The sequence below is a fragment of the Zunongwangia profunda SM-A87 genome (assembly GCF_000023465.1).
In the GTDB taxonomy this organism is placed as follows: Bacteria; Bacteroidota; Bacteroidia; order Flavobacteriales; family Flavobacteriaceae; genus Zunongwangia; species Zunongwangia profunda.
In genome coordinates, this window is record NC_014041.1 from 1687747 (window position 1) to 1745417 (window position 57671).

At 35.2% G+C, this 57671-nt stretch carries 53 protein-coding genes (1 of these 53 running past the window's edge); 34 read left to right on the forward strand and 19 right to left on the reverse strand.

The features are described from left to right. The first annotated feature begins 79 nt into the window (after positions 1–79). Both ZPR_RS07435 and ZPR_RS07440 read left to right on the forward strand, forming a co-directional pair. Positions 80–889: a helix-turn-helix domain-containing protein gene (locus ZPR_RS07435; RefSeq protein ID WP_148211680.1), complete on the forward strand. Its 810-nt coding sequence runs from the start codon at positions 80–82 to the stop codon at positions 887–889. Between the two features lie 52 nt (positions 890–941). Next, the gene (locus ZPR_RS07440) at positions 942–1397 is read left to right on the forward strand and encodes a hypothetical protein (RefSeq protein ID WP_013071046.1); all 456 of its coding nucleotides are present in this window, start codon (positions 942–944) and stop codon (positions 1395–1397) included. Between the two features lie 279 nt (positions 1398–1676). On the opposite strand, the gene ZPR_RS07450 is transcribed toward ZPR_RS07440, so the two are convergent. Continuing rightward, entirely contained in the window at positions 1677–4043 is a 2367-nt protein-coding gene (locus ZPR_RS07450; RefSeq protein WP_013071048.1) for a TonB-dependent receptor, read from the reverse strand. A gap of 171 nt (positions 4044–4214) precedes the next feature. On the opposite strand from ZPR_RS07450, the gene ZPR_RS07455 reads away from it, so the two are divergent. The 12 genes from ZPR_RS07455 (at position 4215) to ZPR_RS07510 (ending at position 13465) form a co-directional block, all read left to right on the forward strand. Then, on the forward strand, positions 4215–4577 hold the full coding sequence (locus ZPR_RS07455; protein WP_041578769.1) for a MerC domain-containing protein: 363 nt from the start codon (positions 4215–4217) through the stop codon (positions 4575–4577). A 3-nt stretch (positions 4578–4580) separates the two neighbouring features. Then, positions 4581–5210, forward strand: coding sequence for an ABC transporter ATP-binding protein (locus tag ZPR_RS07460; protein WP_013071050.1), 630 nt, complete (start codon positions 4581–4583; stop codon positions 5208–5210). 1 nt (position 5211) lies between these two features. Continuing rightward, complete coding sequence (locus tag ZPR_RS07465) at positions 5212–6465, forward strand: ABC transporter permease (RefSeq protein WP_013071051.1); 1254 nt, start codon at positions 5212–5214, stop codon at positions 6463–6465. Beyond that, positions 6458–7012: a hypothetical protein gene (locus ZPR_RS07470; RefSeq protein WP_148211681.1), complete on the forward strand. Its 555-nt coding sequence runs from the start codon at positions 6458–6460 to the stop codon at positions 7010–7012. Before ZPR_RS07465 ends, ZPR_RS07470 begins: the two co-directional genes overlap by 8 nt. A gap of 168 nt (positions 7013–7180) precedes the next feature. Beyond that, positions 7181–7516, forward strand: coding sequence for a hypothetical protein (locus ZPR_RS07475; protein WP_013071054.1), 336 nt, complete (start codon positions 7181–7183; stop codon positions 7514–7516). A 100-nt stretch (positions 7517–7616) separates the two neighbouring features. Then, complete coding sequence (locus ZPR_RS07480) at positions 7617–8066, forward strand: peptide chain release factor 1 (RefSeq protein WP_013071055.1); 450 nt, start codon at positions 7617–7619, stop codon at positions 8064–8066. A 65-nt stretch (positions 8067–8131) separates the two neighbouring features. Further along, positions 8132–8452, forward strand: coding sequence for a hypothetical protein (locus tag ZPR_RS07485; RefSeq protein ID WP_041578770.1), 321 nt, complete (start codon positions 8132–8134; stop codon positions 8450–8452). Positions 8453–8601: 149 nt separating this feature from the next. Continuing rightward, positions 8602–9405: an MbnP family protein gene (locus ZPR_RS07490; protein ID WP_013071057.1), complete on the forward strand. Its 804-nt coding sequence runs from the start codon at positions 8602–8604 to the stop codon at positions 9403–9405. A 73-nt stretch (positions 9406–9478) separates the two neighbouring features. Further along, positions 9479–10534 carry a cytochrome-c peroxidase gene (locus ZPR_RS07495; RefSeq protein ID WP_148211682.1) on the forward strand — a complete coding sequence of 352 codons (1056 nt, stop codon included), beginning with the start codon at positions 9479–9481 and terminating at the stop codon, positions 10532–10534. A gap of 22 nt (positions 10535–10556) precedes the next feature. Further along, positions 10557–11357 (forward strand): MbnP family protein, encoded by an 801-nt coding sequence (locus ZPR_RS07500; protein ID WP_041579803.1) that lies wholly within the window; start codon positions 10557–10559, stop codon positions 11355–11357. A gap of 40 nt (positions 11358–11397) precedes the next feature. Then, the gene (locus tag ZPR_RS07505) at positions 11398–12408 is read left to right on the forward strand and encodes a cytochrome-c peroxidase (protein ID WP_013071060.1); all 1011 of its coding nucleotides are present in this window, start codon (positions 11398–11400) and stop codon (positions 12406–12408) included. Further along, positions 12386–13465 (forward strand): transporter family protein, encoded by a 1080-nt coding sequence (locus ZPR_RS07510; protein WP_148211684.1) that lies wholly within the window; start codon positions 12386–12388, stop codon positions 13463–13465. The genes ZPR_RS07505 and ZPR_RS07510 overlap by 23 nt, the downstream gene beginning before the upstream one ends. A 131-nt stretch (positions 13466–13596) precedes the next feature. Here ZPR_RS07510 and ZPR_RS07515 read toward each other — a convergent pair whose 3' ends face one another. The 6 genes from ZPR_RS07515 to ZPR_RS07540 all read right to left on the reverse strand — a co-directional run bounded on the left by ZPR_RS07515 (position 13597) and on the right by ZPR_RS07540 (position 21689). Next, positions 13597–14655, reverse strand: a complete 1059-nt coding sequence (locus ZPR_RS07515) for a succinylglutamate desuccinylase/aspartoacylase family protein (RefSeq protein WP_013071062.1) — start codon at positions 14653–14655, stop codon at positions 13597–13599. Between the two features lie 132 nt (positions 14656–14787). Further along, entirely contained in the window at positions 14788–15135 is a 348-nt protein-coding gene (locus tag ZPR_RS07520) for a hypothetical protein (RefSeq protein WP_041578771.1), read from the reverse strand. Between the two features lie 427 nt (positions 15136–15562). Beyond that, complete coding sequence (locus tag ZPR_RS07525; RefSeq protein ID WP_013071064.1) at positions 15563–16891, reverse strand: TolC family protein; 1329 nt, start codon at positions 16889–16891, stop codon at positions 15563–15565. Between the two features lie 17 nt (positions 16892–16908). Continuing rightward, complete coding sequence (locus ZPR_RS07530; RefSeq protein ID WP_013071065.1) at positions 16909–20010, reverse strand: efflux RND transporter permease subunit; 3102 nt, start codon at positions 20008–20010, stop codon at positions 16909–16911. 21 nt (positions 20011–20031) lie between these two features. Further along, positions 20032–21078, reverse strand: coding sequence for an efflux RND transporter periplasmic adaptor subunit (locus tag ZPR_RS07535; protein ID WP_013071066.1), 1047 nt, complete (start codon positions 21076–21078; stop codon positions 20032–20034). Positions 21079–21095: 17 nt separating this feature from the next. Continuing rightward, positions 21096–21689, reverse strand: a complete 594-nt coding sequence (locus ZPR_RS07540) for a TetR/AcrR family transcriptional regulator (protein WP_013071067.1) — start codon at positions 21687–21689, stop codon at positions 21096–21098. A gap of 250 nt (positions 21690–21939) precedes the next feature. On the opposite strand from ZPR_RS07540, the gene ZPR_RS07545 reads away from it, so the two are divergent. Together ZPR_RS07545 and ZPR_RS07550 are read left to right on the forward strand one after the other, a co-directional pair. Then, positions 21940–22479: a glutathione peroxidase gene (locus ZPR_RS07545; RefSeq protein WP_041579821.1), complete on the forward strand. Its 540-nt coding sequence runs from the start codon at positions 21940–21942 to the stop codon at positions 22477–22479. 138 nt (positions 22480–22617) lie between these two features. After that, complete coding sequence (locus ZPR_RS07550) at positions 22618–23205, forward strand: FEKKY domain-containing protein (protein WP_013071069.1); 588 nt, start codon at positions 22618–22620, stop codon at positions 23203–23205. A gap of 212 nt (positions 23206–23417) precedes the next feature. Here the strand turns inward: ZPR_RS07550 and ZPR_RS07555 are convergent, their stop codons facing one another. The 6 genes from ZPR_RS07555 to ZPR_RS07580 form a co-directional block, all read right to left on the reverse strand. Further along, the gene (locus ZPR_RS07555) at positions 23418–23861 is read right to left on the reverse strand and encodes a lipocalin-like domain-containing protein (RefSeq protein ID WP_013071070.1); all 444 of its coding nucleotides are present in this window, start codon (positions 23859–23861) and stop codon (positions 23418–23420) included. A gap of 492 nt (positions 23862–24353) precedes the next feature. Next, the gene (locus ZPR_RS07560) at positions 24354–24743 is read right to left on the reverse strand and encodes a lysozyme inhibitor LprI family protein (RefSeq protein ID WP_013071071.1); all 390 of its coding nucleotides are present in this window, start codon (positions 24741–24743) and stop codon (positions 24354–24356) included. Positions 24744–24784: 41 nt separating this feature from the next. Beyond that, on the reverse strand, positions 24785–25270 hold the full coding sequence (locus ZPR_RS07565) for a glycosyl-4,4'-diaponeurosporenoate acyltransferase CrtO family protein (RefSeq protein ID WP_013071072.1): 486 nt from the start codon (positions 25268–25270) through the stop codon (positions 24785–24787). 53 nt (positions 25271–25323) lie between these two features. After that, positions 25324–25980 (reverse strand): DUF2461 domain-containing protein, encoded by a 657-nt coding sequence (locus ZPR_RS07570; RefSeq protein WP_013071073.1) that lies wholly within the window; start codon positions 25978–25980, stop codon positions 25324–25326. Between the two features lie 310 nt (positions 25981–26290). Then, positions 26291–26944, reverse strand: coding sequence for a hypothetical protein (locus ZPR_RS07575; protein WP_013071074.1), 654 nt, complete (start codon positions 26942–26944; stop codon positions 26291–26293). A gap of 3 nt (positions 26945–26947) precedes the next feature. Next, a complete protein-coding gene (locus tag ZPR_RS07580; protein ID WP_013071075.1) occupies positions 26948–27439 on the reverse strand; it encodes an RNA polymerase sigma factor in 492 nt (163 codons plus the stop codon). 430 nt (positions 27440–27869) lie between these two features. On the opposite strand from ZPR_RS07580, the gene ZPR_RS07585 reads away from it, so the two are divergent. The 7 genes from ZPR_RS07585 (at position 27870) to ZPR_RS07615 (ending at position 39871) form a co-directional block, all read left to right on the forward strand. Next, positions 27870–28670, forward strand: a complete 801-nt coding sequence (locus ZPR_RS07585; RefSeq protein ID WP_013071076.1) for an alpha/beta hydrolase — start codon at positions 27870–27872, stop codon at positions 28668–28670. A 27-nt stretch (positions 28671–28697) separates the two neighbouring features. Then, positions 28698–29147: a PH domain-containing protein gene (locus ZPR_RS07590; RefSeq protein ID WP_013071077.1), complete on the forward strand. Its 450-nt coding sequence runs from the start codon at positions 28698–28700 to the stop codon at positions 29145–29147. Between the two features lie 1113 nt (positions 29148–30260). Continuing rightward, on the forward strand, positions 30261–32549 hold the full coding sequence (locus ZPR_RS07595) for a TonB-dependent receptor (protein ID WP_013071079.1): 2289 nt from the start codon (positions 30261–30263) through the stop codon (positions 32547–32549). 63 nt (positions 32550–32612) lie between these two features. Beyond that, complete coding sequence (locus ZPR_RS07600; protein WP_013071080.1) at positions 32613–34928, forward strand: glycoside hydrolase family 3 protein; 2316 nt, start codon at positions 32613–32615, stop codon at positions 34926–34928. 2 nt (positions 34929–34930) lie between these two features. Further along, positions 34931–35812, forward strand: coding sequence for an alpha/beta hydrolase (locus ZPR_RS07605; protein ID WP_013071081.1), 882 nt, complete (start codon positions 34931–34933; stop codon positions 35810–35812). A 6-nt stretch (positions 35813–35818) separates the two neighbouring features. Beyond that, entirely contained in the window at positions 35819–38167 is a 2349-nt protein-coding gene (locus ZPR_RS07610) for a beta-glucosidase family protein (RefSeq protein WP_013071082.1), read from the forward strand. Between the two features lie 30 nt (positions 38168–38197). Then, positions 38198–39871, forward strand: a complete 1674-nt coding sequence (locus ZPR_RS07615; RefSeq protein WP_013071083.1) for a sulfatase family protein — start codon at positions 38198–38200, stop codon at positions 39869–39871. A gap of 724 nt (positions 39872–40595) precedes the next feature. Here ZPR_RS07615 and ZPR_RS07620 read toward each other — a convergent pair. From ZPR_RS07620 to ZPR_RS07640, 5 genes are all read right to left on the reverse strand, one after another. Next, complete coding sequence (locus tag ZPR_RS07620; RefSeq protein ID WP_041579829.1) at positions 40596–41882, reverse strand: DUF4374 domain-containing protein; 1287 nt, start codon at positions 41880–41882, stop codon at positions 40596–40598. A gap of 24 nt (positions 41883–41906) precedes the next feature. Beyond that, a complete protein-coding gene (locus ZPR_RS07625) occupies positions 41907–44273 on the reverse strand; it encodes a TonB-dependent receptor (RefSeq protein WP_013071085.1) in 2367 nt (788 codons plus the stop codon). Positions 44274–44347: 74 nt separating this feature from the next. Beyond that, the gene (locus ZPR_RS07630; protein ID WP_041578773.1) at positions 44348–45931 is read right to left on the reverse strand and encodes a PepSY-associated TM helix domain-containing protein; all 1584 of its coding nucleotides are present in this window, start codon (positions 45929–45931) and stop codon (positions 44348–44350) included. Between the two features lie 9 nt (positions 45932–45940). Next, entirely contained in the window at positions 45941–46222 is a 282-nt protein-coding gene (locus ZPR_RS07635; protein ID WP_013071087.1) for a hypothetical protein, read from the reverse strand. A gap of 2 nt (positions 46223–46224) precedes the next feature. Beyond that, positions 46225–46557 (reverse strand): hypothetical protein, encoded by a 333-nt coding sequence (locus tag ZPR_RS07640; protein WP_148211685.1) that lies wholly within the window; start codon positions 46555–46557, stop codon positions 46225–46227. A 538-nt stretch (positions 46558–47095) separates the two neighbouring features. Between ZPR_RS07640 and ZPR_RS23365 the strand changes: the two genes are divergently transcribed. Continuing rightward, positions 47096–47242, forward strand: coding sequence for a hypothetical protein (locus ZPR_RS23365; RefSeq protein WP_013071090.1), 147 nt, complete (start codon positions 47096–47098; stop codon positions 47240–47242). Positions 47243–47978: 736 nt separating this feature from the next. Here ZPR_RS23365 and ZPR_RS07645 read toward each other — a convergent pair. Next, positions 47979–48635, reverse strand: a complete 657-nt coding sequence (locus ZPR_RS07645; RefSeq protein ID WP_013071091.1) for a hypothetical protein — start codon at positions 48633–48635, stop codon at positions 47979–47981. Positions 48636–49058: 423 nt separating this feature from the next. On the opposite strand from ZPR_RS07645, the gene ZPR_RS07650 reads away from it, so the two are divergent. From ZPR_RS07650 to ZPR_RS07690, 10 genes are all read left to right on the forward strand, one after another. Continuing rightward, complete coding sequence (locus ZPR_RS07650) at positions 49059–49268, forward strand: hypothetical protein (RefSeq protein WP_041578774.1); 210 nt, start codon at positions 49059–49061, stop codon at positions 49266–49268. A gap of 169 nt (positions 49269–49437) precedes the next feature. Further along, positions 49438–51237, forward strand: coding sequence for a tetratricopeptide repeat-containing sensor histidine kinase (locus ZPR_RS07655; RefSeq protein ID WP_187288266.1), 1800 nt, complete (start codon positions 49438–49440; stop codon positions 51235–51237). Next, complete coding sequence (locus tag ZPR_RS07660; RefSeq protein WP_013071094.1) at positions 51238–51897, forward strand: helix-turn-helix domain-containing protein; 660 nt, start codon at positions 51238–51240, stop codon at positions 51895–51897. Between the two features lie 94 nt (positions 51898–51991). Beyond that, a complete protein-coding gene (locus tag ZPR_RS23850) occupies positions 51992–52123 on the forward strand; it encodes a hypothetical protein (RefSeq protein ID WP_013071095.1) in 132 nt (43 codons plus the stop codon). Positions 52124–52490: 367 nt separating this feature from the next. Continuing rightward, the gene (locus ZPR_RS07665) at positions 52491–52745 is read left to right on the forward strand and encodes a DUF4236 domain-containing protein (protein WP_041578775.1); all 255 of its coding nucleotides are present in this window, start codon (positions 52491–52493) and stop codon (positions 52743–52745) included. Beyond that, positions 52742–53146, forward strand: a complete 405-nt coding sequence (locus ZPR_RS07670; protein WP_013071096.1) for a hypothetical protein — start codon at positions 52742–52744, stop codon at positions 53144–53146. Before ZPR_RS07665 ends, ZPR_RS07670 begins: the two co-directional genes overlap by 4 nt. A 2-nt stretch (positions 53147–53148) precedes the next feature. Beyond that, positions 53149–54408 carry a hypothetical protein gene (locus ZPR_RS07675; protein WP_013071097.1) on the forward strand — a complete coding sequence of 420 codons (1260 nt, stop codon included), beginning with the start codon at positions 53149–53151 and terminating at the stop codon, positions 54406–54408. Between the two features lie 3 nt (positions 54409–54411). Beyond that, positions 54412–55317 carry a hypothetical protein gene (locus ZPR_RS07680; RefSeq protein ID WP_013071098.1) on the forward strand — a complete coding sequence of 302 codons (906 nt, stop codon included), beginning with the start codon at positions 54412–54414 and terminating at the stop codon, positions 55315–55317. 11 nt (positions 55318–55328) lie between these two features. Beyond that, the gene (locus ZPR_RS07685) at positions 55329–56390 is read left to right on the forward strand and encodes a type I restriction endonuclease (RefSeq protein ID WP_013071099.1); all 1062 of its coding nucleotides are present in this window, start codon (positions 55329–55331) and stop codon (positions 56388–56390) included. Positions 56391–57143: 753 nt separating this feature from the next. Next, a protein-coding gene (locus tag ZPR_RS07690) for a SusC/RagA family TonB-linked outer membrane protein (RefSeq protein ID WP_148211687.1) crosses the window boundary here: on the forward strand, positions 57144–57671 show its 5' portion. The gene runs 2697 nt beyond the window's last position; the window shows 528 of its 3225 coding nt (coding positions 1–528); its start codon is at positions 57144–57146; its stop codon lies beyond the right edge, outside the window.

The window sequence follows — 57671 nt, forward strand, 5'->3', positions numbered from 1 at the left end:
CTGTGTCCCAGAACATTCGGGGTTAAAAGGCTAGCATTTAGGCTACCACCAATTGTTCGCATATAAAAATTCAAAAAAATTGGAGAATGATTTTATAATACAAAAGCCGTTTAATGATGGCCTTCAACAATGGGTTGATTATTATTTTTTTATTGAAATTCCTGTCGACAAACTCAAATTTAATGAAGAGTTTGTCTTCCCTTTTCCTAGAATTACGTTTGGATATTTTTTTGAACATCCGTTTTTGGTCACCAATCATTCCCTTAACGAAAATTATAGTGCTGAAATGATTATTTCAAGAATTTCCACTAACCAAATTTCAGTAAAACCACTTACCGATAAAGTGAAAATTATCGGGGCACACCTAAAACCCTATGGATTGGGACTGCTAACAAATGATGATATTTCCAAGAAGCCCTGGATCATAAAAACAGAAGATTTATTTAAAAAGGAAGCAGAGCGATTTAAGAAAAAAATTGATCGCTGTTCTAACCCGAAAGAAATGTTTGCAGTGATAGAACATATTTTTTTAAGCTCAATATTAACAAAGGATTTGAGTATTGTTATTAAAGCACTTGATTTGATAGAAGAAGAGGAAGGAAATATTTCTATTTCGAAATTATCTGAAAATACAGGTACCTCAACTAGAACTTTAAGAAACCATTTTTATAAATCTGTGGGATGTTCCCCTAAAGAATACATGATGTTGCTGAAGCTAAGGCAGTCCATCTATCAGATGAAACATTCGTCCAACTCGCTGACTTCGGTTTCCTATTCACAAAACTTTGCTGACCAGGCACATTTTAGCAATACGGTTAAGAACATCACCGGAACTCATCCAAGAGCAATTAAAGAAAACTTGCCCAATTTCCGATTCTTACAATTTTAGGCTTTTTGATTAAGCGAGCTTTGTCTTCATAAACTTTAATACAACTAAGACAATGAAACGCAAAACTATTCTAACAGCTCATATCATCGCCACTTCCATTGCCGTATTAACCATTGATTGTTTTTTCAGCTTTTCTATTATTGCCGAAATTGTGGGAAATGAAGAATTTATCAAGCACGTAAAAAAAGGAATATTGTATTGTTTACCTGTTCTAGTATTCGCAATGTCAATGTTGGCAATAACAGGCAAAAAACTTGCTGGAAAGTCAAAAAGTCCAATTATTACAACAAAATTGAAACGAATGAAATTTGTTACCTTTAACGGAATTATACTCATTTCATTAGCAGTTTACCTATATTTTAGAGCCATTAATAATAACATCGACGGTACATTTTTGTGCGTACAAATCATCGAAATACTTTTTGGAGCTATTAATCTGACCTTGCTAGGATTAAATATAAAAGCCGGTATGAAGCTTTCGGGTAGCATACAAAGAAATACTTCCTAAAATAGTAATTATTTATGAGACTAATTAGTTTTTAAGTGTACATCCTGGCCGGGTTCAGAATTGGCTATTTCGACATTAGTAAGCCTAAAACTTATCAACTTTAAGGTTGAAAATAGTGAGTATTGGGTAGAACCCTTATTTAAATATTGGATCACTTTTAGGTTTTTTAATTCTTTGTTTATCATTTTTGAAATACGTTCAACTAGTTTGATTAGTAACATATAAAGTTTTTTCATGCGGTATCAGGAAGCTAATTATATGCTGAAGCTTTATTTCAGGTTAAAGATTATGTAGGTTGCCAAACCTGATTCCAAAGAAAAAAGTTCGGGGTTGTGCGGGCCCATAGATATAATCTGAATCTCTCGTTGCACCGGTATCAAAATCATCTTGATAGGCATTAAAAATATTCTGTATCCCAGCATATAGATTCATTTGGAAATTATCTGTAATATCAATATGCTGACTTAATTTTAGATTGATGTCATAAAAGGGATCACTTTCATTGAGTTGTAAAAACCCAGAATCACTTATCACCAAAGGAACGGTCATTGATCCGGTGTATGTTCCGGTGATATCTATACTTGTTTCTTCGAAAATTGATATATTACTGTTTAAGTAACCATAAAGATTGGGGTTTCTAACAAATTCAGAAATAATAATATCAGTTTCCCCGGGAATGCTCCCATCGGCTTCAAATAAAATCTGATCTTCTTTATATTTTGAATTTTGGATAGTTCCTCCCAGTTGAAAACTTAATTTCGAAGATGGCGAAACACCTATTTCGATATTAGCACCGCTAACGTAGGCTCCGCTACCATTTCTTACTTCTTCCAGAATAGAACCATTGGATAAACTGGCGCCTGTACTCACTGTAGTAAAAGGGTTTTGTAAATCGGTGTAAAAACCTTCCAGTAAGAAATTTGTTTGCAGTTTATTGAAATTTTTCGAATAGTTTACAGACGCTGTATAGGCATTAGAATATTCTGTTTCCAAATCATTGGATAGAATTACAAATTGGGGTTCACCACCAACTGAGGATACGTGCAAATCTTCATTAAATGCCTGCGGAGCTCTAAATCCACGGGCATATCCTCCTCTAAACTGCCATGCTTCAGCTGGTTGATATCTTAGCGTTAAACGAGGACTAATCACCGTTTGATCAATTGCAACCTTTCGATTAATGTCCTGGATGGTATAGCTACCGTCGACGTTTACATGATCTATACGTCCACCAATTAATGCGGTAAAGGTTTCAGAAGGTTTCCATTCGTACTGGGCAAAAGCACCAACTGCATTTACTTGTTGATCAATATATCTATTATACCCCGGGATATCATCTTCGGTATTACTTAGATTATATTCGGTTCCCACCGTTAAAATATCATGATTGCTTTTAAAATTACGGGTAAATTGTCCACCTACTAATAAAGCGACATCATTTGTATTTCCATAAGCGTTTGCGGCGCTAATAGAATCCTGACGAGTACGACCTCCTCCAAGACCTCCATAAAAGCTTTTACGATCGGTATGCTGCCCAGAGGAATAAACCGAAAATTGATTGCTTTGGTCTTCATTGCGTATATCGTAGGTGATTCCACCAATTACAGTATTGTGATCCAGTTCTTCTGTAATATCAGTAAGATGTGGAGCTAATTTTAGCCGGTCGCCACCACGACGATATTCCTCTAAAGCTGTTAAATCTAAAGTTATTTTACTTTTTTCATTAGGCTTTAAAAATGCTTTGGCACCCAGGCTGGTATTGGTGAGTTTTGTAAGTTCTGTAAATCCATCACCATTAGCGTCGTAACTGTCACGATCTCTTTTCATCCCAAAAACCGTTATCCCGCTATTTAAATCTTCACTCACTACAGATGCATTTAGATTTAAACTACGGTCTGGTGTTTTTCCATCAATAAAACCAAGATTAGAACCAATCTGCCATGAATTTAGAACGGGATCTTTGGTAATAATATTTATTGTTCCGGCAATGGCATTAGAGCCATATAAAGCAGAACCACCACTTCGAACCACTTCGATACGATCTAAAATTGAAGTAGGGATTTGTTCGAGTCCATAAACACTATTAAGAGCTGAAAACACGGCCCTGCTATTCATGAGCACCTGAGTATAACTGCCATCCAGTCCATTGAGACGAACCTGGGTGAATCCACAATTTTGGCAATTGGTTTCTACACGCACTCCGGGTTGGAAATTTAAACTCTCCGCAACAGATATAGATTGAGTGGCGTTAAAAAGTTTAGGGCTAAGTACATTTACAACAACGGGAGCCTTTTTCAGATTTACACGGTTTCTGGTAGCACTAATAACTACCTGATCTAAACCTAATTGATCCTCTGCAAGGCTAATTTGCAGCGAGCGCTCTTCTTGATTGCGGGAGTCAATTTGTAAAGTTTTTGTCTTATAACCGATGGCTTGAATTTTTAAGGTATGCGCTCCTGCTGATAATGAAAACTGAAATAAACCATCACGATCTGCAGACGCCCCTGTTTGTTCCCCAATGATAGAAATATTTGCAAAGGGGACGGCATGCCCTTCCTCACTCAAAATCTTACCATTTATTTCAACTTTGGATTGGGAGGAAAGCACAAGGGGGAAGATAAGAAGTAAGAGTTGAAGTAGTTTCATTAATGTATTATTTTTAGTGTTTATAAATTTAAATTTTAGACAAATCTAAAAAATAATTTAACTTATATAAAATAAGATGATATTATATTTCAAATGTAGTTAAATATTTTATTAATGCAACTTTGTTGCTTTAATAAAATATGCTAGTTTTGTCAGAAAAAAATCAGAGTGATGAAAAAGTCTATGTTCGATTATTTTGGGGTCTCGGCAGCTACTTTATGTTCCATACATTGTTTAGCGTTGCCAATTCTTACCATAATTCCTATCCAATGGCAGCATAATCACTGGATAGATCTTGCCTTTGCGATTATCGGTTTTGTAATCGTCTTACAGATTTCCAAAACTCTAGATTCAAAAAGCTTAGAGTTTGTGTTATGGTTATCTATATCGATCATTCTGGTAAGTGCCTTGCTGTCATTTTTTCGAAACTATCATAGTCGACTTATACATTTGGGATCTTTAGGTTTGATCATTGGTCATTTAATCAATGCATTTCATCATAAAATGAATGCTTTTAAAATTGTCAAAAGATAGATCATGTTGATAACCAAAAATGTATCGTTCAAATATCCAAAGCAAGAGGAACAGTATTTCCCGGATATAAATCTTAAGTCGGGAGGATCTTTATTAATAACTGGTGCGTCGGGTAAAGGAAAATCTACATTGTTATACTTATTAAGTGGTTTACTGAAACCATCACACGGGGACATAACTTTTAACAATATCTCTATTCCGTCATTATCGGAAAATGAACGTGATCATTTGCGCGGAACGCAAATGGGGATTGTTTTTCAAAATACGTCATTTATTCAGAGTTTAAGTGTTTTTGAAAATGTTCAATTGTCCGGTTGGTTAGCGAATAAGAAGAAAATACGAAAAGATGAAATTATGTATTTTTTATCCTCTTTGGGAATAGACGATGTCGCACATAAATCTCCCGAAAAACTTAGTACCGGTCAACGCCAACGCGTTAGTATCGCAAGGGCTTTAGTACATCAACCTGCACTTCTACTAGCCGATGAACCCACGGCCAGTTTAGATGATATAAATACAGATAAGGTTGCAAAGCTATTGTTGGATTGTACATTAAGCTTTAATACTTCTCTGGTGGTGGTCACCCACGACCAGCGCTTGAAACAATTTTTTAGTAGCCAAATTAAATTATAATATGATCAGTAAACTAGCCTGGAAAAATATTTGGCATAACCCACTAAGCACAGTATTAAGTATGATGTTGCTTTCATTTTCTGTAGCGATGATATCATTACTTATTATCGTTCAGGAAAAATTTGAAAATAACTATACTGCGAATTTAAATAATATCGATTTAGTGCTTGGTGCTAAAGGAAGTCCTTTACAACTTATTTTATCTGCAGTTTATCAAATTGATGCACCTACCGGGAATATTGCTTATAAAGAAGCTCAGCAATGGATGGAGCATCCTTTTGTCCAACATGCTGTTCCCTTAGCTTACGGCGATAACTATCAGGGAAACAGAATTGTAGGTACTACCAAAGACTATATGAAGCTTTATGGAAATGATTTAGAAAGCGGACGCTTTTTTAATGCCAATTTTGAAGTCGTAATAGGGAAGAACCTGGCAGAGCAATTGAACCTGAGGATTGGAGATCAATTTTATGGTGCTCACGGACAAAATGCCGAAGGTCATGTTCACGATGAACATCCTTATACCATTGTGGGGATAGCTAATCCTACAGGGAAGGTGTTGGATTACCTGATTTTATGTAATATCGATAGTGTTTGGGAGATGCACCATCACGATGCGGATCATAATGGGCACGATCATAAGCAGATTGAAGAGGATACAATAGAAGAACAGCATAGTGAACATAAGGCTCACGAAGAAGAGGAAGATAAACAGATCACAGCGGTACTTCTAAAATTAAAAAATAAAATGGGATTGGTTACCTGGCCAAGATTGGTCGCTAATGCTACTAATATGCAAGTGGCTTCCCCTGCTATAGAAATAAACCGACTATTTTCATTAATGGGTCTTGGAATAGCCATGCTTAGTTATCTGGCGTATGGGATCATGATTCTTGCCGCTTTAAGCATTTTTATCTCATTATATACTCGTTTAAATAACCGTAAAAAAGAGTTTGCGTTGATGCGGGTGAGTGGCGGTAATAAATTTCAGTTGTTTTGGTTGGTGGTGCAGGAAAGTCTGTTTTTATGTCTGTCAGGTTATATAATAGGAAGCTTGTTAGCACGATTCGTAATCCTGTTTTTTGGTCATTATACCGATAATGAGTTTCATTTAAGTATAGACCCGATGTCAGTGGTTTTAGCTAAAGAGGTTTACTTGTTGAGTGCTTGCCTTATTTTGGGGGTATTAGCAGCTTTAATTCCAGCAGTAAAAGCATATAAACTTAATATTCCTAAAATTTTGTCCTATGAGTAAAACGAAATGGGCACTGTTAGTATTGATCGTAAGTGTTTTATTTATAGTAGAATATATATGTTTTACTCCAAATAAGGCGAATACAGTTGGATATAAAGCCATAGTGGATACTTCAAGAGCAATTGATGATATTTCTGAAACAGAAAAAAGATCACCTAAGATATCCAAAGATACTGTAAAGCTGGGCTGGCAATTATTGGCTAATATCGATTATGTGGAAGAGAAAACAGAGGACTATCCCGGTGGTGTTTTAAACCCTATCATCAATTTTCAATTAAAAAATTTAAAAAATCATTATATAGAAATTTCAGGATATGTCGTTCCCATGGATGAAAATTCATACGCTTTAAGCAGTAATGTGATGTCGGCCTGCTTTTTCTGCGGAATGGCGGGACCGGAATCTGTTATGGGAATTCAGTTTAAAAATGATACCCCTAGTTTAAAAACAGATCAATATATAAGCCTGGTGGGGATATTTTCATATAATGATACGAATCCCGAAGATTGGATCTATCATATTAAAGATGCCAAAATATTGAAAAAATAAATAAGTTCTATGAAACAGGTATGAATTACAAAAAAGAATCAGGAGTCTGTTTTGGAAGCTGTTTTTTTTAAGATATTAATTTTGATCAAATTTCTTACATTTTCCAAAAAAGCATGTAGGATTTTATATATTTGCAGCGTGAAATTTTTGTTTCCCATATTCGCCTTTTTGATTGTTTTTCAGCCCGCATTTCCGGTGGTGGAATATGTCCTGAATTACGATTACATCAGCAAAGAACTTTGTGAAAATAAAGATCGCCCTGAATTGGCCTGTAATGGGAAGTGTTATTTGATGCAGGCGTTAGCCGAGGCTTCAGAACAAGAGTCACAACAAAAAAAGGAAACTTTAGCAAAAAAAGTAGAAATTCCTTTATTTTATGCTGAAAAACAGCTGGTACTAAATACCAGTATGGATACCGAAGTGATCGCTCATAACTTCAGTGCGAAACCTCAATTTTATCAGTTCTATTCGCTTCAGGATTTTTTCCATCCTCCAATCATTTAAATGGTACTCGATTTTCGAGATTTTAAGGATCAATTTTAGTCTGCTCAAAAATTAAAAAGAGTGGTGACTAATCATATATTTTAAAACTTAAAAGATTTAGATGAACATTTCAATAAAACTAATCTATAGATTAGCCTTAGTATTCAGTTTAGCTTTAATGGCTATTTCCTGCGCCGAAGATACTTCAGCAAAAAAAGAAAAATATGAGGACTTATTTCATCAAGTGCTGGATATTCATGATGAAGTAATGCCTAAAATGGGTGATATTTCAGAATTATCAAAGGAATTAAAAACAATGGCAGATACTAGTAGCACGGCGGAGAAATACCTAAAAGCCGAGCAAAAACTACAGGAAGCTGATAAGTTAATGATGGATTGGATGCATAGCTTTAGCGACGAATTTGTGAAAAATAAAGCCAAGGTTCAAAAAATGAACAACGAAGAGCTTCAAGAACAAATCGATGCTTTAGAAGAAGAACTTAGCGATGTAAAAGCAATGCAGCAAGCCGTAAATTCCAGTATAGAAAACGCACGCGCACTTACTAAATAAATCTTATTAGGTATATGCGATATTTAGGCTTTTTCGTAGCCTTTTTTATCCTGCTTAAACCTATAATGCCCATTTTCGACTATGTTTTCAATTATGATTATATAGTGACCGAATTGTGTATTAATAAAGACCGTCCAGATCTTGCCTGTAATGGTAAATGTTATCTAATGCGGTCTCTGGCTAAGCAGGCTGATAAAGAACACGAAGAAAAACGTGGAATATTAGCCAATAGATACGAGCTGCCTTTGTTATATTTCGAACTTGATCAGCTAAACTTTGATGGACAAGCTTTGATTCTCGAAAATAGCGATAAACACGAGTTTTCTTATTTGGCGAATTATACTTTTCTCTTTTATACGAGAATGGTAAAACCTCCTATTGCTTAAAATTTATTTAAAGACAGGCTAAGATCGGCTTTTAGACTGATAGCCATAGCTATGTCCAAATTTTAACGGAGATCAATTCTTCGGGAATAAAAACATAGCAGCGTAGTATTTAAAAAATGTAATAAAAAGCAATCCAAATTTTAAACAAAATGAATGTTAATTATATAAAAATCTTCGTATTAGTTGTTGTCGTTTCTCTAACGGCATGCTCTTCAGATGATGATGCGGTGAGTAACCTGGGTGGGGAAAATGATGTGCGTATTGAGTTTGACGCTGGCGTAAACGGAGATGCCTTACTTCTGGGAGCTACCGGTTATACCAATGCTAACGGAGAGACTTTAAAGATTAACCGCTTTAATTATATCGTAAGTAATTTTGTACTGATCGATGCTGAGGGAAATGAATTTACGTATCCTAAGGATGATAGTTATTTTGTGGTGAGTGAAGAAAATGAACTTACCGAGGTGGTTTTAAAAGATATCCCGGCAGGAGAATATGTGGCCCTTAAGTTTGGCGTAGGGGTAGACCAGGAAAAATATCAGCAGGGCGCTGAAGGACAGGGAGATTTTCTTCAGGTAGCTGAAGAAAATGAAATGATGTGGTCCTGGCAGGCCGGGTATAAATTCCTAAATTTTGAAGGAACTTTTACATCAGAAACCGTAACTGAGCCTACCATTTTCCAAATCCATATGGGAAGTCACGGCAGTAGCCTGGATAATTACCGGGAAGTAACACTGCAAATGCCAAGCGATGCTCTGGTAAGCGAAAATTTGAGTCCGGTTGTGCATATGGCCGTCGATGCCAACAAGGTACTGGATGGGCAGCATAAAATCAAACTTTCTGAAGCAGCAGTAGTAATGATCGATGAGGTAAAAAGTCCGCAAATTTCAGAAAACATAAACGGAATGTTTCGCGTAGATCATGTACATAATGGTGAAAATATTCAGCATTAATTAAGGATTAATATTGGTAGATGGAGCATCTTTTTTTTCAAGGTGCTTCAGTTTACCGTAAAAATTTTCAGAAATGATAAATGATCATAAGAAAATCCTTATGCTGATTCTGTTGATTTTAGGCCTCTATTCCTGTAGTGATGATGAAGCCGAATATATCTCGATCAATAGGGAACTGGATGTCAATATACCTTCAAATTTCCCACAGATTCAGTATGATCTTAGTGCCAATCCACCAACCGAAAAAGGATTTGAGTTGGGTAAAAAACTGTTCTATGATGGCCGTCTATCTTCAAACGGATTTATCTCTTGCGGATTTTGTCACGAGCAGCGCTTTGCGTTTACGCATCACGGGCATCAGTTTAGTCATGGAATCGATGATTTAGAAGGTACACGTAATGCACCGGCAGTTCAAAATATGGCATTCCAAAAAGAGTTTGCCTGGGATGGTGCAACTTCGCACCTGGATTTATTTCCTATTATCCCCATAACCAATGAAGTAGAAATGGGAGAAACCGTATCCAACGTGGTTTCCAAATTGCGCGAGGATGACGAATATCAAAAATTATTTACAGAAGCTTTTGATGAGGGTGAGGTAAACAACGAATATTTCTTTAAAGCTTTATCACAGTTTATGGTGATGATGGTCTCTTCAAACTCAACCTATGATAAATATGTAAGGGGAGAAGAAGGTGGTGAATTTACTGAAACTGAAGAATATGGTTATGAATTATTTCAGCAAAAATGTGCTTCCTGTCATACCAGTGATTTATTTACCGATGATGCTTTTAGAAATAACGGATTGCCGCCTTATCCCGGTATTAATGATATTGGTCGGGCCGAAGTAACCGGCAGCACAGCCGATAATTATAAATTTAAAGTACCCAGTTTAAGAAATGTGGCGATTACCGCTCCTTATATGCATGATGGGCGTTTTGGTAGTTTAGCATCGGTACTTAATTTTTACGATACTGGTGTACAGGATTCAGAAACCTTAGATCCTATTTTAAAACAAAATAACAGGTTAGGTATCGATTTAAGCGAGGAAGAAAAGCAGGCTTTAATAGCCTTTTTAAACACCCTAACCGATGAAACTTTTTTAAACGATGAACGATTTGCAGAATATTAAATCTGCACAAAAAAATAGACATATGAAAGCAATATTAAAAGCAACAATTTTATGTAGCGCTTTAACATTATTCATGGCTTGTAGCGATGATGATACCATAGAAAGTATAGATGCCTCTGTAACGCCGGGAAGTCTAGATTTAACTTTGGATACAATGGTAGGGAATGAAGATTTTCAATTAGATACTGAATATTCCATAGCTGGTGAACGTGTAAGCTTTACACAGTTTCGTTATTGGGTTAGCAATATTGTATTAATCAACAAGGCCGGAGATCATGTGGAAATTCCAAACTCTTATTTTCTCATAGAAGAAACCGGTGCTTTAAGTATTCAGGACGGTGCTTATGAATATCCGCCAAATAAAAGGGAAACCATAAACTTAAGTGCGGTTCCCGGAGGGGAATATATCGGTATTGAATTTGGTATAGGGATAGACCAACGTTATAACGATAACTTAAGCTTGCAGGCCGGAGAGCTCTCTCAGCTTAACGGGATGACCAACATTTCCTGGATGTGGCATACCAGTTATATATTTACTTCAATAAAAGGAAGCCTTTTGGATGATGATACGACCTTGGTATTAGAAACCGGATTGAATGACAATTACCATACGGTAAACGTAGCTTTAGAAAATGCTGTTGAAGTTAGCAATACAGCAGCTCAGGAAATACTTCTTCATGTCGATCTGGCATCAATCATCGAAGGAATTGATGTGAGAACCACTCCTGTCGTAGGTGCATCTACACCTGAAGCTATGGAGCTTATGGCAAATAATTTTGCTTACAAATCATTTACTGTGGCACCGGTAGCCAATGAAGACTAACAATAGATTTATACTCTTAATGCTTAATTGTTGTCTACTGATGAATTGTACCCAGGAAGAACTATATATACCACAGGAACCTGAATTCGAAGTTCAGGTTCCTGTAAATTTTCCCGCATTACCGGCACAGGTAGATAACCCAATGACAGCGGCAGGCATCGCTTTGGGCGAACGCTTATTTTTTGATAAGCGTTTATCAGGAAGCAATGAGATTTCTTGTGCCAGCTGTCATATCCCGTCATTAGCGTTTACCGATGGAAGTACGTTAAGTACCAAAGGTATTTCCGGAAAACCGCTTTTAAGACATATCCCGGCAATTATGAATTTAGCCTGGGCAGACAATGGTTTGTTTTGGGACGGGGGATCAACAAATCTGGAATCTCAGGCCTTTGCTCCTTTGGGCCATGAAGATGAAATGTATCAGGATTTAGAAGAATTAGAAAAAGAGTTATCCGAAGATGCGACATACACCGATTTATTTCAGCAAGCTTTTGGTGGAGAAATTCAGGTGAACCGGGTGATGATGGCACTGGCGCAATTTCAGCGGAGTCTGATTTCTTCGGAAAGTACATATGATCACATGGTAAGGGAAGAGCCTGGAGGTAGTTTTTCTTCTTTAGCGTGGGAAGGTTATATGCTCTTTGAAGAAAAGTGTGCGCAATGCCATGTACCTGATTTATTTACAGATCATGATTATCATAATAATGGGTTGGATGCAACATTTAATGACTTTAGTGAAGACGAACTTTATCTTGGACGCTACAGGGTTACACGGGATCCTGAAGATATTGGAAAATATAAAACCCCAACATTAAGAAATGTGGCGATTACCGCTCCTTATATGCATGATGGGCGTTTTAATAGCCTAAAAGAAGTACTTAATTTTTATGCTAATGGTGTACAGGATTCAGAAACCTTAGATCCTATTTTAAAACAAAATAACAGGTTAGGGATCGATTTAAGCGAGGCAGAAAAGCAGGCTTTAATTGCTTTTTTAAACACCCTAACCGATGAAACTTTTATAAACGATGAACGATTTGCAGAATATTAGATATATAATGGTAATGATATTGGGTGTTTTTGGCAGTATTTTTTTACATGCCGAAAGCTTAACAGATTCTACCAGTGTTTTTTCGAATTTTAATTTTAAACCCACTACTGAAGGTTCCAATGTAAATGAAAACCATACAGCGAATATCGGACTGTCCGAATTTGAAGAATTTGAGGATTGCGATGTTTGTGGGTGTGGAAGTAGCGGCGGTAGTATGGGCTATGGTACTATTGGTAATGGCGATTTTATAGGACTGCGTTATATTACACAGCAATATCAATCACGTGATGGGATTTATAATAACTCTCCCTGGATTGATGAGAATTTTAATACGATGCAGGCCTGGGCAAGGATTCCGATAAGTCAAAAAATTAAACTGAATGTTATTGTGCCATACCATTTTCATAATCGGCAATTTATAGATGGTACTTCCCAACGCATTAACGGTTTAGGCGATATTAGTATTCTTGGATTTTACCAGTTAATTTCACCAAAACTCGATGGATTTTTACCAGAGCAGCAAAGCAAGTTTAAACATAACCTGGAAGTGGGAGTAGGTTTGAAGCTTCCTACAGGAGAATACGATCGTGCCAATAATGAGGGCAGTGTAAACCCAAGTTTTCAGGTAGGAACGGGAAGCTGGGATGTGTTATTAGCTTCAAATTATTCGGTAAGTCATCAAAACTGGGGAGTAGGTCTTTTGGCCAATTACACCATTAAAACCGAGAATGAACAAGAATATCATTTTGGAAATCAATTTAATTATGGGTTAAATTTATTTAGAACATTTAATACCATGAATGCAAAAACTTTTACCCCAGTTTCTTTTAGTCCGGTTTTAGGGCTTTCAGGAGAAATTTTTGGAGAGAACGAAAGTTATGGTTTGGCTGTTAAGGATACGAAAGGAAGTGTTTTGTTTAGCCGAATAGGAGTAGAGTCTACTTACGGAAAGATTTCTGGAGGTGTAAACCTGATGCTCCCAGTATCACAAGATTTAAATGGAGGTGCTGTGGAAGCTAAGATGAGGTTAGGTATTCATTTGAATTTTGTGTTGTAATAGAAAATATGGGTTTATCCTCTTTAGGATTATGATTAATGTAAACAGAATTCCAATAAAAAACTGCCCTTTTAAAGGCAGTTTTTTATTGGAATCTTCTTATTGATTATATAAGCTCAGGTTTTGGCGAATTAGTTGATATGACCTATGTTGAATAAGCCAGTCCCTTTTTCTACCGGAGGATTGAATATTTTATAAAGAATAATTCCGTCTACAGGAGAAAAAACATCACTAATATGATTTCCAAATAAATCGGTGATATAGCCCAGTTTAAGGTCTTTTTTTACATAGTCCCCGCTTGTGAAATCACTGTAAAAGAAACCGGTATGCTCACTTTCTACAGTGGTTCTTTGTGCTACTATATAAGGATCATTCAACGTCTGTTGGGGAGTGCCTTTTAGAAAATCTAAATGAAAAAGAACATTCTTTAGCGCTATTTTTATTCGCTGAACAAATTTTTCTTCGACAATACCCATTCTGCCGCATTCAATATCAATAGCCGGTATTCCCTGCATAAAAGCTTCCCGTGAAGTATAGACAGATTTATCTTTTACTGATTGTTCATTACCAAATTGTATAACGAATGGAAAACCCATCGCAATCGCTATTTCTTTGGCTTTTTCTGAAATATCTGGTTGGTCAAAGTAATTGTAATATCCGGCGTAAGGGCGCAAATCATTATTGGCATCGCCGGCATGTACATCTATATAATAATCACATTTGGGAATAATTTTACTTGTAAAAGTCCACGCAATCCTTTCAGTAATACTGCCACTTTCACTTCCAGGGAAAACACGGTTTAAGTTTTTATCATCCATGGGATTTACTCGTAGTGAGCGTTTTAAGAAAGCGGGAACGTTGGCCATATGTACAAGAATAATAGTTCCTTCCAGTTGGTTTGGATCTATTTCTTTAGAAAATTCCTGGGCTGCCAGAATTGGTGCATATTCCAGACCATGAACGCCGGCTACGATACCTAAAACCGAACCCTTTTTCTTTCCATGGAAAATAGTGATTGGAATAATCGTAGTATCCGTTTTAGTATGAACAGGAATTGATATTTGAGTTTTGGTACCAGGTTTAAATACTTGATCGTTGAATACAAAATCATTTTTTTGAGCGGTGAGTATATGAGATATACAGAATAAGACGGTAATGGCAATGCTGCGCATCGCTAAATAATTGTTCATGTTTTAGGTGCTAAATGTTAAGTAATGCTGAAATAAAAAGATCCTTGATCCTTTTTTATAGATAATACCAATTACAATATGACAAATGGTGTTTGCCAATATCATAGTAGTACATATGTTAAAGTAAGTCGTTTATGAAAAAACGGGAGGTGCTCTTAAAGAAAATAGGGGGCTGGGGTAAAGGTTAACACTATCTTCAAAGGAAATAATATAGTGTATTGCTATTTGCGGTAAATCAATTTCATAATCAAAATAAGATGGCGTATCTGCGTTTTGAAAATGAAAATTACAGACCTGGCAATCGATATTATCAATCTGAATGTGCGTAGATTCTTTTTTGTTTATTAGCCTGTTATCATGTTCAATACTGGTAGTTACTATGGACGCCAGAGAATGACCAAGCTGATGTCCCGCAGGGAAAATTATTGCAAATACCACAAAAAATGTAAATGCATACGATATGTGAAGTTTATTCGCCATTCGCGGCAAAAATAGAAATAAAAATGAATTTATAATATAATTGTTTCTTTTTTAAGCATTGTTGATTTGAGTTTTTATATGCTATAGCGGCAAAATTTTACAGGCATCCCTAATTAGAATAAAAGAAGAGATTTTTCATTATTCTTAATAAAATGATGATCTCTAGCTGTTTGATTGCGTACCATTAGTTACGTGCTCACAAATATTTGCTAGAGAACTCAATACTATACCATTGTATAGCTGCCTAAAAAAATTATTGATTAAAAAAACAATTTCAGAAGTTTGTGTTCATAAATAGAAAGATTAATCAATATCCGTACTCCTGCAAAAAAAAAGTTTTTTACAGCATTATCCATTATAAAGACAAAAATAGATTAGCCTTTAAGCTCCTCATCAAGTTAACGAGGTGTTATACTTCAATAACTTTTTAATCTTCCTTTAATTCTTCTAATGAAGGGGCTTCTAATTTATTGTTACTAAATAGATAAGTTGTTTCGCTATTTTGATATTTGGCGAAGGCATTAATCAGTTCGGTTTTTGCTTCTTGCTGTAAGCGCTGTGCATCAAGTAGGTCTGAAAGATTGTTTAAACCACTATTGTAATTATCGCGATGCACTTCTAAATTTTCTTCTGCATAAGCAAGGTTTTCCTTGGCATATTCTATTTGATGGTAAGCATCAAGCAAGTCATACCAACTTTTCATGATACCAATGGTGATTTGATCCTGAGCTTTTTTTAACTGGTTTACGGCAATTTCTTCCTTAATTTCCTGTTGTTTTACTTTTTGTTTTTCGGCTCCCCACCATGCTGAAATTGGAATTCGTACAAGTCCAAATGCCATGGGTTGGATATTTGAGTCTAAACCTGTGTCGAATGTGCCATACTTTACTGCATTTATACCTACAGAAAACTGCGGTAATAGTTCGGCTTTTGCCATTTTCGTTTGTAGTTTTGAAGCCTGAATTTTTTCGTCCAACAAGCGATAGTTTGAGTTTTCAGTAACATTGGTCGTATGCTGGTATTTTAATTTCGGCGGGATAACCTCATGCAAGGTGTCAATCGCCACGGCGCTGGTGTCATAATTCAGGCCAGTGTATAATGCCAGATCTAGTAAAGCCAATTTCCGCAAATTAGAAAGTTTACTTTCATTTAATAGCACCTTACTACGGTTTACTCTAACCTGAAGTAATTGATTTTTTGCGATTAATCCGGCATCCAGTAAATCCTGCTGTTGTTTTAAAAGTTCATCTAAATAAAGTTTTGCCGCATTTATTACTTTTTTTTGTTCCTGTAATTGCACCAGTTGCCAGTACTTATTTGCAGTAGTTAAAATAACAGAGTCTATAGATTGCTGGGCTCTAATTTTATGGACTTGTACCTGAATTTCAGCAAGTTTATTGGAATTTTTTACTTTGCCACCGGCAAAAACAACTTCAGATGCCGTGGCCGATGCCAGGTATAAATTATCGATTTCAGGAATTCCTAGTATGGCAATGGGGTCGATAATATTGTCGAAGGCATGAATAGCTCCGCCCAAAGCTTCAATTGTAGGGAAATAATAAGCAATAGCTTCCTGTCGTTGCGCATGGGCCTGTTCAATGCGTAGACTGCCATTTTTAATATCGTGACTATATTTTAAGGCTGCGTCTTTAGCTTCGTTAAGGGATATCTTCATTTCCTGAGCATTGCCAGCGTAGGTAACAGCGATGATTATAAAAGATAAAAGCTGTTTATAGGTTGAAAAATTAGTTTTCATTTCTCGCAATTTTAGGTTTAAGCATCTTCAGTTTTCTTTTCTTCAGTATTCCTAAAGAACATCCAGTATAAAGCCGGTAATACATAAAGCGTAAGTACCATAGAAATCATGAGTCCGAATGCGATTACGGTCCCTAATGGTCCCCATAAACTCGATCTGCTTATAATCATTGGGATCACACCCACCGCTGCTGCCGATGAGGTTAAAAAAATAGGTCGCATTCTTCGCTGCGCTGCAACGATTGCCGCATCGCGAACGCTATAATTTTCATTAAGTCTAAGTTCATCAGCAAAATCAATTAAAATTATGCCGTTTCTTACTACAATTCCGCATAATGCTAAAATTCCCAGGAAAGAAGTAAATCCAAAAGGATATTGCATTAATAATAAGCCTATGGCAGCACCTAAAATACTTAATGGCATGGTGATAAAGCTTAAGGTAGCATGTTTTACAGATTTAAAATGCCAGATGAGAATTAAGAATATGATCAAGACACTTATTGATAACGAAATTCCCATAGGGACTAAATTCTCTTGTTGCATTTCAAACTCTCCTCCGTATTCTATTCTTATCGAATCAGGAATGTTAAGATCATCTATTTTTGGTCTTAATTTCTCTAGAATTACATTGGCCACGGTACCTGTGGCAATATCTACTCTTACGGTTAAACAACGCATCCCATTACGATGAGTAATTTGCTGTTCTTCCCAACCGGGTTCTACATTAGCCACTTGCCTAAGCGGAACCATAGTTTTGGTTTTTGCGGAAAGTATGGAAAGTTCGTTGAGGTCTGCAACTGTTTGTTTTTTATTGTTTTTAGCTTTAATTTTTACCTGAATGCCATAATCTTCATCATAAATTTTAGTTGCATTTAAGCCTTCCATATACATGGCAACGGTATTTGCAATATCTTCTTTGCTTAATCCCAATTGCGCTGCTTCGTCTTTCTTAATATCAATATTTATGGTTTTTTCCATTTCACCAAAATTGGTTCGGGACCATATTGTTTTTGGTGTTTGCCTCGCCAAATTAATGATGCTGTCACCATAAGTCCTTAGCTGACTGATGTCATTTCCATATAAACGAACTTCAATGGGTGCCGGTTTGTTCACCATATTAAGTTGTTTCATCCTAAAATGAGCATTAGGAAACATTTCAGCATAATTTGTATCATAATCTTTTAAGACTTCTACCGTAGCATCATCAGAAGCTGTGGTAACCAGTATTTGTGCATAGTTTTTAGCTGGTAAGTTGGGAGCATATACCATGTGAAACCGAGGAGAACTTTCACCTATAAAGCTGGTGTAATTAAGAACACGTTCATCCTCTTTCAGAACTTTCTCTTCAAATTCGCTTACTAATTTTGAGGTTTCATCCAGATTACTACCCTCGGCGAGATAGACCTCGATTGCGAATTGATTTCTATCTATAATGGGGAATAGTTCCTGCGTTAAAGTTGAAAATAAAATGATCCCTAAAATTATCGAAGCGAGACCTACTGCAATATTGAGCCGGTAATGCTTCATAGCTTTTTTTAGCGATGCATTGAAGAAAGACTGTAATCGATCTAACATCGATTTTTTATTTTCTTTTTCTTTTTTGTCGTTATGAAGTCCTTTTTTTATAAAAATAGTATTGAAAAAAGGAACGATTAAAACTGAAATCGCAAGGGATAAAAATAAGGCGATCATAATCGTAAAAGGAAAGGTACTTAAAAAGTCTTTAGCCGTTCCACTCAAAAAGAATACTAGTGGTAAAAATGTCGCTGAAATCGCCAAAGTAGCCGTAAATACCGAAGGGAAAAGTTCTAAAGCACTATGGTAGGCTGCTTTCCAGATCGATTCGCCTTCATCTAATTTTTCTACGTGATTGTCTATAATTACGATAGGATCGTCTACTACGATCCCCAGCACAATAATAAGCGCCGCCAGGGTAACCGTATTTAATTCCATCCCTAACATATACATAACGGCAAGGGTAGAGGCAATAGTTATTGGAATCGTTGCCGCTGCTACCGAGGCAACTCTAAAAGGTAAAAGGAATAAAGCTACGAGAATCACTCCAATTAAGGCATAGCCAAATTCTTTCATAAAATGACCAATAGCACTGTGTACGACGTCAGGCTGATCGGCTATTTTTACGATTTTTATATCTTCAGGCAGATTATTTTTTATCGTATTAAGACGTTCCTCGATCTCTTTACCAAAATGAACAATATTATTGCCCTTAGCCATTTCTAACGTAATAATCATCGCTTTGGTGCCATTAGTAGTGGTAAAAGCATCTGGATCTTCGTATTCCCGTTTTACTTCCGCAATATCTTTTATTCGAATAATACTTCCGTCATTAGTAGTTCTAACAATCTGGTTGGCTACATCGGTCTCATCTTTTAGAAATGTATCGATATGTATGGGCCGGTCAAATTCATTTTCCTCTAAGGTCCCCCCGGGATTAATATTGCCCTGTTGTTGTAAACTTTGCATTAGCATTCCCGGACTAATACCATAAGTGGCTAGCTTATTTTGATCTGTATACACCGCTATTTGCTCGGTTAAGCCACCATCATGACTAATTTTTGCAACATTTTCTAATTGGCGAAGGTTATCTTCAATATCTTCTACATGATTTTGTAAATCCTTGTAGGGACGGGAAGAAGATTGTACCGCCAGAATCATGGCTGCGGTATTTCCAAATTCACTATTAACGATTACACCGCGTACGCCGGGAGGCAGTTGTTGTTGCTGGAAAACTAATAATCCGTTTTTTAGTTTGTTCCAAAACTGCTGGGTGGCATCTTCATCTATACGATTAGCAACTTCAACATAGATGTACATTTTTCCATCTTGTGAATAAGAATAGGTTTTAGTTTTATCAACCTCATTAAAACTGAAAAGGTATTCTTCTACTTTGGTGGTTAGTTCCTGTTCTACTTCTTCTGAATTCGCTCCCGGGTAATACCCAATAATCAATCCCTGCCGAATCGTAAAATCAGGAAACTCGTTTCTTGGCATATTGAATAAACCGAAAAGTCCGATACTTACCATTAGTAAGGCTAAAGCAAGCGGAAATGATTTATTCTGCATTGCCCATTCTATAATAGAATTGTTTTGCTTTTTCATAATCTAAACTTATGTTTTGATTTATTGGGCAATTTTAATAGGTGTATTATCGGTTAGTTTATGATAACCTGAAGTAATGACTTGGTCTGAAGCACTCAAACCAGAAGTTATAGCAATACCATTGCTGTAGAGTTTTCCGGTGGTAACCAGTTTCCGTTTTGCTTTTCCATTTTCAGCAACAAAAACAAAATATTGATTTTTTTCAGTCACAGAAACTACGTTAACAGGGAGGATAATATCGGAGGTTTCAGAAGTATCACTTTCCTTAAAATCAATAAAAGCCGAACATGACATTCCGGGTTTGATCGACCTTTCTGGATTCTTCAAAAGAATTTGGGCGATATAAACGGGATTTTGCTGATTGGACTGAATAGAAATTTCAGCAACTTTTCCGAAGAAAAAACGATCTCCCAAAGCATCGATTTTTACCTTCGCACTATCTCCTTTTTTTAACTGGTTAATCTCGCCATCCGGGATTGGGATGGCCGCTTTTACATTATTTATATCCAGTAATTGAAAAACCGGTCTTCCGGGACTGGCTAAATCTCCGGGTTCCATTATTTTAGCGCCAATATATCCGCTAAATGGCGCATATAATTTACTGTGTTTTACATTTTGGAATGTTGCATTTGCCGCTGCATTTGCCTGATTGTAATTAGATCGCGCTTCGATCATTTTAATCTCGGCAATACTTCCCTTTTGATATACTTCCTCGATACGCTCGTAATTTTCTTTGGCAAGATCGGCCTGGGCTTTTCGAGCTTCGTATTCTTCTTTATAAGCGGTAGCATCAACCTTTGCTAACAAGGCTCCTTTTTGGACAAAATCCCCCATTTCAGCGTTTAAAACTTCTATAGTTCCGCCGATCTGAAAACTAAGGTTTACCGTTTTATTGGCTATAATTTTGCCGGTAAAACCAACATTTTGGTTATTTTGATATTCCATTTGGTTACCAATTTCAATGGTTTTTACGACGATTGGCTTGATGGGTACAGATTTCTTTTCTTCGCCACAGCTAATGGCCAAAACAGAAAGAATTACTAACAATGCGGGACGAATGTTAAGCATAATGAAATATTAATAAATTAATGTTGAAGTGCTTTTATCATAAGTTGGTTAATCCATTCTAATTGATCAAACATATCTTTAGGGAAGCGCTGGTAAAGAAAAATTTCTTTTTCAAGACTATCGGTAACAGTCACCAGGGAGAAAGCCAAAAAATTAATGTCCTTTTTAGAAATCGACTTAATTTCCTGTTTTTCTACGGCCCATTGAATACACTTCTCGATGATACTAACTTCTTCAGCTCTAATGCCGTCTAAAAGTTGATATAAAAAAATAGCGTTCTCTTTTAGATCGGTTAATATGTAGGTATAGGTATTGGAAAGTGTTATTAAATGATCCAATTTTATATTTCTATAATTAGAAAGGTTTTTTTCGATACTAAATTCCTTTGATATATTATTAAAGGTTTTCTCAATTCTTCTATTGTATTCAGCTTTAACAAAAGCTTCAAAAACCTCATTTTTATTTTGAAAGTAATAATATAAAGTACTGCGTCCCTTATCTGATGCTTTAGCAATATGATTCATAGTCGCTTTCTTAAAACCGTATTTTTTAAATACGGTTTTAGAAGCTTCTATAATCTGCATTCGTACAAAATCTTCTTTTGATTCCATTTTTTTCGACAAAAAAAACGTTAGTGTCTAATTTTGGATAAAAATACAACTTTTGTCCAAATTGAATCTTTCTAAGTTGTTAATTTTTAGATATTAATTAAATACTTACTTTTACTCACGAATCGAGAATTGATTTACTGATCGGGTTTCTATAGCGATCAGGACGCCTCGAAATAAAAAGCAATTTTTAATAGATGCTCTATGGGCCTGTTTTAAAATTGTTTAATATGTTGATTTTAAAATTATGATGATGAAAAAAATCCTTTTGGTGCTTGCGTTAATTTTTGGTACTACTCTGATAGCCCAAAACAATAAAACGATATATCAATTTAAAGTTGAAGATATTAATGGAGAAACATTCGATTTCAGTTCTCTAAAAGGTAAAAAGATAATGATCGTTAACACGGCAAGTAAATGTGGTTTTACACCGCAGTATGCCGAATTACAGCATATTTACGAACAATATAAGTATAAGGATTTTGTAATCGTAGGCTTCCCTTCCAACGATTTTGGAAATCAAGAGCCAGGCTCCAATGAGGATATCTCTGAATTCTGCCAGCAGAATTATGGAGTGGAATTTCCTATGATGTCAAAGATTAAAGTTAAGGGAGATGAAAAGCATCCATTGTATCAGTTTTTAACCGAGAAAGCTAAAAACGGATTTAAAGATTCTGAAGTGAAATGGAATTTCCAGAAATATTTAATCGATCAAAATGGCAGAGTAGTAGCCGTAAAGAATTCTAATGTACTTCCAAACGACTCTGAAATTGTAAATTGGATTCAGGAATAGTTTTTAACCAATACTATTTTACAAAATTAGGATATCCTAAGCTGACTATTTTATATGGATAAGCCAATATTGCAACATTCGGTTTATGCATTCGTATTTAAGGTATAAGTTTCATCTTGATCAAAATAGTTGGATATCATGAAAAAGATACTACTCGCCTTATTCTTTTTATTTTCTATTGCCGTCGAGGCAGAAACCAAAGAAATAATAGCTGAGGTTGTTTTTGAGAATGCAACTGATGTGACATTCTCTTCCGGAACATTTTTTATTACTGAATTGGATGAGGAAATTGAAATTACCTCTTTGGAAAACTTTAAAATTACACTTCCTAAAAAAGGCAAATATCAGTTTGATTTTTATGCTGAAGAGTTTGTTAGCTATATTCTTTATCCTTCAAAAATAACTTCAAGAAAAAATATCATAAGGATACGATTAGAAAGTAAAATAAAATCTAATGCTGTATCCGGTTTTAATATCTATACAAATAATCCTGATATAGGAATGAATTTTGTTTATAACGGGATAAACAATAAGCCTATAGATTTTACGCGATTTACCAAGGAATACGGCGTAGGAATGATAAGTAAAAATTGTGTAGTAGATCCTTTAATGATGAAATATGTTACTGCGCATAATCAGAAAGTGGCAGCCTATCTTACTGCGAAGTTTGGAGTAACATGGAAAGATGATTTACCTGCAACCCCGTTTGGACTCCAAAAACAATGATACTAAGCAAGCAAAACTAAGATAAGACCTGTGATAATAGAGCTTCAGATTTATCCGATAATAAGAATCCCGGGGGTAATTAAATACAATTCTATAAGAATTACCTCATAAACATGCGAGGAGGTAACTTAGCCTAATACGCTACTTGCTTTTATTTTGTAGTTATTTAGTTGAGGCTTCAATCCAGAACTAGACTTTATACGAATATGAAATTAGTTTATAGGTTCAAATTTTAATCTACAACCTTGATGGCAGGCGGGATAAGTAGGAATGAAAATAACATTAATGCCTTCGTAATCAACCTCTTCTACAATAGTAGATGAGGTACTGCCTATTCCTATCGTTCTATTGTTATTGTTGCAATCAAAATCTAAGTAAATCTCATCATTTTGGATCGAGTAGTTGCCTGTGTTGCACTGAGAAAAGCGCGTAGAGCTAAAAGTACCATCTTCATTAAAGGTATAACTGTAGGCATTTTCAGCGGGGCTCCATTGGCCGTGACCATCTCCATTGTCATTATAAACTTCAACTAATTTCCAGGATCCCACAATTCTATCAACTTCATACATTCCGTACTCTTCGTTATCACAACCGGATAAAACGAATAACCAACAAGAGCAAAATAATAACAAAAGATTTAGTTTAATCTTATTCATTAGTTCTATCAATTAGTTTTTTAATAATTTATAGGGGCTCATAATTTCTCAGATAAATTAGGTCCAAACCTTTTATCCGAAATATTAAGTAGGTAGGATATAAATCGTAAACTAAAAATTTATGATTTATGTAACATAAGTAGGGCAAGACAAATATAATTAATTATCTCAATTTTAGTAAGTTAAGTTTTTTTATTTTTAAAAAATTAACATTTGAGCAATTTTAATTTTTGGCGTATAAAAAATAGAATATTTGTAACATTATTCAATAATATCTGAAAAAAGTCATAGAAAATGATTCAGCAGAACCTTAAGTGAATTAGAATTCATACCGGCGAATATTTAATCATTCTATTTTGTGATTCGTTTTTGATGAAGAGTGTTCTAAATTTAATAGGATATGTATTCCTTTTTGCAGAGTTGTATAATTATCTTATCGTAATAAAAGAAAGAGGATTGATAGCCCTTTATTTTGCTTGTATGTTAGAAAAATCAAACTGATTTTACCGAACCTTGGCAAACATCACCTTCCTGAATTCCACTTAGCCACACTTTTAGTTTTTTGGTACGCTCCTCTGTAAGTTCTTTTAGATAAAGGGCTTTACACATAGGATAAGAAGAACCATAATAAGATTTATCTTTTCTAGGAAATTTCATTTCTAATTCGGCATTCCTAAACTCAATCCAAATTCGTTGAGTACTTTTTAATTTGGATATAAACTGGGAATCTGACTTATATGTTTTTAGGATATTTTGATAAACATTGTTTAATTCTTTATCTGCTTCCGCAAATTCTGCGTAGGCATCTTGATTTAATTCAGTTTGTGTTTGGGCAACAGCATTTAAGCTAAAACAGAATAATGCGATAAATACTAGTTTCATTTTATAAATGATTTAAAAATTAGTGTCATAATAATCAGGATTTATAGGCTTTTTTTAATGATTTTTAGCGGAATGCGTTGTAAAAAATGATCGATACGTCTTTTGTTTTCCTGCTGTAATAAAGAGGGATATAAGTTCATTAAAACATTCATAAACACAATCCATGCAGAGAAGATAAATTCTGCACGAAGCACTTTTAATGTAGCAAAGAACATGACAAAGAAAAAACCAATAAAATGACTTATTTCAGCAAAGGTCATTTCTTGTCTTAAATCAATTAATTCTTTAGTTGTCGCTTTATTTTTTAGCTGTAGCTTAGGATTAAAAAATTTAAAGAACGTATTTTTTACAATCCATTTAAAAATGCTTAAACCAATAAACTTGTTCAACTTTGTACTCCTTATACAGTTAATATTTGATAATTTTCCGTAAAATTCTGTTTTACTTAGAGCAAAATTTATAATCATGCCAACGATCCAGGAAATAAAACAAATTGAAATACTGAAAGTAAGATATTTTAAAGTCATCTAATTTTCTTCGCTAAATTTGGTCATGTATGCTGCTTAATTTTAATTATAGTTTATTCTACAGCCTTATTAAGAAAGTGATTAAAAGGCAGCAAACATTTATAGATTTCTATCAATTGTCTTTCCAGATCATTTTGCTCCCAAAATTCGTTCTTAACGGGATGAATCATTGCGTAACTTTTATGTTTTAGCAATTCTATTTCCTCAAAATTTTTAGGGAAATCTTTTGGGGCACGCTTCAGTTTTTCGCCATAAATTTCAGGGAAATAAGACTGGAATTTGTCATTTTTAATGATGTCTTTAAAATCCTTGGTATGATCAAAAATATACTGTCGAATGGCTTTTAAACTTGGGGCATCTGGTTTGTAAATTCCTCCACCAACAAAGCAACGATCTGGTTCTATATGCATATAATATCCGGCATTCCCACTTTTACGACCATCTTTAGCAATATAGGCGCCAAAATTAGTTTTATAAGGGGCTTTGTTTTTAGAAAACCGGACATCCCTATAAATCCTAAACATGCACTTGTTGGGATCTTCTACGTTAATTTGAGGATCAATAGCCTTTAATTTAGACAAAAAATCATCCAGGAATATGACAAACTCATCCTTAGCTTCTTCATACCTCAATTTATTGTCATTAAACCAGTTTCTGTTATTGTTAATTTCCAGGTCGATTAAAAAATGAAAAATTTTTCCAAAATCCATTTTAGGTAAGGTTTTTTATGAGCTAAAGTTAGCACAATTTTTAGGTAAATCTTACATCAGCTATATTTCTTCCTCTTGCTATGTGGAAACATTTAAAGTGAAATTTAAAAACTTTTATAGTAGAAGTAATTTTATTTTAGAGGTTGATAATTAATCTCTTAGATATTTTTTACTACTTGTTTTTCATTTACTCTTAGTTAGTCAAAAAGTAAACAGTTATTAATGGCGATTATACAAGTTGACTTTAATCAAGATGAATAGTTTAGCAGATTCGGATGTTAGTCACTTTTGATAATATATAATGTCATTATTATTTAAAATCTTCAATTTCTGATAAAAATGATTTAGCTTCATTAATTTGGCTACCATTAGCCTTTAATAACCAGTTCATGTAGTTTTTGTCTTTATTTTTAGCACTAAGTTTAGCTGAAAAAAACAAAGATATTAGTTGTAGTATCACAGTAATCCCGGCAAATATCAAGACCTGCCGTAAAGAGATTATTTCTGTAATATCGAAATTTAAGATTGCCTTGATAGTAAATATTCCTATAAATGGACTAAAGGGTAATACAGCAGCAGCGATTTTTAAATTATAGATAACCGAAAGTTTTAATTTTGAAAGTTCTCGTTGCAATATGGTGATTGGTTGCTGGTAATCTAGACTCAGAATAATACGCAATTGATGAATTGAAGAAAATACAAAGGCAAAGGCAAAAAACAGAATCACTATGCCTGAAAATACGAAATACCATGTTCCAAAATTTGAGATTATAAAAATTGTGGCATAGCAAATAATAAAACAACAAAACAATAAGGTGCTAACTGGTAGACAAAGAAGCCGTTTTATTTTCGATTTAGTGTGCTCCAATTTTAGTTCTTTTAAAATCTTTACATTTAAAGCTCTGGTAGCCTCTAATTTTTCTTCTTGTTGTTGCCACGCATTTCGTAATTGATCGATATCCATAACTTATTTTTTAAATTTCGTTTTTAGCTCTTTTTTAATTCGGTTTATTTTAGTTCCCACATTACTTTCTGAAATTCCTAGAACCATAGCAATTTCTTTATGGCTTTTTTGGTCTAAATACATAATCATTAAAGCTTTATGTAATGGCTTTAATTGTGCAATAAAATGATTTAGTTTTTTTAAATTTTCATCGTCCTCAACCTTATTTTCATCCTGAATATGAACAAATTTCTCTTTTAAAGGAACAAAGTATTTCTCCCTGGTCTTTATTTTTCGGTTGTAAGAAATCACCACGTTAAATGCTATCTTATATATCCAGGTGGTTATTTGTACACCGTAGTCAAACCTTTTATAGCTTTTTAAAAGATGTATAATAATTTCCTGGATCAGATCTTCTTGTTCTTCTGGATAATAACAATAAGCATTCACCACCTTAAAAATCAGGTTTTTGTTTTTCTCAATTATTACTGTAATGTCTTCTCTCGATGATTTCATTACCTATGTTATCAGGTCTTTATATCATTAATCGTTTGTACTATTTAAAAATCACACTTTTTTCAGAAAAAAATAAAATAAAATAAGCTTTGTGCTTTGTTAGCATTATAAAATACTTTCTTTACAAAGGATTTCAGATAAAAGCATATTTTACCTAAATTAGTTTAAGGTTTTAGCAAAATTCATCATCATGAAAAAAATAATCTTTGAACTGGCCTAGTTACTGGTTTATCAAGCCGCCAAAATAAATAGGAGCTATCATCACAATTTTATTCCGCTCAGGATACTACTTATTTCTCAATATCCGGAATGGTAGATAAAAGAGATTCGTCACGGGTAATGATTAGTCCGATCAAATGGTTCCTTTTTAGGAGTAAATATGAGTCAATAAAAAAATAATCAGTAAGTAAAATTTTTCAAAAAAATAAAAATGAAATTAAGATTAAGTGTTTTCTTTTTATTGTTGTCTTTACAACTACTAGCACAGCAATATCAGGAGGTTAAGGATATTCAATATTACGAGAGTCCAACTTCAGAATATGTGAAACAACAATCCAAACTGGATATTCATTTCCCAAAAGATGAAGGAAAAAAATATCCAGTAATCGTTTGGTTTCATGGAGGGGGATTGACTGGAGGCGGAAAAGAAATTCCGCAGGAGTTAAAAAATAAAGAAGTTGTAGTGGTAGGTGTAGGCTATCGCCTGGCGCCAAAAATTAAGGCTGAAGAAACTATAGATGATGCAAGCGCTGCCATTGCCTGGGTATTTAATAACATCGAAAAGTATCATGGAGATACTTCAAATATTTATATTTCAGGACATTCTGCTGGTGGATATCTGGCTTTAATGGCGGTAATGAATAAAGATAATTTGGCAGAATACGATATAGATGCCAATGATGTTGCCGGATTAATACCTTTTAGCGGTCATACCATTACTCATTTTACCATTAGAGATCAAAAAGGTATTCCCGGTACGCAGCCTATAGTAGACAAATGGGCACCCTTATTTTACGTAAGAAAGGATGCGCCACCAACTTTACTAATCACAGGAGATCGTGAATTAGAAATGTTGGGTCGCTATGAAGAGAACGCCTATTTTTACAGAATGATGAAAGTTGCCGGCCAAAAAGAAATAGAACTTTACGAAATGGATGGTTACGGGCATAACATGGTTTATCCTGCTTTACCATTATTGTTGAAATTTGTAAAAGAAAAATCCGACCAATAGCAAAAATCCAAATCCCCCTATTGAATTATGAAATTTAGAAGCCGAAAAGATGTTTTTTTTCTAGCAGTTATTTTTGGTTTTACAGCAATTGTATGTAGTGTTTTTGTATATCAGTTTTTATCTGAAAATACACGCAACCAGAATTTTATTGTTGGAGACATTTTACTTATACTAATAGCCGGACTTTTATTGTGGTTCAACTTTGGAACTGAATACGAACTTACCCCCCATTATTTTAAATATAGAGGAGGGCCTTTAAAGGGAGAAATTCCATTAGAGAAAATTACCGAAATTGTAGAAGGTAAAACTGTATGGATAGGATTACGACCAGCTACGGCGAGAAAAGGATTAATCCTCAAATATGATATTTATAATGAAATTTATATAAGTCCGCTTACCAACGAGAGCTTTATCAAGAAAATTTTAGAATTCGATAGCCAGATTAAAGTAACTTCTATTAAAAAAGGAATGCCTTAAATTTTTAAATAACTACAAATCTAAGCTGGTACTCTAATTTCTTATTTAAGGACTGTTTTTAGAAATCCATAGTTGATGGGGTTTCAGCCAATTGCAAAAGATTTTTAATTTCTCTCTCTTGGTACCATGATCTTTGATGGTATTGAAAGAATGGGAGGGGAAGGACAGTTTAGCTTTCCGTATGCAATCATTCAATAAGGTCTTGTTAAAAAACAGGATCAAAACCTGTTATATTTTGACAACATCATTTTAATATAAAACTGCCAATAGCCTCTACGATAAAAGTTCTTGGAATCTTCATAAATGTGATTCGAATAAATTTAAGGAATTACACTTCCCTCATTTCCATATATTGATAAAATATAGAGTTCATAATTTATAAAATTTTAAAATTATAGGTCTTTTTAAGAAAGTTTCACTTTGAAACATTAGTAAATATCTGTAATATTGCTTCATGTTGAATCAATGATGTGTCGGCTCGAAATCGTTATCATGAGGATTACAAGATTATGACGCAGTATTATTCCGCTTTATTGCCTGATAACGAAAGGGAGTCAATAGATGTATAACATAAAACCTTAATAATAATGTGAATAATGAAATCTCACATGGGGTTGCCCTTAGGTAGTTGCTCTAATTAATGATTATTTGTAAACATAAGATTGAACAGCAGATGGCTATGGAATCAAAACTGAATCACTTCATAGTCTGAGACCTAATGTTGATTTTTAACATGTTAGACGGTTACTAGTTTAATGTTATTGGTGCTTACGGAGGAATATGGAAGGTATTCAAAAATAATATTTAGGGAATAGCCATGATTGAGATCAGTAAAAGACAAAATTCAATGATGCAGCATAAGTAAGACTTTTTGCTAACGTATTAAAGCAAGCTATATAACTTCAAGCTATATAACTTTAAAAACAGATTTCAAAAATTTATTCTCAATTCAAAAAGATGAAAAAAGCAGCAAAGTATTTCCAAGAAGCAATTCTAAAAGAAGAAGCATCAACTTTAAATGCATAAAAACTGAAAAAACTAAAAGTAATTTTTTTCCATCTAAGGTTCATTTACGTTGGAAAAAAAATTTAATTAATTCATAAAAGTTTCAAAATGAAGCAATATATCGACAAAAATTTTAAAAGAAGAAGGCTAAGCCTATTATTCGCAGGACTTTCTTTATGTGCCTCATCATCACTTTTTGCACAGGAAGAGGAAAATCAAAATTTAAAAGTACAGGATTCAGTTGCCTTACAACAGGAGTTGAAAGGAGACAACGAAGTTGATGGCAAGAAAAACGGCAGTGATAGGAATGTAATGCTAAACGCATCCAGTAACTCTGGTCCCAGAGATGTAAATATAGGTTTGCCGGGAAGTGTGGGAGGTATTACCATTCTCGAAAACGATTTACCTGTAGTTTATCTTTTTTGGCCAGAATTACCTAACAAAACCTGGAGGCAAAGTGTAAGTCTTCAAAGAACCGGACTCTTAAAAATGGATGAGTTAGCCAGTACAATGGGCGATTTAGGTTTTGCCGTAAATTCGTATACACAAACCGGTACTGAAAAATTTCAAGTAAAAGGAAAACTTACAGGCAGCCATTTTGGATGGTTTCAGGGAGACTTGAATGTTTCAGGACCTATTTCTGATAATGGCTGGTCGTATACCGCTGGAGCGTTTGTAAACTTCGATCCCAGTACCTATGATTTAGGTTATAACAATTATGCAGATCAAACCAAAATTTTTAGAGCGGGTATCACCAAACGTTTTAAAGATGGTAAGGGAGAATTTAATATTTCTTATAAATATGCAGATTCTTACACCACCACCAACTATGCAGTAATAGAATACGGGCCTGATGGCGAAGCCAATGAAATAGATGATTTTAGAATTGGTCGCGATTCCTATATCATAAGAGATGGTAGAGTACGTTTTAAAAATATTGATGGGGGCGATGATTATTGGGCCTCAATGGATGGTACAGAAAATACCAACACCTCTCATAATATAGACATCTTTGGTAATTATCTTATGGACAACGGTTGGAATTTTAAATATTCTACACGTTTACATTTAGCGAAAGCTTCCTTATTGAATATTATTCCGCTAAGTATCCTTAATGCCAATGCGGAGGATGGATATACTATTGCCAGTACCGGAGAAGCCTATACAGGATCTGTAGGTACACAATTAGGAATGAATAGCCCAGAGATTCCTACAACATCTATAATGGGAAGATTCTCCATCCATAAAAAAATAGAAAATCACGATGTTAGCCTTGGTGTTTTAGAGCAATATTATGATATAGATAACTATATATCTAACCGCTCTCTGTTTTATCAAACCATAGAAAATCAGCCACAACGATTAATAAGTCCAGGCACAGATGAATATGGATTTTATGGTTATAATGGCGGTGCAGAATTCCATACAGGGATAGAAAACAAATTAGCGGTTTATGCTAGCGACGATTGGCAGGTAAGTGACCGATTTAAATTAAATTACGGAATATTCTTTAGACATCATCATATTGACGGAGAATACTCCTTACAACAAAGAGGAGTTGATTTCACTATTCAGGATGCAGAGAAAACACCTATTAATAAAAACTGGTTTAATATAGCCGGAAAGATCAATGCCTCTTATAATTTAACCAAGAAATTTGGTGTATTGGCCAACTTTCAATATACCGAGGAAAACGGCAGGTTAGAAAGATATTCTGCGGCTTTAGATCCAAATACCACCACCAGCAAAAGTCCCTTAGGTGCTGCCGGTATATTTTATAATGGCGATTGGGTTAGCTTGGTATCGCAGGTTACCTACTTAACTAAAAATAATTACTTAAAACGTTTCAATTTAGTAAACCCACAGGATAATACCCAGCAGGAACAAACCACCACATATTACGATATTGAAACCTTAGGCTGGACTACAGATGTGGTGTTAACTCCGTTTAAAGGTTTCAGTTTTCACGGATTAGTAACCTTACAGGATCCAAAATATAAAGACTTTACATTTAATGCATTTGGTAACACATATGATTTTAGCGATAAAACCGTATTAGAAATTTCTAAAGTTTTAATTGAATTAGATCCAAGTTATACCTATAAAGACTGGAAAGTTTGGGCAAGCTTTAGATACTTCAGCGAACAATATGCCAATATAAATAATGCATTGACTTTCGCGCCCAGATGGGAGAATTTTGGAGGTGTAAATTACAAATTCAACGATCATTTAAATTTTGGCCTTACGTTAGTAAACTTCTTAAACCAGGTAGGTGCCAAAGGAACCATTAACGGGGCCGAATTAATTGAAGATCCAGAACCTTACTACGGAAGATTATTAACCTCATCTTATATTCGTCCGTTTACCGCGCAACTTTCTGTAGGCTTTAATTTTTAAAAATCAATACTACCCAAAGCATCCACACCTGGATGCTTTGGGTGATTATAAAATCACAGCATTATGAAAACAAAAACTTGTTTATTCCTAAGTTTAGCTTTAGGGATCCAAATAGGATTTTCACAAGAAGCTAAGGATATAAAAACCCTCACCAGTAAATCAGGAACCGTTTTAGGCTACAGTAAAAATTCTGGAGTTAAAATCATTAAAGACAACGGAGAATCTTTTAAAGATTTAAATAAGAATGGAAAATTAGATTCTTATGAAGATTGGCGGCTTCCTGTAGAAAAGCGGGCTAAAGATCTGGCGTCTAAAATGTCTGTTGAACAAATTGCCGGTTTAATGTTATACAGTAAACATCAATCTATTCCGGCTGGTGAAATTGGTTTTGGAGCAGGAACCTATAACGGAAAGCCTTTTTCTGAAAGTGGAGCAAAAGCTTCAGCAATTTCAGATCAGCAAAAGCAATTTTTAAAAGACGATAATTTACGCCACGTTTTACTTACTGCTGTTAAATCGCCGGAAGTTGCCGCTGAATGGAATAATAATGTACAGGCCTATGTAGAAAGCTTAGGTTTGGGTATTCCCGCAAATAACAGTTCAGATCCACGAAATACAGCTATAGTTACTTCAGAATTTAATGCCGGGGCAGGAGGGACGATCTCCTTATGGCCTGATGGCTTAGCTATGGGAGCGACCTTTGATCCAGAGTTGGTAAGAAAATTTGGAGAGATAGCCGCTAAAGAATATCGTGCTTTAGGGATTACTACCGCACTTTCACCGCAAATAGATTTAGGAACCGAGCCACGCTGGTACCGTATCGCTTATGTATTTAGCGAATCGCCAGAACTGGTAAAAGCGATGGGGAAAGCCTATGTTGAAGGATTTCAGACTTCAGGTAAAGATACTGAAATCAACAGTGGTTGGGGATACGAAAGTGTAAATGCAATGGTAAAGCACTGGCCGGGTGGTGGTCCGGAAGAAGGAGGTCGTGATGCTCACTGGGCCATGGGAAAATTTGCAGTTTATCCGGGAGATAATTTTAAAGACCATTTAAAACCTTTTACAGAAGGTGCTTTTAAATTAGATGGAGGTACTCAAAAAGCAGCTGCCGTAATGCCTTACTATACGATTAGTTTTGGTCGGGATGATATTTATAACGAGAATGTAGGGAATGGTTTTAGTAAATATATGATTACTGAACTGCTTCGCGACAAATACGGTTACGACGGTGTGGTTTGTACCGATTGGCTAATCACTGCCGATGAAGGAAAAACTCCGGGAACTTTTGCCGGAAAACCTTGGGGAACGGAAGCACTTAGTGTGGCAGAACGTCATTATAAAGTACTAAAAGCAGGAGTAGACCAATTTGGTGGAAATAACGAAAAAGGTCCGGTTTTAGAAGCTTACCAAATGGGCGTTAAAGAATTTGGAGAAGACTATATGCGTAAGCGCTTTGAACGTTCTGCGGTACGTTTGCTGAAGAATATTTTTAGAACCGGATTATTTGAAAATCCATACTTAAATATCCAAGAAACCAAAGAAATCGTTGGTAATGCTGAATTTATGCAGGCTGGCTATGAAGCGCAGGTGAAATCTGTCGTAATGCTAAAAAATAAAGATCAGGTATTGCCGATTAAAGAAAAGAAAACCGTTTACATCCCTAAAATTTATACGCCAATTTCAACCGATTGGTGGGGTATTCCTACTCCGGCAACATTTGATTATCCGGTAGATTTAGAATTGATCAAAAAGTATTACAAGGTCACAGATAATCCAAAAGAGGCAGATTTTGCACTGGTTTTTGTGAGAAATCCACAAACTAAAGAAGCCGGTTATAGCGAAGTAGATCGTAAAGAAGGCGGCAATGGTTACGTGCCTATTTCTCTTCAATATGAAACCTATACCGCAACAACCGCCAGAGAAAAAAGTATTGCTGCCGGAGATCCTGTGGTAGATCCAGAAATCACCAATCGTTCCTATAAAGGAAAATCGTCAACCTCTTCAAACATCATGGATTTAAGAACCATTGAAGATACCAAAATGTTGATGGGTGATAAACCGGTTATTGTTTCGGTAACAGCAAATAAACCGATGATTTTTAGTGAATTTGAATCTCAGGTAGAAGGAATTGTTCTCAACTTCGGGATTTCAACCCAGGCAGTAATGGATATTGTTTCGGGAAAACAAGAACCTTCAGGATTATTGCCTTTACAAATGCCAGCCAATATGGAAACGGTAGAAGCGCAACAAGAAGATGTGCCTTTCGATATGATTCCGTATCAAGATTCAGAAGGCAATACATATGATTTCGGTTTCGGTCTGGACTGGAATGGTGTCATTAAAGATAAAAGAACTTTAAAATTTAAAAAACAATAAAAATGAAAACTAAAATTATAGCTTTCTTGGGATTGTTTGTGGCTGTTTTTCAGTTATCTGCCCAAGATGAGGTGATCAAACTTTACGACGGAAAAGCGCCCGGTTCTGAAGATTGGAATTGGGAAGAAGCACAAAAATTTTCCGATTTATTTAAAACTGAAGTGGTGTATAATGTGACCGATCCTTCGTTATTGGTTTTTAAACCAGAAACTCCAAACGGAACAGCAATTATAATCGCTCCTGGCGGAGGTTTTCAAACCTTATCAATCAATCGGGAAGGCATCGATTTAGCTAAAGAATTAGCTTCTAAAGGGGTAACTGCGTTTGTGTTAAAATATCGTTTAGTGCATTCTAAAACAGATTCTCCTGCAAAAGAATTAATGGAAAGTTTAAAAGATCGCGCTGATTTTGATGCGAAAAGAGTTAAAATCAAAAAATTGGCTGGGCAAGATATGCAAGCTGCTTTAAAATATGTAAGAGATAATGCAGCTCAATTTAATATAGCTAAGGATAAAGTGGGAGTGATTGGATTTTCTGCCGGAGCTACTGTAGCTTTAGAAAGTGTACTTAGAAGTGCAAGTAAAGCAACACTTCCTAATTTCGCAGCTTCACTTTATGGAGGACCTAGCGACGATATAATGGCTCAGGATATTCCCAAAGAAATTCCATTATTTATTGCTGCCGCCAGCGACGATCAGTTAAAACTAGCTCCAAAAAGTATTGCTCTTTATAATAAATGGCTAGCAGCCGGATATCCGGTAGAATTGCATATGTATGCCAAAGGCGGTCACGGGTTTGGAATGGGAACTCAAAATTTACCGGTAGATACTTGGTATAAGCGATATGAAGACTGGTTAACTCAATATAAATACCTCAATAAATAATAGTATATGAAAATGAACAAACTAAAGCTTTTAGCTTTTGTAGTATTAGGCTCTTTACAGCTGGCAAATGCTCAAAAAGCGCCTCAGTTAGGAAAAGCTTCTATAGATGAAGTAATCCAGGCAATGACGCCGGAAGAAAAGGTAGAATTATTAGTGGGGCCCGGGATGCCTGGTTATGCAGGTTTGGTCCCTTTAGAGGGAGAGCCTGACGTACGTGTTTTAGGGCAAGCCGGAGGAAATGAAGAAGTGAAGCGTTTAGGGATTCCTAAGACCGTTTTTGCAGATGGTCCTGCCGGACTAAGAATTCAGCCAAAAAGACAAAACAATCCTAATACCTATTATGCCACTGCATTTCCTGTAGGAACTGCGTTAGCCTCTTCTTGGAATACCGATTTAATTGAAGAAGTGGGAAAAGCGATGGGAGAAGAAGTAAAAGAGTATGGTGTAGATGTATTATTGGCTCCTGCGTTGAACATTCATAGAAATCCATTAAACGGAAGAAACTTTGAATATTATTCTGAAGATCCTCTAGTTTCCGGTAAAATAGCTTCTGCTTATATCAAAGGAATCCAGTCACACGATGTAGGTACTTCCGTAAAACATTTTGCAGCAAATAATCAAGAAACTAATCGTTTATCGGTTAACGCCCATATTAGCGAGCGTGCGATGCGGGAAATTTACTTACGTGGTTTCGAAATTGCCATAAAAGAAGCCAATCCGTGGACAGTGATGACTGCTTATAATAAAATTGATGGGACGTATGCTTCCGCTAATGAAGATTTGTTAATCAAGGTGTTAAGAGATGAGTGGGGCTATAAAGGAATGGTGATGACCGATTGGTTTGGCGGGTATCCGGGTTTCGCTGCTATTAATGAGAAAGGTAATGTAAGCGATGTTATAGCGCAAATGGAAGCTGGTAACGATTTATTGATGCCGGGAACAAAAGCCCAAAAAGAGGCTTTACTAAAAGCTATTAAAGAAGGTAAGGTAGATGAGGCGGCTATAGATAGAAACCTGCGTCATATTTTAAATTATATTTTAAAAACGCCAACGGTAGAAAACTATAAGTATAGCGATAATCCAGACTTAAAAGCACACGCTGAAGTAACGCGTAATGCCGCTACTGAAGGAATGGTGTTGTTGAAAAATGAAGAAAAAACTTTGCCTTATACCAATAAATCAGGTGCCGTTGCTCTTTTTGGAAATACTTCCTACGATTTTATTGCCGGAGGAACAGGAAGTGGTGATGTAAACGAAGCCTATACCGTTTCGTTATTGGAAGGATTAAAAAATGCTGGGTATAGCATCGATCAGGATTTAGAAAAAACCTACGTTCCTTTTGTAAAAGCAGCTACCGAAAAGGAAATGAAACGTCGTGCAGCAGAAGGGTTATTGGCCGCTGTACAACGTATTCCAGAGATGCCGCTGGCAAAAGAAATGGTAACTGAAAAAGCAGCATCTTCTGAAGTTGCCGTAATTACCATAGGTAGAAATGCCGGTGAGCAACACGATAGAAAAATAAACAATGATTTCTATTTAGGTCAGGATGAAATAAAAATGATCAATACCGTTAGTGATGCCTTTCATGCTGAAGGTAAAAAAGTGATTGTGATTTTAAATATTGGTGGCGTTATTGAAACCGCCAGCTGGAAAGATAAAGTTGATGCCGTTTTATTAGCTTGGCAACCTGGGCAAGAAGGAGGAAATTCTGTTGCCGATGTAATTTCTGGGGTTAAAAATCCTTCCGGAAAATTAACAATGACTTTTCCAATGGATTATAACAACGAGCCTTCTGCAGCTAACTTCCCAGGAGTTCCTGCTAACGATCCTAAAGAGGTATTTTACAAAGAAGGCATTTATGTTGGTTATCGTTATTTCAATACTTTTAATGTAAAACCCTCTTATGAATTTGGTTTTGGTGAGTCGTATACCACGTTTGAGTATTCAGATATAGCATTCAGCAATAACAATTTTAAAGATGAGATCAAAGTTTCAGTAAAAGTTACCAATACGGGAAATGTTGCTGGGAAAGAAGTAGTTCAGGTATATGTTTCTGCGCCTTCAAAAATGCTTGATAAACCTTTAGAAGAATTACGAGCTTTTGGAAAAACTAAATTGCTCCAACCCGGAAAATCTCAGAAGTTAACATTCACTTTAAAGGCAAAAGATTTAGCTTCTTTTGTAGATGCTAAAAGTGCCTGGATTGCTGAAAAAGGAACCTATACCGTAAAAATTGGTGCCTCTTCTTTAGACATTAAAACTGCTAAAAATTTCAATTTAGCTAACGACATCACCGTAGAGAAAGTAAATAACACTTTTGATCTTGATGTAGATATGGAAACTCTGAAGAATTAAGATAAGTTATTCATTTAAATAAAATTATTTATGAAACTCATAAAAAATGTTTTTTATGTAATTGCAATTTTTCTAGCGGTTGCTTCTTGTAAAGAGAACAAAGAAGAAAGTCAGCAGGAAATTCAACAAAAAGAAACAAAGAAAAGACCAAATATTGTCTTCATTATTAGTGATGATCACGCTTATCAGGCCATTAGTGCATATGGCGGAAGATTGGCAGAAGTAGCACCCACACCTAATATAGATAGAATAGCTGATGATGGGATGTTGTTTAATCACGCCTTGGTCACAAATTCCATTTGCGGACCTTCAAGAGCCACTATAATGACTGGAAAATACGGTCACGAAAATGGGTTTGTGGATAATACGATAGGTAGTAAATTTGACTTTACTCAACAAACTTTTGGAGAGTTGTTGCAGGAAGCTGGCTATAAAACTGGGGTTTTAGGTAAACTACATTTAGGGCAAACCCCAACCAAAGGTTTTGATTATATCGATATTTTACCTGGGCAAGGTTCTTACTATAATCCCCTTTTTGTAAATAAAGAAGGGCAATACCAATTAGAAGGCTATGCTACAGATATTATCACCGAAAAAGCTATTAGCTGGATAGATTCCGTAAAATCGGATGACCAACCTTTTATGCTGTTCTTGGGGCATAAATCTCCGCACAGACCTTGGCAACCTGGTCCAGAAGAATTGGGGATGTACGAAGGTGTAGAAATTCCTGAGCCTGAGACCTTGTTTGATGATTACTCAGGCAATAGAAAAGTAGCATCTTTAAATTATATGTCTATCGCTGATGCGATGAAAATGGGGCAGGATATTAAAATAACCGATAAGCCACAAACTGGTTTTAACGAAGCTCAGCAAAAAATGTGGGATTCAATATATGGTCCTATTAACGAAGAGTTTAAGAAAGCAAACCTTAAAGGAGATGAGCTCACCCGATATAAATATCAGCGTTATATGCGAGATTACTTAGCATCTGTAGCCGGCGTAGATAAAGGTGTTGGTCAGGTTTTAGATTACTTAAAAGAAGCTGGTTTAGATGAAAATACGATTGTGATTTACACTTCAGATCAAGGATTCTATCTAGGAGAACACGGCTGGTTTGATAAACGATGGATGTATAAAGAATCATTAAGAACTCCATTATTGGTTAAATGGCCTGGAGTAATAAAAGCAGGTGTAGAAAATAACGATCTGGTTTCGAATCTTGATTTTGCCGAAACTTTTCTGGATTTAGCAGAAGCCAATATTCCTGATGATATGCAAGGAAGAAGTTTAGTACCTGTTTTAGAAGGGAATACTCCTGAAGACTGGAGAGAAGCACATTATTATCACTATTACGAGCATCCTTCTGAACACGATGTAAGACGTCATTATGGAATTACTACAGATAAGTACAAATTAATTCATTTTTATTATGATATGGATGTTTGGGAATTGTATGATCTGGAGAAAGATCCTAGTGAGATGAATAACGTTTATGGTGATTCGGAATATGCAGAAGTTCAAAAAGAACTTCATAAAAAGCTCGAAGAATTACGCGTAAAGTATAAAGACAACGATAGCTTAAACCAAAAGTTTATCGAAGAATATAAAGAAAAGGTGAAAAAAAATCCTCTAATTGAATATTGGAAATTATCCCCTGAAGAAAGACAGAGATTATTTCAGCGATATTCAAAAAATAAGAAATAAATATTCCTTAAATTATAAAAAGTAAAATTACAGGTTTTTGCTTATATCTTTTTAAATAAAGGTAGACTAAGCTATATGAAGTAATACTTTAATTCCTCTGGGGTACCTTCAGGGGAATTATAGTTTATACCACGGATATTGAGATCTGAAATTTTATAAAAAATTTCAGCATACTAAAGATGAAATATTCAAAATGTGTTTGTCAATACTATTGGGCAGATAATTTCACTATGGGATAGGAGAGAAGACAGGGAGCAAAAGGCGTGATTATTTTTTAGTTTTCGAAAAACAAAAACTTATTCTGATGTATTCCTGGATTTAAAAAATTTCCTCCAGATCTTTTTAATTATTTGTGTAAATCCATTCAGGTCTACAACTATCGTTCCTATGATAAATAGAATAAATAATAGAAACGTGAGGATATAAAAGTCGGCAGCTTGCAACTCATGCATGATTAATAACTATTTTTTGTCCATACTAAAGTATAAGTTCTAAATTATAAATTATCGCTTTAAGCTTATTAAAAAGTAATTAAATTATTAAGGTATTAGAGTTTATTTTTTTGAAAGGTATTAAAAACTATAGTAGTCATACAGGTACTGGAATAACCTGTCATAAGTTATGCCATATTGCAGACTATAGTGCTTATTATAATAGTTTAATCTAAAATATGGAGAAAATTATTCTCCATATTTTAGATTAATTTAAAGAGGTGAAAAAGCAATTACTCTTTAATATCTAATTTGCTTATCGCAGTAATGGTTCCTCCTTTAACCTCTATGCCCCTGGTCGCCATAGCAGTGGTAGCATCTATCTGATAAATATAACTTCCTGCTTCCGTAGTAACCCCAATATGAACGATATCATCTTCCACATAGTTATTTTGGCTGGTAATATTTGTAATATCAGATTCAGCTGGCATTCCTTCCACCCAGATAAGATTTTTATCATAGACGTTAACAATGGCCAATCGTTTTCCTGTTGTATATGCTCCTTTAGTGGCAACAGGGCTCATATTCAATACAAACACTCCATTTCCTACATAGGTCTGTTCAGTCATATAATATCCATTAGAAGCTTCTTCCAGATTAAAGAAATAAGATTGGTCAAATACTTCTTCTCCAGCCTTAATTCTTGTAATAGCAGATGGCTTTGTTGAACTTGCTTCTCCGTTAGTGGTGGCTACCGCAGATGAAAAAGCATAGATGTCACCATTTTCAACAACTCCTAAGCCACTTGTAAAATAACGGCCAATAAAGCTGGTTCTATCATCTTCAATAACAGTTTGCAATTCCATTTCAGGGTAGGAATATACTGCAATCCATGCCTCATCCGGATGATCCGTACCGAACATATCATTACAACAAGCTTTTACACTCATAAATGGCGCATATACCTGGTCACCAACCTGGGTCATCCAGGTAAAAAAGGCCAATTCATCGTTATCGATAATATTTTGCGTATTTATTTGTCCTTCACCCACCAGCTGTGAAGTTTCCGTATCCAGACGGTACCAACTGGCGAATGGATTAGTACTATTTCTTGAAATTTTGGTCATAAGGATTTCATCATCCATATTGGTAAAGGACTGCACCGTCTCTGCCTGGAAATCGGAAATCATATCAAGTTTCCCCATAGCGTTTAACTGGTAGGTGGTTACCGCCCCAGGATTTCCTTGCCCGTATAATAAGCTAAAGAACTTATTATTATTTCTAATATAATATCGATAGGTTCCGTCTTGTTCAACTCCATTACCTACTAAGCTGATTTCTCCAGAGTTCAGACTTTCTAAGGCCAACAGGTAGTCGGCTACTCCCTCCAGGGCATTTGGAGTTGCAGCTACCACATATCTGGATTCTATCTGTGAAGGATCTTCTGGATTTTCACCAGCACCCTGATCAGGGTTTTCTTCAGAATCCTTATCTGTATTTATAGGGGTATCATCGTCGCTACAACTAAAAATTGCAGTTGAAAATAAGAAGATTAAAAAATAACTTTTTACTTGTCTCATGGTCATATATTGATTTAAAATTGATTAAAAGGTATAGCTGATTTTTCCGGTGAAGCTTCTTCCCGGTTTTTGTAAACTAAAATTGTCATAGAGGTTTTTATCTAGAATATTTCGAATTTCCAGTGTAAAACTAAAATGATCCATCATATAGGTTGCGGTAAGGTCATGCGACCATTGCTCAGGGATGCCATACTTAGAGTCGCCGTTTCCAAGAGAGGGCCAATAACGATAGAAAGCATGCACATACAACAGGTTATAACCCAGGCTCAATTGGTTCCCAGTATTCATTATATTGCTGAAATTGTAAGTAAGATTTCCGTTTCCGTAGAAATAGGGCATGTTGGGAATGCGGTCACGATACACCAGGCTTTCTGTTCCTTCCACATACTTGGTGTTATTTCTTAAATTCTCGTAGGTAAGGTTCATTCCTGCAAGAAAGTTTTTATGGGTGTAATTGATTTGTAATTCACCTCCTAAATTGGTGACATCCTGAAGATTTTCCATGGTTTGTAATACCTGATTGGTATTCAACCTTGGACGTATAAAATCTTTAGCATCTCTATAAAATAAGGTGCCATCAAAGTGGAAACGATGATCATGACTAAGTATAAACGAATAGGCAATCCCGAAGTTATAATTGTGACTGCTTTCCGGTTTTAAATCTGTATTTCCTTCCAGGGTGATGTTCCCATCTCCAAAAAGTTCATTACCTGTAGGCAATCGGTAACTCTTCTCGTAGGATGCCTTTAATTGAAGTCGATCATCAATAAAATAGGTCCCAGCGATCCCCCAGCCAAAATTATTAAGTTGGTTATATCGCTCAATTTCTATAGGATCATTGCTTCCGGATTCTCTATAGGATTGGATGAAGTTATTAACCTGATTATAATTTTTTGCGAATAGGGTGGTACTCCAGTCTTTTTGTTCTATTTGATAGCCAATACCAAGAACATTTTTAAATGATTTTCTTGGCGGGTTATAATTATTCTCTTCAGGGTTAAGCAGGTTTTCCTGTTTCCTGTCGAAACTGGTAAAAACATTACTAAGAGATAACTTTTGATGCTCATCTATTTTATAATTAAATGATGCATTTACCAGTCCGTTATTATTTTGAAATCTCGAATGCGTATAGGATTGCTCCCCGCCGGGATTTCCATTACCCAGTTCTTTGTGGTGACCATACCAGTCATATCTGCGATTAACTGTATCAATTACCTGTTCTTTTCCCAGATTGTAATTAGCATTGATAGAGGCATCGAAACCGTCAACAAAAAGATCCTTTTTTTGGTACTTTAAAGTAGGCATGATAATGTTGCTTCTTGAATGGCGTTGACCAAAAACCCGTACCAGCCGTTGTGCGGTTTGAATTTCGTTGTATACCTGCCCCAGAGTGATGCCAAAAAGAAGGCGATCTGCGTAGGATTTATTGATCACTCCAAAGCTTCCTATAAAAGTCTCATTATGATACTGGTCATGGAATCGTCGTACTTCCTGGTTACGGCTATAAGCTCCGGTATTCACATCTGCCACATCAACATTGACTTTATAATCATTATCGGAATAGTTTTGAAATGCATTGATGTTTACGATAATATCATTTTTAAAGACTTTAGTCATGTCGACATTGGTGCGATGTGTATTAAATGATCCGTAGGAATAAGAAAGATCTAATCGGTCTTTCTCATAAGTATTGGTGATGATATTAATCGCACCTCCCAAAGCATCGGCTCCTAAACCAACAGGAACTACACCTTTATAAATTTCTATACGCTCAGCAAGGTTTATAGGAATATTATTGAGTTGAAAAGCACTTCCGAAATTATCCATAGGAATACCATCAATAAAAATTTTAACCTGATTACCCCGAAAACCATTCATGGATAGGCTCATTCTTGATCCAACACCTCCACTCTCGCGCATTCGAATTCCTGAAGCTCTGTCCAGGGCATGAGCAACATCCAGCGTGCTGTTTTTCAATTTAGTAGCATCTATCACATCTACATTGTAAGCCAATGCTTCTATCTCCTGAATTTTATTTTTGCCAATAATCATCACTTCGCTGAGATTATAGCCCGTTTCCAGGGCTATGTTAAGTTGATAACTACTTGTAGCTTCCAAAATTATGGTTTCGGTATAAGTTTTAAATCCAATAAAACTGACTTTTATTTCTTGCGATCCGATAAGGTTTGTTTTTAAATGATAGGCTCCAGTAAGATCACTGATTACTCCAGTTTTAGTACCGGCTAGGGAAATAGTGGCTCCGGCAACCGGATTACCATCTTGATCAGTAATGGTTCCATAAACCCCATTCTGATATTGTTGAGCAAGTACAGGAATAACCCATATTGATATAAGGTTAAAAAAGATGATAAGAAAATATTTTTTATTCATTTAATTTTTATTAAGACTAATTATAAATAATTAATTAAAAAAAACTGTGGTTATCAAATAAGGTATTGAATAAATTAGGTTAAAATCGTTGTGGGAGCAATAGAGCGTTTTTTCATTTTTAGAAGAACCGCAAAACTTGTTAAAGCAGTGAGTAACCAAAAAATATCAACAACCATAATTTGATGATAACCTTTGCCTGCCGCGATCCATAACCAGTTTCCGGTAATAATCCCGTTACTCACAGGTACAAGTAGGCTTAGTAATCCTCCTATTAAAAGACAGGTTTTATTCGTAAAGTAATTATTTCTGCGAACTAGAAAGAAGATCACCAGGGCAAGCCAACTATAAAAGAACACAGGATAAAGTACTTCCCGTCCACCCATTTGATGGGTTAATTTCATAACAACAAAACTGAGTGCCGTAACCGGGAATAAGGACAGACAGGAGGCAGTATAGACCTGTACCAGCCAAAAATTAAATTTCCGTTTGTAAGGTGAGATATTCTTTTTGTTCCGTGCAACAAGCCAGATATGTACACCTGATAAAATGACGAAGCAGGTAATAAAGCCCAGAACAAGATAAACAAGTTTAAGTCCGTATCCCCCAAAATCACCATAATGCAGTCTTCTTAATATATTAAATGCACCGGCAGCATAACCGCTGGGTTGGTCGATTGATTTTTCGGCTATAACCGATCCGTCTGCCAAATAGGTTCTATAGGCTTTATTTCCCAGGGAGTGGTCAAAACCGGGGGAGCCCGTAATGCTTACATACATCCCTTTATCCCCATAATTACTAATGTTTAACTCATCTATTATTAGGTCAGGCCATTTTTCAAGCGTATTATTAACCATCTGGTTGATTGATGCCTGGTTTTGAAGACGTTCTCCCTGAAAATCTATATTAACCGGTTCTTTCAAACTCAGTATTTCCTCGATATGTTCGGGTCGATTTTCAAATATATATTCTTGAACCGGAGGGAGCATAACCGTATAGCCTATAATAAGATAGCAGCCGGTGACAGCAAACATAAATTGATAGGGAAGACCGATCATTCCAAGAGCGACATGGGCATCTGTCCATATCGTTTTCCATTTGGCTTTTGGGCGAAAGACATAAAAGCTTGAAACAATTTTTTTCCAGTGGACGATAACTCCTGTTATGACGGCGAAAAGGAAAAAGAAAGCTACTAGTCCAGCCAGTAAATATCCTGATCTTCCAAAGAAATTTAATTGGGCAAAGAAGTGCAGACGGTAAAAGAACTCGCCCAGCGAGTAATTTTCCATGTAATCCTTTTTATCAAAGGAATCCATATCCATATAAAAGTAATTCCCGCCTCTTCCCAGGGTTTCATCAACAATACTGGTATCTTTGGATGCTGTGAATGTTGTGGTCACCCGGCGTTCAAAATAGCGGTGAGAAAAGGTGATATCTCTTCCGTATAATTCCTGATCTTCGGCCATGTTGTTCAGAGCCTGGTCAAAATCGATAGTATTAAAATAATTTTCCTTAATAGGTTGATCTCGTTGCCAGGCATTGATCTCATCCCTTAAAAAGGCAATAGAACCGGTAAAGAAAATTACATACAATAGCGCACTGATGATGATTCCACTGATGGTATGAGTGTGGAAGAATATATTATATAAACGTTGTGACATAAAAAAACTTTATGGGATGAGAATAAAAACGCTGAGTAGAACAATACTGCTTAACAAATAGATTCCTAAACATTTTAATCCGCTTTTAGGAATAAATGCCAGGATCATCAGGCATGCCCAAAGGATAAAACCGGCAAACTGGAGACTAACTAGAGCAGCCGGTTCATTAATACATTTAACCAGGATCATAAAAAATAACTCGGTTATAACATAACCTCCTGCAAAACCGGTTACGATCTTTAAAATACGATGGAATGGGGATTTTGTAAGATGTTTTTTATTAGCTGGCATGATTAAAAAATAAAAAATTCCACGATGAAAGAGATAAAAAGTAAAGTGACCAATACTGGCCATTTAAAAAACTGAAGTGGAGCTGTTAATACGACCACGCTTAGTATACTCATTAAGATGACCAGGCCACCAAAAATTCCACTTCCAGTGCCCATATTTATTATGGCAATAATTATGGAAAGTAAAATGAATGATCCTCCGATAATGCGGGCTAGTTTGCGGTTTAAAGAAATCCATTCTACCAAATTATTGTTTTCCATAATCATCGCTCTTTGGGAGGAATAGTAACAAACTAATACACCTGCAAGCATGAATAATATGATTAGGGTGTTCATTTTACTTAGGTTTTCGGTTTATTAAGAGCAAATGTATTAATTTAGATTTAATAAAAATAAAATTAAATAATTTTATTTTTATTATTTAAGATCTTTAAGAATAGATAGTTGATGGTTTCTATTGTTTTTAATTGCTTCGTTCAATATTAATTTTCACTACTATTTTTTAAAGCGTTTTTGTATCGCTGTGCTTTATGAAAAGCTGGCTGAATAATCTAAAAATCAAAATCCTGGAGAAAGGTATTACGAAAATTTCCATCAGTTTCGTAAGACTTCCTGACTTTAGTATAAATAATTAGCTGTGATACGTGTTCGCTGACCAGTGAATATTTTTAAATATTAAAAATGGGAATTCCTTGTTATCCAAGGGTATTAAAAGTTCTAGTCCAGATCTATCCGGATTGATTGGAATCTTTTGTAATAAAAGGCTTCTCTATATGATAAGCTTTTTGGCTTATTCTCTTGTCATTTACGGCAAACCGTAAGGCTGTACTCGTTGTTTGTTGTAACTTTTTATAATAAATAAAATCATTTTATTATGGCGGTAAAACATACACCAACCGGAATTGTACACATTGGTCAAAAAGGAGGGATCACTGGATGTGGGACGGATACCAAAGAACATTCAAATCACTGGTCTAATACCTCAGAGAAGATCACATGTACTAAAAATGGATGTCATTAGCATCACAATCATTTATGAAATCATCTGGCAGTTAATTTATTATCTGCCAGATTTTAAAACTTTGCAATGAAAAATATTTTACAACTTTCAGTGTTATGCGTCCTACTTATAGCAATTACCTCCTTTAGTGCACTGTCATCCTGCGCTGAAGAGACAGAAACTACGGTTTATCTCTGTAAAGGAAAATATAGTAAAAAGTATCACTATAATAAGAATTGCAGGGGACTTAGCAACTGTTCTACGGCCATTTATAAAACTACTTTGGATAGTGCGAAAAAATCAGGCCGAAAAATATGCGGTTTTGAAGATTAGTATTTGAATTTCAAGGTTTTAATGTTCAAAGTTTAAAATTTTCAAATTACAGTAGACATTATACAATATACCGGTATTTATCAGCATACAGCTTTCAGCCAATTCAAAATTAAAAATTAAACAATTCCTGCTTCCTGACATTACAACCAGCACATTAATTCATTTTCAAATTGCCAATGAACACATTGTCAAATCAGCTAGTTTCTAACAGCAAAGCGGTCTAATTTCTAACTTCTAAATTAAAAAAGATCTCTCTTCCGATAGCTATCGGAATGGTCGAGATGACGGTAGCGTTCAAAGTTCAAAGTTGAAAGGTTGAAGGTTCAAAAGTTGTTGTATTGAGAAGTCTGTTTTCAGTATGCAATATAGAATCTACAGCTCTTCAAAATTTAAAATTTTACCTTGATAGAACTACTAATTCTCCTTACTTATTCATCACGTGGGTTTGGATGATATATGGGGTAATTTGTTTTACTGTTTGTTCTGTTTCCGGATTGATGCCTGGTGCTGTATAATAGGTCAGCACGTTATTTTCTTTATCGTACCATATTTTTGGCTTTCCGTTTGGAGCAAAGAATTCTGTATCAGGATTTACTTCTACTTCTCTAAAGTTTTCAAAACGATATTCATTCCATTCTTCCTCTGAAGGTTCTCCACTACATGTAGAGACCTCAAAGTGGTCTTCCATCCAAACCATACATTTTTCCCGACCGGTTGAAAAGCCCAAATAACCAATCCCAAAAAGAACAGGGAAGATGACTAATAGAGTGGTGAGGACTTTCTTTTTGTTTTTCACTTTTAAGGATATGGGGCTTTCCACTTCCTCAGTCTGATCTTCTTTGTGTTGGGTGATTAAATAATCCTGGTAGGATGTATAACCAATATAAGTAGCCAGTTGGTTTTTCTTCTCTCCGTTGGGAGTTGTTTCTCCATTATAATAGCGTTCCAAAGTTTTACCTGAGATTTGAAACCTATTTTCTTCCATCAAATAATCCGAAATATGTTCGGCCCACTTTCTCAAACTTTCTTCTCCAGATTCCTCTTTAGCTTTTTTAAAAATTTCTTGTAAAAATTGTTCCATAAGATACTTTTTTAGTGGTTATTCAAAATTATAATTTTCCTCGTAAAAACCTAAAAATCAGACTCAAATCATTGCTTTTTAACTGAGACATTTTTGTCCCACCGACCTGTCTTTTTACTGTCCAGATTTTGTCCTGTTTTGTCTGGTTTTGTCCTGGATCTGTCTCAATTTTTTGCTGCTTCTCATCACATCTTTGTGCTGTAATCGAAAGAGAACCGGGCTTTGCAATCCTGGTACCGCGCAGCTTTCGATTATAGAAAGTTCAATACGGCTTGTGAAAGTCACCGGGAAGTAACTTCTCGCGGTCGTACTGCTTTCCACTTCCCAAATATAGGCCTCAAAAGCCTATTCCAATTACGGATTGTCGTAAAGCGGGGCTTTAGCCTCCAGGACATCCTATGTCAAATTTTTAACAACAAAGTGATGAAAAAAGCAATTTTATTTTTATGCATATTAGGTGCAAACATGGCATTTATTGCCTGTACCGATGATAGTTTAGCCGATATCAATGAGTTTAATGATACCTATGCCGATGGTAGTGAAGGCGGTACGGGTAATGAAGGAACCGGAGGAGCCAATGGTGGAGAAGATCAAGAAATAGATCCGCCAGCAGATCCGCCAGGAAGTAATTAATTTTCCACAAAAAGCGCTGCATTTTATGCGGCGTTTTTTATTTTTAAGAATGAAAAACTTTTATCCTGTAATTTTTTTTATATTATTTATTACTTTGACCTGTTGTGATAAAAAGAATAGCCTTAGAAAAAGTACTGGAACCGACTCTGCTTATTTCTATTTTTCTAAAGTGAAATTAGTTGATAAAGTTCCCGATAAAGTTACTTTTTTAAATAATGCTCTTCAACACCTTCAGGATGAATACGATACTCTTCAACCGATTTTATGGGATTATAAAATCTATTATCATGATATTTTAAAAGAATATGATACTTCGTTTTATTATGCTGACAAACTCCTTCAAAATGGAATAAGGGAAAAAGATACGCTTCAAATAGCCAAAGGATATTATAGATTGGCTAAAAATCATTTATATCAAGATGATCATTTCGAGGTATTAAAGAAAATGTATTTGTCACAACAGTTTTACTTATATGGTATGGACAGTATCAATGCCGGTAAGCGCTTAGTCGAATTAGGTATTGCTCAAAGAAGATTAGGTGATTTTATAGGAAGTCAGAATAGTCAGGTAAAAGCACTGCAATTATTCGATAATTTTTCTGATTCTACTTATTTTCTAAGTATATATAATAATCTCGCGATATCTTATCGGCAATTGAATGATCTTGAAGAAGCTATAGATGAATATAAAAATGCCTTGGTTTATTCAAAGAATAGAGTGGATAGCAATTCTGTTTTAAATAATATCGCAAATCTATATGCTGATTTAGAAGAATATGATAAGGCTTTATCCATTTTTGAAAATGTCCTTCCTCAAACTGATAATAACTTTTTAGGATATCGTATAAAAGACAATTATTATTTTACCCAATGGCTTAATGATCAACAACCAGCAAGTATAGATAGTTTAGAATTCGTATTGTTGCAGCGGTTAAAAAATAATGATCAAATAGGCTTGATGGCCAGTTATGATCATTTGACCCAGGTATATCAAAAAGAGCAGCCCATCAAAGCCTTGAATTATGCCGAAAAATATTACGAGCAAGCTAAGGCGACCAATAATCCAACAGATCAGATTCGTGCTTTAAAATACATGATTGCTTTGGCTCCTGCAGAGAATGCACAAAATTATTCGTTAAGATTTATTCAGTTAGATGATAGCTTGATTGATGCCCGTAGTAACGCCAAAAATGTATTTGCCAAAATAAAATATGATGAAGAGCAAAAACTGGAGCAAATCAATAGCCTTGAAAAATTATCGGCGCAGCAACAAATCGCCTTATTAAAATCTTCCAATCAACGAAATATCGCTATCTTTTTAGGAATCCTTATTATTGGAGCTAGTGGATTTGTTATTTACTATATACGCCAAAAGGCTAAAAAGAAACGTATTCGTGAGATTCATAAAACAGAAGCCAGGATTTCTAAACGTATTCATGATGAACTGGCCAATGATCTCTATAGGTTAATGACCGCCCTTGAAAATCTTAATGCACCGGAAAAACTAGAATTGCTGGATAAATTAGAAGATATTTATTTTCGAACACGTGATATTTCTCGTGAAAACTTACCGGTAAAGACCAATCAGGAATATTCAAAAGAGGTACAGGACATGCTTTCTCAAATGACCCCAAAATCGGCACACATCTATTTAATAGGCATTCAGGAGGTGAACTGGGATAAAATAAGTGAAGAAGCTAAAATCACTATTTTCAGGGTGCTTCAGGAACTGATGGTGAATATGAAAAAGCACAGTAAGGCAAGTATTATCAGTTTTAATTTTAAGACCGAAAATGCTAAGTTACAAATCAATTATAACGATAATGGTGTTGGATTACAACCTAATACTTTAAAAAAAGGTAAAGGATTGGACAATGTGGAAAACCGTATGGAAAGTATTGGCGGTTCTTTTAAATTTCAAACGGGAAACCAGGGTGGTTTCTCTGTAGAACTTATAATACCTTTTTAAATGTTTGAAAAGATCCTGATAGTAGAAGATTTTGATAGTACATATAAATCTTTAAGCACTTTTTTAAAAACCATAGGGCAGCCTAAAATAGATGTTGCTACTTACTGCGACGAAGCTTATCTTAAATGTAAAAGGGCAGCGCTCGATCAAGAGCCTTATGATTTACTAATCTGTGATTTATCTTTTAAAGCCGATCATCGTAATGAAAAAATAACTTCAGGGGAAGAACTGTCAATTCTTCTAAACAAAGAGTTACCGGATTTAAAAATTATCATCCATTCTATGGAAGATCACCCCTCACGAATACGAAAGCTTAAGCCGTACATCAATGGCTATGTATGTAAAGGACGTAAGGGTATGGAATATCTTAAGATTGCGATTGATGAGGTTAGCAAAGGAAATTTTTATTTATCTCCTACTTTGGAAGCAGCGCTTAACCAGTCCAATATCAAAGAACTTACCAACTATGAAATCCAATTATTAAGATGCCTGGCAGAGGGTTATACTCAGGATCAAATTTGCGCCGAATTTATGCAAAAAGGCTTAAGCCCCGGCAGTAAAAGCGCTATTGAAAAACGCATAAAGGAGTTAAAAGACGAATTTGGCGCCAAAACCAATGCGCAATTAATAGGTATTGTACTTTCATTACAATTAATCTGAAGACCAGTTGATTATAAAGAAAGTAGCTTCTTACGGTAATCCGTAAGGTTCTGATAATCAATAGTTATAATTTTATCCTATTAAAACCTTAAATATGATGCAATTATTATTAGCCTTCAGCTTTTTATCGATTTGCTGCCACAGGATGGCAGCAGCATCCCTTAAAGAATCGGTAACCCGTCTTCGAAAGAATACGGGTGGTGCAATCTATATGAGTTCAACTTAAGAAAATTTAGGAGGATGAGAGAAATCTTCAAAGATTTTGTACCGAAGCTTCCATAGGTCTATCATTTCTATACGATTACTGGAAAATTCACTTTATGATACAAAATACCCACAAAAAGCTTATCCGGTTCATACGTCGTGGGTTTGCTTCGGGATTCCTGATTGACCGCAATATTTTGCTATAGCTTGTTTTCCAGGGAGTAATTGTACCTGTAACTGTTATGTATAAAAGTAGGCTACAATCAACTATCAAATACCACTTAACTAACTGACTTGTGCTATTAAGGCTTTCTTAAGCTTTATCTATTGTGGTAAGGGACTGGTTTCGAATCAATAATTGTTTTTTTATTATCAATACATATGAGATTATGGGACTAAGAATACATAAACGAATTAATCTTGGAAAGGGTGTAGGTATCAATATTAGCAAATCTGGTATTTCCCCAAGTATTCGCACCAAACGTGGAACATTAAGTACAAAAAGCTTTTCGGTACGTACAGGAATTCCTGGACTAACCTACAGGAAAACATTTTCAACCGCTAAAGGTAAAGGCTGCTTACTTCAGATGCTTATTTGCTTTGGCATACTCACTTTTCTAACTTATAAACTATCAAGCCTATGAACACTACTATTTCTACTGAACTTAAAAGCCATTTTTTAAGACTTTACCAAATGGCCCTAACTGATGACAAGTTTGACGTGATGGAATTAAAAACCCTCTATCAATTTGCGGAAGAACGAAACGTTCCTAAAGAAGAACTGGATCGTTTGCTTTTAAATCCCGTAGATCATACGTCTAGTATTCCAAAGGAGGTAACAACACGTATTGAATACCTGTATGATTTGGCTTTTATGATTCTTGCTGACGGCGTAATCACAGAAGATGAGCGTAATACCCTGAAGAAATACTGTAAAAAGTTTGAATTCCTGGACGAAAATATTGATGAACTCTGTGAATACTTATTGGATTGTGTACAGCAGCATATTACCAAAGAAGAAATTATAACCAACCTTAATCTTTAATTATGGCCATCAAAAATTTATTTGCAGTTCGTAATACTGCAGAGCAAAAGGAAGAAGCATTACCAAAGGAGGATAAAGAACAAATCCGTATTACCTATTATCAGAGTGGGTTTGCAGCCTCTACAAAAGCTTCGGGAAAACCAATTGTCTTACAGGCCTGTCTACAAAATCTGTTTGCGAGTTTTGAAGATCAATGCAGGAGACAGGAATTAGAACAGGAGAAATTAAAACAACCCTATAAAGAAGAGCAGGAACGTTTGCGTACGGAGCTTAGAAAACTGGAAACAGGTTTATCTATTTTTGAAGAAAAAGATCTTCAAAATAATCAGCATATCGAGAAGCTACATAAAGATATGATTGATGTAAAACATGATCCCGAAAAATATGGTGTAGAGGCCGATAAACGACCTAAAGCTCAATTTTATATAGGATTACTGGTATTGCTTCCTATCACACTTTATTTGTTGGTTTTTTATGTGTCGGCCTCCTATTCAGCATTTTTTAAAGAATTTACTATTGATGCTTTAGTCGCGGCCATTTTTGATAAAGATGCTTTTACCAATGCTTTTAATGATAGCTGGCTGGAAGGAATTTTAGTAACTACCATTCCATTTGTTTTTATGGGGTTAGGTTATGTGATCCACATGATGCAAAAGGGGCGAGGTATCTTAAATTATCTGAAATTAACAGCACTATTGCTGGTGACCTTTGCCTTTGATGCACTGTTGGCCTATGCTATAGAGCAGAAAATCTATGATTTCAATAAAACCCTTACCGATCCTCCATATGATCTAAGTATAGCCCTTTTTGAAGCACAGTTTTGGATGATCATTTTTGCAGGTTTTGTGGTCTATATTATCTGGGGGCTTGTCTTTGATTTTATCATGAAGGAATATGAAAATCTGGATAAAATCAAAGTATTTATTCAGAATAAGAAAGAAGAAATTAAGAACCTACAACGGGTTAAGGAAGAAATGGGGGAGAAGCTTTCTGAATTTAGAAATCAGATCATAGAGGTAAAAGGAAAAATTGCAGAGATTCAATCCAAGATCAATGGATTCATTTTTCCAATTAAAGAATACCTGCTTTACCATACCCAATATAAAGAAGGATGGTTTCAGGCGATAATGACCGAAATCGCACTTCCTTCAAACAAAAAAGAGGAATTGTTGCAGTCCTGTGAGGACATGGCAGACCTTCACTTAAAAGAAATGAAACTAACCGATAACGATTTTCAACATCTCGTTTATTCAAAAAATTAAATAATGAAATCACTACGATATTTAAGTATAATTTTTGTGGTTCTGGCTTGTAAGTCGGAACCAGAATCAGAAACCTCGTCAGTTCAACCTAAAAAAGAGGAGAATCAAGCTATAACTTCACATTCTGCAAAAAATTTAAATGTGAGTTTGTTACTGGATCTGTCTGATCGTATTAACCCAGAAAAATATCCCAATCCCAGTATGGAATATTATCAACGGGATGCTGCCTATATCCAAACAATAGCCAATGCCTTTAAAGCGAACGTGCAGCAAAAGAAAATCATTTTAATCAATGATCAAATTCAATTGTACTTTGCCCCCGAGCCATCGAATCCTGAAATTAATACCATTTCTAAAGATTTAAAATACAGCTTTAATAAAGCGAATATTAGTAATGAGAACTTAAGGCTTTTCGAGCAACACTATAAAGAGCTACCCACAAAAATTTATGAACTTGCGATTTTGGATGATCATTATGTAGGATCGGATACCTGGAAGTTTATGAACCAGAAAGTTAAAGATTACTGCATTGCAGAGAACTACAGGAATTTATTGGTGATCCTCACCGACGGATACATTTATCACAAGGATAATCTTAGGAAGGAAGGAAATCAAACAACTTATTTAACACCAGAGTATATTCGCAATAATCGTTTAATAGAGAATAACTGGGAACAGAAATATGAAGAGAACAACTATGGGTTTATTCCGGCAACTAACAATCTTGATAATTTAGAAGTGTTGGTACTGGGAATCAATCCCGATCCTAAAAATGATTTTGAGGATGATATCATCAAGCGTTATTGGTCTGACTGGTTGGAATCCATGGGTGTAGCTCATTATAAAATATATAATGCCGATTTACCTTCTAATATGCAACAGGTAATTACAAAATTCATTCAATCTTAAGAGTTAAAACTATGGAACTACATACACAGTTAAAATCATTAGCAACGAAAGTCGATAAATTAAAAGATCAGATTACCAATGAGGAATCTACCAAACATGCTTTCGTACTTCCATTTATTAATATACTGGGCTATGATGCCTTTAATCCCATGGAAGTTGTACCGGAGTTTACTGCGGATATTGGTATGAAAAAAGGAGAAAAAGTAGATTACGCGATCTATCAAAATGGGGAACCTATTCTTATAGTTGAATGTAAACACTGGACATCATCTTTAGATGTACATAATTCAGCTCAGCTTTTTCGCTATTTTCATGTCACTAAAACGCGATTCGCATTGCTTACCAATGGAATAACGTATAAGTTTTATACCGATCTGGAGGATGCCAATAAGATGGATGAGAAGCCATTTTTTCAGTTTGATATTACAGATTTAAAAGAGTCTACGATTAAAGAAATTGAGAAATTTCATAAATCAAACTTTGATATCAGTAAGATCATTGATAATGCAAGTACCCTTAAATATACCCGGGAACTTAAAGGGGTTATTGAAAATGAAATGACCACACCATCCATAGACTTAGTTAAGCTTTTAGCCTGTAAAGTCTATAGTGGAAGAATGACTGCCAGTGTCGTCGAAGAGTTTACAGAAATTCTAAAGCGTGCATATTCGCAATTGATTAGTGAAAAAGTAAGCAATAGACTATCGACAGCATTAAGTAAAGAAGAAGCGGTACAGAATGAAGAAGTGCACGAGGAGGTAGAGAAACCTTCAAAAATAGAAACAACTGAAGAAGAGATTGAAGGGTATAATATAGTCCTGGCCTTATTGCGTAAAGAAGTAGCTAAAGATCGAATAGTATATCGCGATACCCAAAGCTATTTTGGAATCTTACTGGATAATAATAATCGAAAACCTATTTGTAGATTACACCTTAACGGTGGTGTAAAGTATATCAGTACCTTTCATAATGATCGCAAAGAAGAAAAAGTGAAAATGGAAAGTATTGATGACATTTTTAATTTTGAAGAACAATTATTAATGACAGTAAAGAACTATGATTTAAATGAGTAATTGCTTTCTCAGCTAAGACTATAAAACTTTTATTTAAAAGTCGATTTTAGAATCATAAATAGCCATTGGCTTTATACACACAATTTCCCGTTGTCTTTATTTTCATTTTAAAAAATGAGACAATATCCTATCGCAATGATTATTGATAACGTAAATTCTAAAAAGATTTTCGCGTTCATACCTCGTGGTCTTCCACGAGGTTTTTGATTTATAATAATTTGGAGGCCAGCAGGCTTATGAACATTTTAGCATCCATGCTTTTTATATGAGGGTCATAGGCGTGAGGCGATCCAAAATTTTGTTATATCTGAGAGGATACAAAGAATTATACTTTAATTCATTTTAAGTTAAGATTATCTGGTCTTTCATTTATCGTTAATAGCTTAAAAATAATGATCAGCTTTATAGGTTCACCCAGGTATATAATGTTACCGGTTTTTTACCGTCGCTATAATTAAAAAGCAGTCATTCGTATTTTTTCCAGTTATGTACTACTTAATTTTTGAAGTTAATTTTGAGCTTTTATTAAAATTTTACTAAAACGTTTAAATTGTGATAATATGGAAATTTTAAGATTGTTTTTTTGATAATTACTCATTTTTAAACATGAGAACCTTAAAAAATATCATTCTGCACCCCATTATAATCTCTAATTATAAATAAAATTGTCTAACAGAAAGTTAATTTGAAGCTACTCAAACGATTTCTTTTAAACTGATAATTAACATTTTATTAAAATTAAATGATTATTGAATGATAAATTATTACTTAAAAAAGCAAAGATTAAGACCAATCCTTTCGCTATGGTTTCTTAGTATTATTTTGGCCACTTATGATGTTCAAGCATCAGGAGGTAAAGATTATGATAGTGCATCATATCCTGATCAATCAGTTATTACAGGGACAGTCTATGATGGTAGTACGAAAAATGAACCATTGATTGGGGTTACGGTTTTAGAGAAAGGAACTGGTAATGGAACAGTCACAGATTTTGACGGGAATTATTCCATTCGTGTTGCACCCGGTTCTACCTTGGTTTTTTCTTTTGTAGGTTTTGAAACGAAGGAAGTAGTCGTATCGGATCAGAAAACTATTGATGTTTCTTTGAATCTTGACCAGGAAGCATTAGAAGAAACTGTTGTAATTGCCTTTGGAGGAAAGCAACTTAAAGAAAGTCAGGTAAGTTCTATTGCTACCATAAATCCTGCTGAGTTGAAAGGTCCCACTAATAACCTTACAAATATGATTGCGGGTAGGGTGCCGGGAATGATTTCTTTTCAA

Excerpts from the sequence above, each read along its gene's own strand:
- ZPR_RS07440 (WP_013071046.1), top strand. The coding sequence starts at position 942 with ATGAAACGCAAAACTATTCTAACAGCTCATATCATCGCCACTTCCATT.
- ZPR_RS07450 (WP_013071048.1), bottom strand. The coding sequence starts at position 4,043 with ATGAAACTACTTCAACTCTTACTTCTTATCTTCCCCCTTGTGCTTTCC.
- ZPR_RS07455 (WP_041578769.1), top strand. The coding sequence starts at position 4,215 with ATGAAAAAGTCTATGTTCGATTATTTTGGGGTCTCGGCAGCTACTTTA.
- ZPR_RS07460 (WP_013071050.1), top strand. The coding sequence starts at position 4,581 with ATGTTGATAACCAAAAATGTATCGTTCAAATATCCAAAGCAAGAGGAA.
- ZPR_RS07465 (WP_013071051.1), top strand. The coding sequence starts at position 5,212 with ATGATCAGTAAACTAGCCTGGAAAAATATTTGGCATAACCCACTAAGC.
- ZPR_RS07470 (WP_148211681.1), top strand. The coding sequence starts at position 6,458 with ATGAGTAAAACGAAATGGGCACTGTTAGTATTGATCGTAAGTGTTTTA.
- ZPR_RS07480 (WP_013071055.1), top strand. The coding sequence starts at position 7,617 with ATGAACATTTCAATAAAACTAATCTATAGATTAGCCTTAGTATTCAGT.
- ZPR_RS07485 (WP_041578770.1), top strand. The coding sequence starts at position 8,132 with ATGCCCATTTTCGACTATGTTTTCAATTATGATTATATAGTGACCGAA.
- ZPR_RS07490 (WP_013071057.1), top strand. The coding sequence starts at position 8,602 with ATGAATGTTAATTATATAAAAATCTTCGTATTAGTTGTTGTCGTTTCT.
- ZPR_RS07495 (WP_148211682.1), top strand. The coding sequence starts at position 9,479 with ATGATAAATGATCATAAGAAAATCCTTATGCTGATTCTGTTGATTTTA.
- ZPR_RS07500 (WP_041579803.1), top strand. The coding sequence starts at position 10,557 with ATGAAAGCAATATTAAAAGCAACAATTTTATGTAGCGCTTTAACATTA.
- ZPR_RS07505 (WP_013071060.1), top strand. The coding sequence starts at position 11,398 with ATGAATTGTACCCAGGAAGAACTATATATACCACAGGAACCTGAATTC.
- ZPR_RS07510 (WP_148211684.1), top strand. The coding sequence starts at position 12,386 with ATGAACGATTTGCAGAATATTAGATATATAATGGTAATGATATTGGGT.
- ZPR_RS07515 (WP_013071062.1), bottom strand. The coding sequence starts at position 14,655 with ATGAACAATTATTTAGCGATGCGCAGCATTGCCATTACCGTCTTATTC.
- ZPR_RS07520 (WP_041578771.1), bottom strand. The coding sequence starts at position 15,135 with ATGGCGAATAAACTTCACATATCGTATGCATTTACATTTTTTGTGGTA.
- ZPR_RS07525 (WP_013071064.1), bottom strand. The coding sequence starts at position 16,891 with ATGAAAACTAATTTTTCAACCTATAAACAGCTTTTATCTTTTATAATC.
- ZPR_RS07530 (WP_013071065.1), bottom strand. The coding sequence starts at position 20,010 with ATGAAAAAGCAAAACAATTCTATTATAGAATGGGCAATGCAGAATAAA.
- ZPR_RS07535 (WP_013071066.1), bottom strand. The coding sequence starts at position 21,078 with ATGCTTAACATTCGTCCCGCATTGTTAGTAATTCTTTCTGTTTTGGCC.
- ZPR_RS07540 (WP_013071067.1), bottom strand. The coding sequence starts at position 21,689 with ATGGAATCAAAAGAAGATTTTGTACGAATGCAGATTATAGAAGCTTCT.
- ZPR_RS07545 (WP_041579821.1), top strand. The coding sequence starts at position 21,940 with ATGAAAAAAATCCTTTTGGTGCTTGCGTTAATTTTTGGTACTACTCTG.
- ZPR_RS07550 (WP_013071069.1), top strand. The coding sequence starts at position 22,618 with ATGAAAAAGATACTACTCGCCTTATTCTTTTTATTTTCTATTGCCGTC.
- ZPR_RS07555 (WP_013071070.1), bottom strand. The coding sequence starts at position 23,861 with ATGAATAAGATTAAACTAAATCTTTTGTTATTATTTTGCTCTTGTTGG.
- ZPR_RS07560 (WP_013071071.1), bottom strand. The coding sequence starts at position 24,743 with ATGAAACTAGTATTTATCGCATTATTCTGTTTTAGCTTAAATGCTGTT.
- ZPR_RS07565 (WP_013071072.1), bottom strand. The coding sequence starts at position 25,270 with ATGACTTTAAAATATCTTACTTTCAGTATTTCAATTTGTTTTATTTCC.
- ZPR_RS07570 (WP_013071073.1), bottom strand. The coding sequence starts at position 25,980 with ATGGATTTTGGAAAAATTTTTCATTTTTTAATCGACCTGGAAATTAAC.
- ZPR_RS07575 (WP_013071074.1), bottom strand. The coding sequence starts at position 26,944 with ATGGATATCGATCAATTACGAAATGCGTGGCAACAACAAGAAGAAAAA.
- ZPR_RS07580 (WP_013071075.1), bottom strand. The coding sequence starts at position 27,439 with ATGAAATCATCGAGAGAAGACATTACAGTAATAATTGAGAAAAACAAA.
- ZPR_RS07585 (WP_013071076.1), top strand. The coding sequence starts at position 27,870 with ATGAAATTAAGATTAAGTGTTTTCTTTTTATTGTTGTCTTTACAACTA.
- ZPR_RS07590 (WP_013071077.1), top strand. The coding sequence starts at position 28,698 with ATGAAATTTAGAAGCCGAAAAGATGTTTTTTTTCTAGCAGTTATTTTT.
- ZPR_RS07595 (WP_013071079.1), top strand. The coding sequence starts at position 30,261 with ATGAAGCAATATATCGACAAAAATTTTAAAAGAAGAAGGCTAAGCCTA.
- ZPR_RS07600 (WP_013071080.1), top strand. The coding sequence starts at position 32,613 with ATGAAAACAAAAACTTGTTTATTCCTAAGTTTAGCTTTAGGGATCCAA.
- ZPR_RS07605 (WP_013071081.1), top strand. The coding sequence starts at position 34,931 with ATGAAAACTAAAATTATAGCTTTCTTGGGATTGTTTGTGGCTGTTTTT.
- ZPR_RS07610 (WP_013071082.1), top strand. The coding sequence starts at position 35,819 with ATGAAAATGAACAAACTAAAGCTTTTAGCTTTTGTAGTATTAGGCTCT.
- ZPR_RS07615 (WP_013071083.1), top strand. The coding sequence starts at position 38,198 with ATGAAACTCATAAAAAATGTTTTTTATGTAATTGCAATTTTTCTAGCG.
- ZPR_RS07620 (WP_041579829.1), bottom strand. The coding sequence starts at position 41,882 with ATGAGACAAGTAAAAAGTTATTTTTTAATCTTCTTATTTTCAACTGCA.
- ZPR_RS07625 (WP_013071085.1), bottom strand. The coding sequence starts at position 44,273 with ATGAATAAAAAATATTTTCTTATCATCTTTTTTAACCTTATATCAATA.
- ZPR_RS07630 (WP_041578773.1), bottom strand. The coding sequence starts at position 45,931 with ATGTCACAACGTTTATATAATATATTCTTCCACACTCATACCATCAGT.
- ZPR_RS07635 (WP_013071087.1), bottom strand. The coding sequence starts at position 46,222 with ATGCCAGCTAATAAAAAACATCTTACAAAATCCCCATTCCATCGTATT.
- ZPR_RS07640 (WP_148211685.1), bottom strand. The coding sequence starts at position 46,557 with ATGAACACCCTAATCATATTATTCATGCTTGCAGGTGTATTAGTTTGT.
- ZPR_RS23365 (WP_013071090.1), top strand. The coding sequence starts at position 47,096 with ATGGCGGTAAAACATACACCAACCGGAATTGTACACATTGGTCAAAAA.
- ZPR_RS07645 (WP_013071091.1), bottom strand. The coding sequence starts at position 48,635 with ATGGAACAATTTTTACAAGAAATTTTTAAAAAAGCTAAAGAGGAATCT.
- ZPR_RS07650 (WP_041578774.1), top strand. The coding sequence starts at position 49,059 with ATGAAAAAAGCAATTTTATTTTTATGCATATTAGGTGCAAACATGGCA.
- ZPR_RS07660 (WP_013071094.1), top strand. The coding sequence starts at position 51,238 with ATGTTTGAAAAGATCCTGATAGTAGAAGATTTTGATAGTACATATAAA.
- ZPR_RS23850 (WP_013071095.1), top strand. The coding sequence starts at position 51,992 with ATGATGCAATTATTATTAGCCTTCAGCTTTTTATCGATTTGCTGCCAC.
- ZPR_RS07665 (WP_041578775.1), top strand. The coding sequence starts at position 52,491 with ATGGGACTAAGAATACATAAACGAATTAATCTTGGAAAGGGTGTAGGT.
- ZPR_RS07670 (WP_013071096.1), top strand. The coding sequence starts at position 52,742 with ATGAACACTACTATTTCTACTGAACTTAAAAGCCATTTTTTAAGACTT.
- ZPR_RS07675 (WP_013071097.1), top strand. The coding sequence starts at position 53,149 with ATGGCCATCAAAAATTTATTTGCAGTTCGTAATACTGCAGAGCAAAAG.
- ZPR_RS07680 (WP_013071098.1), top strand. The coding sequence starts at position 54,412 with ATGAAATCACTACGATATTTAAGTATAATTTTTGTGGTTCTGGCTTGT.
- ZPR_RS07685 (WP_013071099.1), top strand. The coding sequence starts at position 55,329 with ATGGAACTACATACACAGTTAAAATCATTAGCAACGAAAGTCGATAAA.